The following is a 57671-nucleotide window of genomic DNA, read 5'->3' as shown; positions in this document are numbered from 1 at the left end:
AGCCACGACTGGCGCCGATACCATCGGTAAAGGCTTGCGCGATTCCCCGCGCAACACCGCAAACAAATGTCGGCCGTCACGGGTGCGCAGCGGCCAACTGGCGCTGGCATGGGCACTGGCGCGGCCAAGCAATTCATCCAGCGAACAATCGAAAAACGCCTCGACCGGTTTACCGAGCAAGCCGCCACGAATATGCCCAAGCAAATTCAGTGCACTCTGGTTGACTGCGCTGATCCGCCCTTCGCCGTCAAACGCCAGCAAACCTTCGCTGAACAACCCGACCGATTCGGCCTGCAAATGAAAACGCAACAACCATTGGTTATCGAAACAGCGCAGGAAGTAGCAACTCTCGATCATCTTCGCCGACAGATTGACCAGCGCCATGGTGTGAAACTGGCTCTGTCGCGAGACATCGTGGCGCGCCGACGACACGTCGAGCACCGCGAGCAGTTCGCCATGCGGGTCGAACACCGGGCTCGCCGAACAGGTCAGGCCGGTGTGGCGACCGCGAAAGTGCTCATCCTGATGAATGGTCAGCGCCTGCCGTTCAACCAGACAGGTGCCGATGCCGTTGGTGCCTTCGCAAGCCTCACTCCAGTCTGCACCGAGCCAGAGGCCGGCGCGTTCGAAGATCTTGCGTTCGGCCGGCGCGGTGACGCAGTTGAGGATCACCCCGCGCGCGTCGGTCAACAGCACAGCATGGCCGGCGCCGGAAAGTTGTTGATGCAGGCTGCTCATTTCATTGCCGGCGATCTGCAACACCTGTTGCAGCCGTTCGCGACTTTCGAGAACGCGGCCATGTTCGAGCACGGTCGGCGCCATGCTCAGCGCCGGGTCGAGGTGATAGTCCTCCAGGCAGCGCAGCCACGAACGGGCAATTGATGGATCGGCACCGGGACCGTGCAGGTGCGGTTTGCCCTGGGTAGCGGTGAGAACCTGTTGGGCATGGCGACTCAAATGGTTGTCGTGCATTTCTTATTGTTCTCCCCGAGGCTCGACGGCCCAATGCTGAGGTGACGCCCAGCATCCTCCAGCCACCGCCGCATTGCAATGCTGGCAAGACTGCCCGGTCACCGGCTGTGCCGAAAGCGGTACAAACTGTCACCCCCTCTGTACCGAAACCATCACAGGCGCGATCCACTCGTCCGACAGAAATCACGCAACACCTTGATTTACCTGCCCTGCACGGCAGTGGCCCGACCTTTGCTCTACGCTTATAGCAAGCGCACTTGCGCGTTTCTCTAATAAGTACAAAGCCAAGGAGAACATCATCATGCGTTACGCTCACCCCGGTACTGAAGGCGCCAAAGTCTCGTTCAAGAGCAAGTACGGTAACTACATCGGCGGCGAGTTCGTCGCGCCTGTCAAAGGTCAGTACTTCACCAACACCTCGCCAGTGAATGGCCAGCCAATTGCCGAATTCCCACGCTCCACTGCCGAAGACATCGACAAGGCACTGGACGCCGCCCACGCCGCTGCCGATGCGTGGGGCGCGACCTCCGTGCAGGCGCGCTCGCTGATCCTGCTGAAAATCGCCGACCGCATCGAAGCCAACCTCGAATTGCTGGCGATCACCGAAACCTGGGACAACGGCAAAGCCATCCGCGAAACCCTCAACGCCGACATCCCGCTGGCGGCCGACCATTTCCGTTACTTCGCCGGCTGCCTGCGCGCGCAGGAGGGCAGCGCTGCCGAAATCGACGGCAACACCGTGGCGTACCACATTCATGAACCGCTGGGCGTGGTTGGCCAGATCATCCCGTGGAACTTCCCGATCCTGATGGCCGCGTGGAAACTTGCACCAGCGCTGGCCGCCGGCAACTGCGTAGTACTCAAACCCGCCGAGCAAACCCCGCTGGGCATCACCGTGTTGCTGGAACTGATCGGTGACCTGCTGCCACCGGGCGTGCTGAACATTGTTCAGGGCTATGGCAAAGAGGCCGGGGAAGCGCTGGCGACCAGCAAACGTATCGCCAAGATTGCCTTCACCGGCTCGACGCCGGTCGGCTCGCACATCATGAAATGCGCCGCCGAGAACATCATCCCGTCCACCGTGGAACTGGGCGGCAAATCGCCGAACATCTTCTTCGAAGACATCATGCAGGCCGAACCGACGTTCATTGAGAAAGCCGCCGAAGGTCTGGTGCTGGCGTTCTTCAACCAGGGCGAGGTGTGCACCTGCCCTTCCCGCGCACTGGTACAGGAATCGATCTACGACGAGTTCATGGCTGTCGTGATGAAGAAAGTCCTGCAAATCAAACGTGGCGATCCGCTGGACACCGACACCATGGTCGGCGCGCAGGCGTCCGAGCAGCAATTCGACAAGATTCTTTCGTACCTGGAAATCGCCAAGGGCGAAGGCGCCGAGCTGCTGACTGGCGGCAAGGTGGAAAAACTCGAGGGCAACCTGTCGACCGGCTATTACATCCAGCCGACCCTGCTCAAGGGCACCAACAAGATGCGCGTGTTCCAGGAAGAAATCTTCGGCCCGGTGGTGAGCATCACCACATTCAAGGACGAAGCCGAAGCCCTGGCCATCGCCAACGACACCGAGTTCGGCCTCGGCGCCGGTCTGTGGACCCGCGACATCAACCGCGCCTACCGCATGGGCCGCGCGATCAAGGCCGGTCGCGTGTGGACCAACTGCTACCACCTGTATCCGGCGCATGCCGCGTTTGGCGGGTACAAGAAGTCCGGCGTTGGCCGTGAGACGCACAAGATGATGCTCGATCATTATCAGCAGACGAAAAACCTGCTGGTGAGCTACGACATCAATCCGTTGGGCTTCTTCTAAACCTGCAGCACTGATCGTTCCCACGCTCTGCGTGGGAATGCCGCCCGGGACGCTCCGCGTCCTACCAAAGTCGAACGCAGAGCGTCCGTTGAGGCATCCCCACGCAGAGCGTGGGGACGATCATGCTACCCACCGGCAAAAAAGCCGGGCCAATACAACAATAAGAAAGGTAAACCCTATGCCTAGCGAATCCCCGGCTGGCGCTCCGGCGACCGGCGCCTCCGTCGACTTTGAAAAAGTCGGATCGGATTACTTTCAACAACGCGAACTGAAAAAAGGTGCCGCCGGCTGGGTACTGCTGGTGGGTCTGGGCGTTGCCTACGTGATTTCCGGTGACTATGCCGGTTGGAACTTCGGCCTCGCTCAGGGTGGCTGGGGCGGCATGTTCCTGGCGACGCTGCTGATGGCCACCATGTACCTGTGCATGTGCTTTTCTCTGGCCGAGTTGTCTTCGATGATCCCCACCGCTGGCGGTGGCTACGGTTTTGCCCGCAGTGCATTCGGGCCGTGGGGCGGTTTTCTCACCGGCACCGCAATTCTCATCGAATACGCCATTGCCCCTGCGGCTATCGCGGTGTTTATCGGTGCCTACTGCGAATCGCTGTTCGGCATCGGCGGCTGGATGATCTATCTGGCCTTCTACATCATTTTCATTGCCATCCACATATTCGGGGTCGGCGAAGCGCTCAAGCTGATGTTTGTCATCACCGCCGTCGCCGCGTTGGCGCTGGGGGTGTTTCTGGTGGCCATGGTGCCGCACTTCGACGTCGCCAACCTGCTCGACATTCCGGTGACTGCCGCAGCGGGTGCCAGTCCGTTTCTACCATTCGGCTATGTCGGCGTCTGGGCGGCGATCCCCTATGCGATCTGGTTCTTCCTTGCCGTTGAAGGCGTGCCGCTGGCCGCCGAGGAAACCAAGAACCCCAAACGTGATCTGCCGCGCGGCTTGATCGGCGCCATGTTGGTGCTGCTCATGTTTGCCCTGTTGATTCTGATCGTCGGCCCCGGCGGTGCGGGCGCCAACTCGCTGCTGACCTCCGGTAACCCGTTGGTCGAAGCGTTGAGCAAAGCCTATGGCGGCTCGACGTGGATGGGCAGTTTCGTCAACCTTGTGGGGCTGGCCGGACTGATCGCGAGTTTCTTCTCGATCATCTACGCGTACTCGCGGCAGATTTTCGCGCTGTCACGGGCCGGCTACCTGCCACGCAAACTGTCCGAAACCAATAAAAGCAAGGCACCGGTCCTGGCGCTGGTGATTCCCGGCATCATCGGTTTTGGGCTGTCGCTGACCGGCCAGGGCGATCTGCTGATTCTGGTGGCGGTGTTCGGCGCAACCATTTCCTACGTGCTGATGATGGCCGCGCACATCACCTTGCGGATTCGCCGCCCCAAAATGGACCGGCCGTACCGCACACCGGGCGGCATCTTCACCTCCGGCGTGGCCTTGGTGCTGGCGTGCATCGCCGTGGTCGCGGGTTTCCTGGTCGATCCACGGGTGGTAATCGGTGCCGCCGTCATCTATGGAGTGTTAATTGCTTACTTTGCGTTCTACAGTCGACATCACTTGGTAGCAGGCACGCCGGAAGAAGAATTCGCGGCGATCCAGAAGGCTGAACAAGCCTTGCACTGAGTGCCGACAATCCCGGCGCAGGCTCGGTCTGCGCCGTCACGGAGAATTGTGTATGGCCAGTTTCGCTCACACGGTCGGCGCCCAGACCTATCGCTTCGACAGTCTCAAGGACGTCATGGCCAAGGCCAGCCCGGCGCGCTCCGGGGACTTCCTCGCTGGCGTCGCCGCGCTCAATGACGGCGAGCGCGTGGCTGCGCAAATGGCGCTGGCCGACATTCCGCTTACGCATTTCCTGCAAGAAGCGCTGATTCCTTACGAGTCCGATGAAGTCACCCGGCTGATCATCGACACCCACGACAAGCAAGCCTTCGCCGTGGTCAGCCACCTCACCGTGGGTGGTTTCCGCGACTGGTTGCTCAGCGACGCCGCCGACGAAACCAGCCTGCGCAACCTCGCCCCCGGCCTGACCCCGGAAATGGTCGCGGCGGTATCAAAGATCATGCGCGTGCAGGATCTGGTGCTGGTGGCGCAGAAGATTCGCGTGGTAACCAAGTTTCGCGGCACTCTCGGCCTGCGCGGACGGCTGTCGACGCGCCTGCAACCCAATCACCCGACCGACGAACCGTCCGGCATCGCCGCGAGCATTCTCGACGGTCTGCTCTACGGCAATGGCGACGCGATGATCGGCATCAACCCGGCCACCGACAGCATCGCCTCGATCTGCGCGATGCTGGAGATGCTCGACGCAATCATCCAGCGCTACGACATCCCGACTCAGGCCTGCGTGCTCACCCACGTCACCACCTCCATAGAGGCGATCAACCGTGGCGTGCCGCTGGATCTGGTGTTCCAGTCCATCGCCGGCACCGAAGCGGCCAACGCCAGTTTCGGCATCAACCTCAACGTGTTGCAGGAAGGCTACGACGCCGGTCTGAGCCTGCACCGCGGCACTCTCGGGCAGAACCTGATGTATTTCGAAACCGGTCAGGGCAGCGCACTGTCGGCCAACGCCCACCACGGCGTCGACCAACAGACCTGCGAGACCCGGGCCTACGCCGTAGCACGACATTTCAAGCCGTTTCTGGTGAACACCGTCGTAGGATTTATCGGCCCGGAATACCTCTACAACGGCAAACAGATCATCCGCGCCGGCCTCGAAGACCACTTCTGCGGCAAGCTACTCGGCGTGCCGATGGGTTGTGACATCTGCTACACCAACCACGCCGAAGCCGATCAGGACGACATGGACACCTTGCTGACTTTGCTTGGGGTCGCCGGGATCAACTTCATCATGGGCATCCCCGGCTCCGACGACATCATGCTCAATTACCAGACCACTTCGTTTCATGACGCGCTCTACGCCCGGCAGACCCTGGGCCTGAAACCGGCGCCGGAGTTCGAGCAATGGCTGGCCAACATGGGCATCTTCACGCAAGCGGACGGCAAGGTTCGCTTTGGCAACAACTTGCCGCCGGCCTTCCGCCAGGCGCTGGCACAACTGGGATGAGTCACATGGAAAAACCGCCCATCGACCCGCAAAACCCGTGGCTGGAACTGCGCCGCCTGACCCCGGCACGCATCGCTCTCGGCCGCACCGGCACCAGCCTGCCGACCAGCGCGCAACTGGATTTCCAATTTGCCCATGCCCAGGCACGTGATGCCGTGCATCTGCCATTTGATCATGCCGGACTCAGCGCGCAACTGAACGAGCGCGGACGCGAATCCTTGTTGCTGCACAGCGCCGCCGTGGATCGCAACAGCTACCTGCAACGCCCGGATCTGGGGCGCAAGCTCAGCGAAGAATCGGCGCAGGCCTTGCGCGAGTACGCAGCGGCGCATCCGGGCGGTGTCGATCTGGCAATTGTCGTGGCTGACGGTTTGTCGGCACTGGCGGTGCATCGGCATACCTTGCCGTTTCTCACGCGACTGGAAGAGCAAATGAGCGACGACGGCTTGTCGATGGCGCCCGTTGTCCTGGTGGAACAGGGCCGCGTTGCCGTCGGTGATGAGATCGGCCAACTGCTCGGCGCAAAAATGCTGGTGATGCTGATCGGCGAACGCCCGGGCCTCAGTTCGCCAGACAGCCTCGGTTTATATTTCACCTACAATCCAAAGATCGGCCTGACCGACGCCTACCGCAACTGCATTTCCAATGTACGGCTCGAAGGCTTGAGCTACGGCATGGCGGCGCATCGCTTGCTGTACTTGATGCGGGAAGCTTGTCGCAGACAGCTGTCGGGCGTGAATCTGAAGGACGAAGCACAGGTTCAGACGCTGGAGTCGGACGCCGGTGCGGACATGAAAGGAAACTTCCTACTCAGCCCGCCCCCTGCCTGAACCGTTTCCGCATTGCGTTTCTGCGCAGGTTTCAGGCAGGATCGATGCACGGCCGCACGGGTTTCCCATCGCCGTCAGAGCAGTTGAAGACAGCCACTTGAAGACGAGACCTATCATGCGGATTATTCAAGCGACCCTCGAACATCTGGATTTGTTGACCCCGTTGTTCGTCAAATATCGCGAGTTCTACGGTTCCCTGCCTTACCCGGATTCCTCCCGCGCCTTCCTCGAAAAACGCCTGCGCCGCAAGGAGTCGGTGATCTATCTGGCGCTGGCCGATGATGACGACAAGAAGCTGATGGGGTTCTGTCAGCTGTACCCAAGCTTTTCTTCGCTGTCACTCAAGCGCGTCTGGATCCTCAACGACATCTATGTCGCCGAAGACGCCCGCCGCCAACTGGTCGCCGATAACCTGATCCGCACCGCAAAAAAAATGGCCAAGGAAACCCAGGCCGTGCGTATGCGCGTCTCCACCAGCAGCAACAATGAAGTCGCGCAGAAAACCTACGAGTCCATCGGGTTCAAGGAAGACACCGAGTTCAAGAACTACGTGCTGCCGATCAGCGAAGAACTCTGATCGCGCGGTTTGCCTGTGATGAGGGAGCAAGCTCCCTCGCCACAATGATTATCTGTCTGACAAATCCTCACATCCCGACATCCCCCGCTACAAAACCAACGCGCTTTTCATCCTTCAGACCGTATAATCCCGAGCTTTCCGGCTTGTAAGAAAAACTACACCCCGCTGTAGGCTTACACGAAGTCATCCGCACAGGCCTGCCGAGTCGGGCCGTCACACAGGTGCCCCCATGGATTTCAACCCGCTCGACCTTATCCTGCATCTCGATGTGTACCTCGATTTGCTGGTGAACAACTATGGGCCATGGATCTACGCCATCCTGTTTCTGGTGATCTTCTGTGAAACCGGTCTGGTAGTGATGCCCTTCCTGCCGGGTGACTCGTTGCTGTTCATTGCCGGTGCCGTTGCGGCGGGCGGTGGCATGGATCCGGTGCTGTTGGGCGGCCTGCTGATGCTCGCGGCGATCCTTGGCGACAGCACCAACTACGTGATCGGACGAACGGCTGGCGAGAAACTGTTCAGCAACCCGAACTCGAAAATCTTCCGTCGCGATTACCTGCAAAAAACCCACGACTTCTACGACAAGCATGGCGGCAAGACCGTAACGCTGGCGCGCTTCCTGCCGATCATCCGTACCTTTGCGCCGTTCGTCGCCGGCGTAGCGAAGATGCCATACCCGCGCTTCTTCGGTTTCAGCGTGCTGGGCACCATCCTCTGGGTCGGCGGTCTGGTGACGCTGGGCTACTTCTTCGGCAACGTACCGTTCATCAAGAAAAACCTGTCGTTGCTGGTGGTAGCGATCATTCTGTTGTCGCTGGTGCCGATGATCCTCGGCGTGGTTCGCAGCCGTTTCGGCGGCACCAAAGCCCAATCGCACTAAGCCGATGTGGTCGCTGAGCGCCTGGCGTCGCCGGCGCATTCTGGCCAGGCACCCGATTGCCGACGAGATGTGGCAGCGGGTGCGCCATCACCTGAGTTTCCTTGACGGTATCAGCGCTACCGAAGACCAGTGGCTGCGCGAAGCCTGCGTGCTGTTCCTCGAGGACAAACACCTGAGCGCCCTGCCCGGCGTCGAACTGCATCAGGAACAACGCCTGCTGCTCGCCGCCCAGGCGCAATTACCACTGCTGAATCTGGGCGACCTGAACTGGTATCAGGGTTTTCACGAGATTGTTCTGTATCCCGACGATTTCCTCAGCCCGCAACGTCATCGCGATGCCAGCGGCGTCGAGCATGAGTGGGACGGTGAACACAGCGGCGAAGCCTGGCAACAGGGGCCAATCATCCTCGCCTGGCCGGGCGTGATGGCCAGTGGTGGCTGGGAAGGCTATAACCTGGTGATCCACGAACTGGCGCACAAACTCGACATGCTCAATGGCGACGCCAACGGCCTGCCGCCACTGCATGCTGACATGCGCGTCAGCGACTGGGCCGAAGTGATGCAACACGCCTACGACGATCTCAACCGTCAGCTCGATCGCAATCCTGACGCCGAAACCGCCATAGATCCCTACGCCGCCGAGAACCCGGCCGAATTCTTTGCCGTTACCAGCGAGTACTTTTTCAGCGCCCCGGATCTGCTGCACGAGGCTTATCCACAGGTCTATGCGCAGCTACAGCTTTTCTACCGTCAGGACCCGTTGAGCCGGTTACGGCAACTTCAGGCCACAGACCCGGTCTATCAGGCGCACGACTAAGCTCTGCACGACTTTCGGTACATGGCGCCGACGGCAGAATATGCCTATAATCGCCGCCACTTTTTGGTCAATCCGGCCAAGTGTTTTTGGTCAACTACGGGGGCAACGCCCAATGAGCTACAGCAAGATTCCGGCTGGCAAAGACCTGCCGAACGACATCTACGTCGCGATCGAGATTCCGGCCAACCACGCGCCGATCAAATACGAAATCGACAAAGACAGCGATTGCCTGTTCGTTGACCGTTTCATGGCCACCCCAATGTTCTACCCGGCCAACTACGGTTACATCCCGAACACCCTGGCTGACGACGGTGATCCCCTCGACGTGCTGGTTGTGACCCCTTATCCGGTTGCGCCAGGCTCGGTGATCCGCGCGCGCCCAGTCGGCATCCTGAACATGACTGACGACGGCGGCGGCGATGCCAAAGTCATCGCAGTGCCACACGACAAGCTGTCCCAGCTTTACGTCGATGTGAAGGAATACACCGACCTGCCGCCACTGCTGATCCAGCAGATTGAGCACTTCTTCGCGAACTACAAAGATCTCGAGAAAGGCAAATGGGTCAAGATCGAAGGCTGGGCCGGTGCAGACGCCGCCCGCGAAGCGATCACCAAGTCGGTTGCCGCCTACAAAGGCTAAGCACCTGCGCTACGCGCGAGGCTTGAAGAAAACCCCGGTTGATCCGGGGTTTTTTGTGCTCGGCAAAAGCCGTCTTAAACAGAGTGTTTATGGCGGACTACAGAAAAGTTTTAGCCTGTGTAATTTCCCACAAGATCGTCTTACATCCCGTCGCAAAATTCAGCCCGTTTTTGAACGTCCGGTTTATTCAAACCGCTCTGGCACGGCCGTAGACTCCGTGTTTATGAGAAAGAACACTAGCGGTCCAAGATTCAAGGCACTCCTGGAAGCTGCGAACATCTCGACGACGGGTTTCGCAAAGTTCTGGGGCACGGAAGCCCAAAATGTCCACAACTGGTACACCCGGGGCGTCCCGGCGTATCGCATGGAAGAAGTCTCACGCCTGCTGTCCGTCAACAGCGAATGGCTGAAAACCGGCGAAGGCACAAAAGAGCTGCCAAGCCTGACTCCGCCTGCCAGCAACGGCGACAGCTTTGACGCCCACGATCCACAGGGCGCCTACCGATTCATCCATCCCAATGACATTGAACTGGCCTTCTTCAAAGAAACACCCCTGACCAACGGCTCCGACAAAACCCACGTCATTCAGGACCCGGACCTGTCCATCCGCCTGCTGCGTGCACCACTGGATCAACTGGAAATCCGCCACGCCGACGCCATCTGCGCGCACATGATCGGCAACAGCATGGCCGAACGCATCGAAGACGGCTCCATCGTCGCCATCGACCGCGGCCTGACAAAAGTGGTGGACGGCGAAATCTACGCCATCGAACACGACGGCATGCTGCGCATCAAATACCTGCACCGTATGCCCGGCAACGGCTTGCGCCTGCGCAGCCACAACAGCGCCGAATACCCGGACGAAGTGTTCCACCCTGCGCAGATTGAAGAGCAACGGATTCACATATTGGGCTGGGTGTTCTGGTGGTCGACGGTGAGCAAGCGGCGGCCGGTGGTGCCGTTTCTTTGATCTCACGGCCCGCAAAGCCCCCTGTAGGAGTGAGCCTGCTCGCGATGAGGCCCTGATAATCGGTACAAATCTCGAATTTGTTCGACTGCGGTCGCTCTAAACCGCACTTCAGGCTGGGAATCCACAACAAAACTCAGTATCCTGCGCCCCACATTTGCGCATCGACCCGCCCCGCGGCTCAGACAGCGCCCGACGCGGCAGACCAACGTCTGACCAAGTCCCACAGCCGGACGCAGATCCGGATGTACGTTTTGAAGGCTGGCAAGGCTTACCAAAAATAGGCCAAGCCAGTCCCCGAGAAGCCGGCCACAAGCCGGCTTTTTAATGCCTGTGAGAAAGTGAACCAGCCAGATATTCGACATATGTGCGAACCGAGACATAGCGACTTACGTTTTCACGCAAACAGTGCTTACTCTCCAAGGCATCCTCAGCGAGCGTTAATTTATACTCGCCCGCCGGTTAGTTAAAAAACCTTCAGCACAGGGATGCGCCTATGTCCGTTCCAACCTACGATCAGTTCATCGAACCGATCCTTCGTTTTCTCGCCACAAAACCCGAGGGTGCGATTGCTCGGGACGCTCACGAAGCGGCAGCAAAAACACTGCAATTGACCGAAGCACAGCGCGAAGAATTGATCGCCAGTGGTCAGGCTACCTACAAAAACCGTTCAGGTTGGGCGCACGATCGACTCAAACGTGCCGGTCTTTCCAGCAGTGCCAAACGCGGTTACTGGAAATTGACTGATGCAGGCGCGCAGTACGCCAAGGAGCATGCATTTCCATTGTCGGCCAAGGACGTGGAGCATTTGGCAATCGGCTACATGAATGTGAAGCTGAAGGTCGCGCCTGATGCTGAACCACTAGACGACCAACCAAACATTGAGCCAGACCTGACCTCCGCCACCGAAAGCCCTGACGACCGACTGGAGCGAGCGCTAAAGGAATTGCGCGATGCCACGGCGGCGGACATTTTGGACAACTTGCTGCAAGTTAGCCCCAACCGTTTCGAAGTGATCGTGCTGGATGTGCTTCATCGACTGGGGTATGGCGCCAGTCGCAATGATCTGCAACGTGTCGGCGGTTCCGGTGATGCGGGTATCGACGGCATTATCTCGCTCGATAAATTAGGGCTGGAGAAGGTTTATGTTCAGGCCAAACGCTGGCAAAACACGGTTGGCCGGCCTGAACTGCAGGCGTTCTACGGAGCACTCGCCGGGCAAAAAGCTAAGCGCGGCGTATTCATCACCACGTCTGGCTTTACCGCGCACGCTGTTGACTTCGCTAAATCGGTGGATGGCATTGTGTTGGTAGACGGAACGCGACTGGTGCATCTGATGATGGATCATGAGGTTGGCGTGACATCGCGCTTGTTGCGGTTGCCGACGCTGGATCGCGATTACTTTGATGAGGAATAAGGTTTGCCGCTCTCTGATCTGGCTCTTGCTCTGCTAGTCCATGCGCGCCCCAAATGGTATTTCCAATGATCAGATTCACCCAAGGCAACCTGCTGGAAGCCAAAACCGAAGCCCTCGTCAACACGGTGAACACTGTGGGTGTGATGGGTAAAGGCATCGCGTTGATGTTCAAAGAACGCTTTGCGCAGAATTACCGTCTGTATGCAGCAGCGTGCAAGGCCGGCGAAGTAGAAACCGGCAAAATGCACGTGACGGCCACCAATGAACTCGATGGCCCGCGCTGGATCGTGAACTTCCCTACCAAACGCCACTGGCGCTCTCCCTCGCAAATGGCGTGGATTACCGAGGGTTTGCATGATCTGCGTCGTTTCTTGATAGAAAACGATGTGAAGTCTGTCGCTGTCCCGCCGCTAGGTGCTGGTAACGGTGGGCTGAAGTGGCCTGAAGTGCGTGAGCAAATTGTTGAAGTACTGGACGATCTGGACGTGGATGTATTGGTGTTCGAACCCTCCAATCAGTATCTGAATGTCGCTAAACGCAACGGAGTTGAGCAACTCACTCCGGCACGGGCGCTGATTGCAGAGTTGGTACGACGTTATTGGGTTCTGGGGATGGAATGCAGCCTGCTCGAGATTCAGAAACTGGCGTGGTTTCTTGAGCATGCAATCGAAAAACTTCCTAGTACTGAGAACCCGCTGAATCTTAAATTCGTCGCCCATAAATTCGGACCGTACGCTAATCGATTGGAACATCTGCTCAACAATCTGGATGGCAGCTATCTGCATTGCGACAAGCGCATCAGTGATGCGGGAATCACCGATGTGATTTGGTTTGACCAGGATCGCAAAGCCTTTTTGCAGACCTACCTCAAGACTGAAGCCAAGGAATACTCCCAGGCTTTGGAGCGCACGGCCGAATTGATCGATGGTTTTGAATCTCCTTTTGGCATGGAGCTGCTAGCGACGGTCGACTGGTTGCTGATTCATGATGGTGTTGCGCCAACCGTTCCGGCTTTACGCGAAGCACTGATGAAATGGGATGGTGGCTCCAGCGCTGCAGCGCGGAAAAACAAGCTGTTCGACGATCAAGCTCTGACTATCGCAATTGAGCGCCTTACTTCCAGCAGTTTCAGTCCAAACATAGCGGCCTGACGCCGGAGCGAAACAGGGCAATTGCTGCTGCACAATTGCCCCGCTGCCTTTCGCGATGGCTTAGGCAATCCTCAGGTCAATGCGCCAACACTTGCAAAACCCAACCCCCACAGTGCTAAATCCCGCCTTATAACCACCCCCTCTGTTTTTACCCGCATTCCCGCCACCGGCCGGATTCCGGTATTGAGCCTCACGGGAATCCATGGAATGGTCCTGCATATCCCGACCCTGCTGGTCGTTTCGGTCTTCGTCTTCTTTTTGATGGGGCTTTTGACGCTGCACGCCTGGTATCGCGAAACCCGCGAGCCGCCACTGGCGTACCTCGGAAGCATGATGCTGCTGGGCGCCTTGGGCGTGGTATTGGTCAGTTGGCGTGATCGAGGGGTCGACTTCATTCCCATTGTGTTCGGCAATGTTGTTCTGTTACTCAGTGCAGCGATGAACTGGACGGCCATGCGCACGCTGGTCGGGCGCAGACCGTCAGTGTCCGGCATTCTGGCAGGCGCGTTCGCCTGGCTGACCTTGTGTCTGATTCCCGCCTTCTACGAGTCGATGCCAAATCGGGTTCTGATCTACTCCTTGCTGGCATTCGGTTACGGCGTGCTGACAACGCTGGAGCTCTGGCGCAGTCGCCACACTCTGGACGTCGCGTTTATGCCGGCGCTGGTGCTAACCGTTCTGCACACTGTGTTCTACGCCGTTCGCAGTGCGACCGATGAAGGGCTGCCGGTGACAAAGGCGCTGCTGGGCACTGGCGAGGGTGTGCCGTTTTTCTCGTTCATGCTGTTCGAGTCGATGCTGTATGTCATCGGCATTGCCTACATCACCCTGGCGATGGTCAAGGAACGTGCAGAGCTCAAACTCAAAGCGGCGGCGTTCAGCGATCCGCTGACAGGCATTGGCAATCGTCGCGCGTTCATGATGAACGCCGGCCAGATGCTTACTGAAAGCCAGCAACACGCAGAACCGGCGGCGTTGCTGCTTTGTGATCTGGATAACTTCAAGCGTCTGAATGACACCTATGGCCATCCCGTTGGGGATCAGGCGTTGATCGCGTTCGGCCGGATCGTGGCCGAGAGCCTGCGTAAGGAAGATGTTTGCGGGCGGATTGGCGGTGAGGAGTTTGCCTGCCTGCTTAACGATTGCGATGAGCAGACTGCACTGGAAATTGCCGAACGGATCCGCCGTTCGTTCTCGCAATTGTCGATTCTTGAGCCGGGGCTGCTCAGCGTCAGCATCGGAGTTGTGACTACCCGTGAATCCGGCTACGACTTGTCACGCCTGCTATCGGAAGCGGATCAGGCGCTGTACGGCGCCAAAGACAAGGGGCGTAATCGTGTACAGACTTTGCGTTCGCTGTACTTGAGCCTTGCCGATAATTAATGCCCAACAAACGGCCATTTCAATAAGCCATTAGCACATCCGCCCTAATTGCCCCAGCCGGCACCCGCCACTAAATTTCCATTCTGTTTTTGTGCATTACAAAAGCGCCAAGGAATGGAGCAACACCATGTCATCATTTTTCAGATTGAGTAAATCCCTCGCTCTACTGACTGCACTCTTGACTGCCACCTCAGCGTCAGCGGAAGAGCCGAACCCCGTCGGCGACTGGTGGATCATTTACGGCAACGGCGTTCCGCACAAGAACATCATGTATGTCGCCGACAGCACATCAGTTGTGCCGTCGACGCGTACCAAGGGTGCGCAAATGCTGGCGGTGACGCTGGTGTATGAAGAGCCGGGCAAGCCAATGATCGATGCCTACAACCTGGAAGTTCAGTGCAAGACCAACAAGGTGCGGTTTGTTAATGGCCAGTCGGTGGATCGAATTGCCTACATGCTGCGGCACCTGAAAGTAAACGAGCAATGGCAACAGCCGAAAGAATTCTGGGTCCAGCGCGCTTTGGCTTTCGTTTGCACTCCAGAGAAAAAAGACATGATTGCAGTGGGCAAGATGGAGCACTTGCAGATGATTCAGGGCATGCAGCAGATGTTCTTCAAACTTGCACCGATTCAAGAGAAAGGCCAGATGATGGACAACCTCGACTCGATACTGGGCAACAAGTAACAGCCTGATTTCTGGGCGCTGCAGCGCGCTATTTCGTCTCGCACATGACACCGGGAGTCATGATGAATCAATGGACTAAAACGTTACTGACGTTGCTGATAACAGCCACAGTCTCAATGATTAATGGCTGCCACCTGATTGCACAGTCGCGCTGGGAAGGACGGGATGTTCAGGAAGCACTCGATCTGTTCGGTAAACCTGACTCAATGAAAAAACAGACCGGTGCCAACGGCGAAAATCTGGCCGTCCTGACCTGGTTCAAATCCTCCAGCTGGACCACCACCGAAGCGGCCGGCACTTCAATGAATCACACCGGCAACGGCATGGTGTACACCGAGTACTACGAGACGGTCGGGCATAGCTCTGACTGCAAACTGGAAGCGACCGTCAATAAAGCCAAAAAGATCGTACTGTTCAGGATCGAGGACGGAAAAATCATTCATGGCAAATGCATCAACGTTCCGTTCGTACCCGGTTACATTCCGCCCGGTTTCTAGTGCTATCCCTGAGCGAGTACCTGCTCAGGGATAACTGAATGACTTCACCAGCGTCAGCTCTCCCACCGCGCGCATAGGGATCAGAAACGTCTCCATCTTCTCGCTCGGCGTACCTTCTTCAGTAATCACCGTCACCTGCGCCGTGGTCAGCGGCTGCACCGCCTCATCGCCGCCATCCTCATCCCCGCGATAGCCACCGCCGTAGTAATTCACATACACCAGATACTGGCCCTTGATCGGCGCCGGCATGGCGAAGATTTCCGGGCCGTAGCCGGTGGTGACGTCGACGTCAAGCGCGGCACCGTTGGCGGCGCTGCGGTTGCCGTACCAGATGTGCGCGCCGTCGGGGGTGACGAGGTGCAGGTCGAGGTCGGTGCCGTCGCTGTCCCATGCCAGCAGTACGCGCAGCTTGGCCGGGGTGGCGCCGCCGCTGGTGTTGAGGAATTGCGTGCGGTGACGCTGCTGACCGTCGGGGCTGCGCACTTCGACGCTGTTGCTGCCGTTGGGGAAGGAGAACGGGCGGTCGAAGCGGCCACTGTCGTCGATTTTCAGCGGCATGCTCACGCCGTTGACGATCAAACGACCGGGTTCGTTGTCCTTCCGCGCAGCTTTTATCTCGCCGCTGATGCGCGCGGTGTTGGCTTGGCCCACCGGGGTGCTGACCGATGAGGCCGGGTAGTTGACGGTCTGGCGGAAGCTTTCGCCCTCGCCTTCGGGAGCGCCACTGCGCCAGCCGCCGACCGGGGTGTCGAGTTTGACGCCACCGGCAGCGATGGCCGGCGAGAGCGCGGTCAACGTGCAGAGCAGCAGCAAGACCTGTGGATAACGGAGTGTCATGGTCTATTCCAGCAAAAGGTGACGGGCGAGCCCTTCGATGTAGGTTTCATCCTGGCCGTTGGGATGTGCTTCAAAGGCCAGGTGCAGATATTCGTGCGTCAGATCGAGGCGATCCTGCAGAGTCAGCACGCCGCGCACGTAGATGCGTTGGCGTTCGCGGTCGACGAAGGGCCTGCCGAAGGCCAGTTTGCACACGGCAAATGTGCTGACTTCGTTGTAGCCGGTTTCGCTTTCCAGCTTCGGACGCCAGCCGCGTCGCTGTTTCTGCAGCCAGTCTTGTGCGGCGGGCAGCGCTTCGCAGGAAGCGACGGGGTTGTCCCAGCGGCTGAGGCTGGCGCGCGGATAGGCGTGCAGCAGAATCGCGTCGTAACGTTGACCGGCCTTGGCTTGCTCGACAGCTTTTTGCCAGGCGAGTTTGTCCGGGCCGGGTTGATCGGAGTGATAGGTGACGGTGCTGCCGGCCAAAACCAGATCCGCGGTCCATGCGGCGATGCTTCGGGATTCAGCAGAGGCCGGGCGCGGTGCAACGCGCTGGCGATTGCTGCTGTCGTCGATACTCAGGCAGTCGCCGTTGCGCATGGCGTTTTGCAGCAGATACGTGCGAATCGCCACGGCCAACGCCTTGGCGGCTTCGGCAGGTTCGGGTTTGGCTTCACGTTCCAGTACTCTCGCGACGTATTCTTCGCGATCAAGCCTTGCGACGAGTTTGTCGTTGAGCAGAAACAGCTCGCCGTCGCTGTGGATATCCAGCGCGTTGCCGTTGGCGAATTCGACGCGGTAGTCGCCCTGCAACGGGCCGGAAGTGACCACCCGCTCGCCAGTCAAAACCCGCGAAACCGGATAGCGCGAGAACAATCTGACTTCAACACAACGCCCCGCCTCTGCTGGCCATGCCGCTGGCAACACCGTCGCCAATGCCTGTCCATAATGGCGCAAGACCATCTGGCTGGTGCCACGTCCGCCCGCCCAGATCGGAGCATCATCCGCCGTCCAACCAGCAAACCCGCCCTGCCGCGATTGTGGGTCCTGATCACCGAGCCAGCTCCAGGTTTTCACCCGCAAGCGCCCGCCCAGTTCACCAACGACATTGCCGTCCGCCGCGTTCAGCACCACGTCGAGTAGCACTCGACGCGCCTGATCCTGCGCCGGCAACGAGGCCATAACCTTCAGCAGTTCAACCACGGAAACCCGTTGAGCCGGTTGCACCGAAGGCAGATCCAGCAACCACGACGGCGCCCTCCGCGCCTGCCAATAGGTTCGCCAATCCGCCGCCGAAATCCCTAACCGCGCAGGCTCGAAATACAACCCGCAGGATTTCACCAACGCCTGATCACGCTCGATCTTGCCACCCGCCGAGCAGCAATAAATCTCGTCTTTCGATTGCCCGCGACATTCATACGCCGGCTCCCGCGCTCCGGTATCCACCAGCCATGCGTAGACAAACAACTTCCACAGACTGCCCAGCGGCGTATCCAGCGATGACGGCAACGGTTCACGCTTGATCAGTTGCGTCTGACTCAACGACAACAATTCGCCCTTGTAGGCCACGCGCAACGGCTCGTCCTGCGCCGTTGCCAGCGCAGGGATCACACACATCAGCAGCCACAGCAGCGGCCGGCTCATGTCAGTTGACCGTGACCTGACCGAGGGCGGCTTTCACTTCCTGGGCCTGATGCTGCGGTGCGTAGACTTGCTTGAAACGCACCGGCGGCAGGCTGAACTGGCCCTTCTGCGAGAAGCGCACCAGATGGCGCAGGCGCAACTCGCCGCTCAGCGCATCGACCGGCACGGCGTAGGCCAACTGGCCCGGTTCGAATCGCGCCTTCTCCAGCGCGGTCGGCTCGGTGCCCTCCTTGCCTTGTAACTTGATGCCCCAGGTGGTGCGCTCGACATCGGCGCCCGGTGGCAGCGGCACTTCGAGCATGCCGTAGCGCAGTGGTTTCGGCGCTTTGCTGGTGAGGATCACTTCGTCCAGATACAGGCTGTCGCTGGACAGCGGCTTGCTGCCGACCGGCTCCAGTTTGAAGGTGAAGGCTTCATCGCCCGGCACCAGTCGCGACAGGCGACGAGTGATGCTCACGGCCATCGGATCGACCGCCGGTTGCTGGGTCTGGAAGCTCAACGCCGCGCGCAGCGGACGCTCTTGCGTACCGGACACCGTCAACACGCTCGGCACCGGAGTGGCGCCTTGCCAAGTCCAGTACATCTCACCGGTAGCACCGTAGTTTTTCTTCCAGCCTTCACCCGGTGTCAGCGCGATGGTCGGCGATGCCTGGGCGATGCTGCGTTGCAGCCAGGTCAGCGCCAGCGCACGTTCAAGGGTTGATTGCTGAGGCAGCAGACGTTGCAGTAACACTTGCGCACTGGCCTGATCGAACGGTTGCAGCGACAGGTTCAGCGCTTCGGCAAACGGCTGCGAGCTGACCGACAGACGCTGTTGCGCCGCAGCCAGCTGACGATTGAACGCGTCAGGCAAGGCCACTTTCGATTGAGTGGCCAACGAAGCGGTCAACACCCGCGCCGCCGCCAGACCAAGCGCCGAATCCGGATCACTCATCACCAGACTGTCTTCGCCGTCGTCCATCAACGTCTCGGCGTTACCCTCACCGGCCTTGGCCAGATCGTCCATCAACCCGCTGAGCAAGGTGTTCACCGGCAAATGCATCTGCTTGGCAAACGACAGAATCAGCGCCCGTTGCAGCAATGGAGTGTTCGGCGCTTGCTTGGCGTACACCTCCAGCACCCGCTGCCAGTGCTCCGGTGGCAAGGTCAACTCCAGCACTTGGCTGGCATTCCAGTCGGCGTAGTAGGCGTAAGCAGTGAGGAACGCATCCGGCTCACCGTCGTAACCCCACCAGGTGAAGCTCGCCGAAGGTCCGGCCATTTGCACCAGCCGCAACCGGCTGTTCTGCATGATCAGGCGCAAGCGATCACGAATCTGCGGATTCGATGCCAGCGATGGATAGGCAATGCTCAACGGCAGCAAACGGCTGGCAGTCTGCTCGACGCCGCCATACGGATAGCTGAGCAGATCGTCGAGCGCGGAACGGAACAACGCTTGCGGACTGTCATCCAGACGCAGGCGAATATCGGTGGCGTCGGCCGGCAGACTCAGCGCAGTGTCGCCACTGGCGACATCAAGGCTCTGCGTCTGCGTCACTTGCCAGCCGTCACCGGTCGCACTCAGGCGCACGGCGAGGGAGTCGGCGGTCTTGCCGTCCTGCACCAACTCCGCCGTCCATTCGCCGGAAGCCAATGTGAACGCCGGCAGCGGCAGGTAGTTGATGCCGTTGTTCAGGGTCACCGGCAGACGCTGTTCGGCGCCCGCATAGTGAGTGACCAGTTCAGCCTTGACCGGCTTTTCGGCCTGACTGAACGCAAACACACCGAGTTGCGGCTGATCGCCCTTGCGGAATTTGCTCGGCCCGCTCCACTTCAGGTACAGCGGTTTTTCCGAACGCACGAACTGCTTCTTCTGCCCGACCTGACCGTCATCGGCGATGGCGCGGGCGGTAATGCGCCAGCGGGTCAGCGAGTCCGGCATCTTGAAAGTGAAGCGGGTTTTGCCGTCGGCACCGGTCAACAACTCCGGCTGCCACGCAGCGGTGTCGACGTCTTCACGACGCGGCCGCTCCAGCACTTTCACCCCGCGCTCGCTACGGTTGGCTTTGCCCGGTGCGCCTGGGCTGCCCGGCAACGCCACGTCGTAACTGATGAACGACAGGCTCGCACTGGTGCGCACGTTGTTACGGCGCGGGTGATAGAAGAACTGGTCGATGGTCGGCGCAACTTCGGGTTGCAGCGCGTAGACCATTTCGTCGACGACGCTGACCGTCAGGTGCGCCGGCACTGCTTTGCCGGCGAACTGCGTGCTCAGGTCAACCGTGACCGTGTCGCCCGGCAGATACACCGCTTTGTCGGTGCTGATCGCCACGTCGATTTGCGGCGCGACCACTTTGATCCCGGCGTTCTGGAAGCTGTACTGACCGCCCTTGGTGTAGAGCACGGAGAAGGTCAGGTTCGGTGCGAAGTTGTCTTTCACCGGAATGCGCGCGCGGTATTGGGTGTCGCTGAGTTTTTCCAGTTTCAGCCAGTCGCCGCCCTTGGCCAGCAGCGCGGTGGCTTCGACCTTGTCACGTTCCAGCGAGAGCAGCGCATCGCTGACAGGTTCCGGGAAGGTGATCAGCGCCAGCGCTTCATCACCGGCCTTGTACTCAGGCTTGTCGAGGACGATTTCCACAGTACCCGGCACCGCTTTCACACCGTCACCAGTGACCGAATGCCCGGTGGCACCGAGTACGCGACCGTGTTGATCTTTCAGGGTCAGGTTGTAGGTACCTGGACGTTCGAAAGCCAGACTGAAGCCTTTATCAGTCGCCGCAAGTTTGCCTTCGCCCGTGCTCTGGTCTTCCAGACGCACCCAGCCATACGTGCTCGGCGTCACCGCTTTGCCTGGCTCGCTGCCGCCCTCGTTGGCGTAGCTGAACGCAACCTTGTCGCCGACCGCGCTGAAGCGTTGCGGCGCGCTCAAACGAAAGCTCGCCGCGCCACGGTCGATGAGGATTTCCTTGGTGGTCTTGACCCGATACGCCGCGCCATCGCTGGCGAACACGGTGAGCATGTAGCGGCTCGGTTTGTCGGCGGCCGGCAGGTCGAGGCTCGCGTTGCCTTTGCTGTCGGTGGTCAGTTCGGTGCTGGTCAGCTCCACCGGGAATTGCCCGAGGTATTGCAGCTCGTTGTCGACCATCGACAGTTGCTGGGCACGCAGGCTCAGGGTCAGTTTGGCGTTGGCCACCGGTTTGCCGTCCGGGTAGAGCAGCACCAGACTGCCCTTCACCGGTTCGCCGGTGCGGTAATCCTGCTTGGCCAGATTCAGCGAAATCTCGAAGTGCGGCTTGATGTACTCCGCCACACGGAAAGCACTGCTGTAGGCCTGATCCTTGTAGTTGAAACGAATCTCGTAACCGCCCGCGACGGCGTTGTCCGGCAACTGGAAGCGGCCCTGAGTGCCAGCCTTCGAATCGAGTTTCAGGTCGAGATGCTGCAACTCGGTACCGGTGGCATCCAGCACGCTGACCGTGACATCTGCAGCGCCCGGCAACACCGAATCTCGCGCATTCTTGAATTCGCGACCGACGATCTTCAGCGATACCCAATCACCTGGGCGATACAGCGGCCGGTCGGTGAAGGCATAGAGTTTGGTGTCGTAGATTTCGCTGTCGTAATAGAAGTTTTCCGAGACGAAGACGCCGCCCTCTTCATCCTCGCCAATCACGAACGAACGCTCCGGACTGACGTGTTTCAAACGCAACAAACCATCGGCGTCAGTGGCGCCACTGCTCATCACGCCGAGGCCGTCAGTCCACAGCACATTGACCTTCGGCACCGAGCTGCCTTCGTGTTTGCGTGCGGCCCAGACCAGCAATTCATCGCCGGCAATCTTGCTCACCGCCACAGTGTTGGAAACGAAAACCATGGTGGTCGCGCGGTATTTACCGATCAGCGCTTCAACCAGATACAGACCCGGCTTCAGATTGCCCAGCGGGATGTAAACGTTACCCGGCGCGACACTGACGAAATCGCTCGAAGACCCGGCCAGATTGACCCCGGCCGGCGGTTGAATCGGCTTGGCCTGCCACAGCGGATAACGGAACTGGCTGACCACCGGCAGACCCGGGATCAGCGCAAATTGCGGCTGCGCGTCGTACGGCGTCGGCGCGGCGATGGCGTTGCCCATCTTCAGTTCCGGCACTTCTTCGGTGACCTGTTTGCGCGATTCATAGGAGAACGCGCGCTGCATCACCCGCCGGGATTTGCGGTACCAGTTGTCCCACAGGTACGCGAGGGTGTTGGACAGGCCTTCGCCCTTGAACTGGCCATCGCTAACCACGCGGTGCAGGTTCTTCTGGCGCTTGAGGAAATCCAGCGGCTTGTCGATGCGGTACACACGAATGTCGGCGCCGCCATACGGTTCCATGCGGAAACGACGGTAATCACGGCCCGGCGCTTCGAGGCGCACCATCGCCTGTTCGTCGGCAGCGAAACTGCTATCGGCCAGCAGGAAGAAGCTTTCACCGGAGACCGGCGTGTAGCCGCTCGGCCCGACCGAATCTTCGGCGCTGACGGTAGCCACTGGCAGCAACAGCGCCAGCAGCAAAGGAATTCGGGAACAGAGTCGCAACATGCGGGCACCGGTCATTGGGAGAGAAAGTTCAGTCGATAGACGCCGATGAAGTTGGGGTTGGCTGCGTCGGGTATCCATCGGGTGTCCTTCCATGTCATGAGTTGCTGCAGGCTTGCCGAACGCATGCCGTTGTCAGTCGGGGTAGTGGTGCCGGTGTGATAGGCGATGTAACGGCCCATCCAGATCATCAGGTGCTGGTCGTCGCCCTGATCGAAAAACATCAAATCACCGGGCCGCGCCTGCGACACGTCGCGGCTGACCAGATGGCTGTTGAACTGAATCAGTTTGATCGCGTTGACGTACGGCCCGACCTTGCCGCCACCCTGCTGCCATTGCTGGGCGAACTTGCGCTGGTCATCGCTGAGCGACAGCTCCGGCGGCAAATAGCGATTGGACAGGCCATTGCTGCGCAGCCATTTTTCGTCATGGACTTTCAGCGCTTCGTTGGCGGCGAAACGCACCAGCCCGGCACAGTCCTGCTGATACCAGCGCGGGCTCGGCCCTTGGCTCAGTTGCTCTTGGGCGATGCGCACGAACCAGGCGCGGAACACCTGGGATTGCGCCGGATCCAGCGCCGGCGCTTCAACGGCTCGGGCGCCCGCACTGAGTAACAGCGCGAGCAGGCCGAGGCTGCGGATCAGTGTGGTCACAGCGCTTTCCATTCCAGCGGCAACCACTGCCAGTGGCCGTCAGGCTCGCTGCCTTCCGGCAGGGTCAGCGCGTATTTGCCGTAGCCACCAAGGGTGCGCAATTTCGGGATCAGATAGGTTTGCGCGGCGTTGTAAAACACCGGTTCCATGTCCTGCGGCAGGCTGTCGAGGGTTTCCTGCTGCATCAGTTGCGCCATCGAGTCCGGGCCGAAGTAGATCGGCATCAGCACGTCTTTGGGCAGCACGTCAGCCATCGGCGGGAAGCGTTTGTCGAGGGTGCCGAGGGCCTTGTCGACCAGTTTGTCGTCGAGGGAAAACAGCAGCGTCGAACCGTGACGGGCGAGGCTGACTTTCATGAACGCCTTGCCGGAAATCGCATCTGGATTCTCGGCAGTCTTCGCCGCATACGCGCCGAAATTGGAGCTGACCTGACGCTGCCAGACATGTTTCTGGCCTTCTTGTTTCTCGACCACAGGGAAGACGTTTTCGTCAACGTTGGCTTCGAATGCACCGACCATCGAACCGAACAGTTTGCCAAGATCACCGTCGAGCTTGCTGCTGTCTTCGTCTTTAAGGCTGGCGACCAACAGCGGCGTGTACAAACGCGAATCGGCGTACCAGCAAAGGCCCGCCGCGCCGGCCACGTGTTCGGTGAGGGTTTGCGCCACGGCTTCTTCGGCGCCGAGTTTTACCAGCAGTGGTTTTTGCGGTTCGGCCGCGACCGGCAGGGTTACGCAGGCACTGGCGCCGAGTGGCATGGCTTGCCAGACCGGTTTGAAATCGAAGTCGGGCTGGTTTTCCAGTTCGTCCATGGCGAGGTAGCTGTGCCAACCCTTGTCATCCATATCGAAGCGCAGCCCGGCGAAGTTCGGAATGAAGCGCTGATAGCCCATGGCGAGAACGCTGGAGTTGACCGACAGGCGTTGCTTGGTTTCCGCAGTTTTCGCCGGCAGACCGAAGGCTTCAGGGAACAGTTTTTCGCCATTGAGCAGCGCCGCCAGCGCTTGCGGTGAAACGTGGCCGGACTCTTCGGACACGCCGCTTTCCGGATCGTAGTACTTGGCCGGATTGGACAGCACCACCAGTTTGTCCCCGTGGGAGGCGAACAACAGGGCTTTGCTGGCGTTATAAGTCAGTTGGAACAGCGGTACGCTATCGCCGCCGACTTTGAGTTCGCCCATCTGACTGAGCTGCGTGTCATCCAGCGCGACTTTCGCCAACGGCTCGAGCAGTTTCGCCAGACCACCGCGATCCATCACCAGCAGGAAATCCTTCAAGCGACCATCCGCGCCACGCCACAGCGCGACATCGGCTGGCTGATCGAAAAGTTGCTCGATCAGGCTGTCCTGCAACTTCAGATCATGCTCGTAGATGATCCGGCGCAGACTGCCGATCAAGCCGAGGCGATCCGCATGGGTCTCGTAATAGAAGACGAAATCTTCGGTGAGCGTGGCCTTGAGGAACGGCACCGTCAGCAAGTCCTTGGGCAACTGGCTCAGCGAGCGGGTTTCCAGCAGTGCATCGGGGCGGCTCAGGCCAAGTTTGTCACTGGCCAATTCCGCCGGCGGTGCCTTGGGCTTGAGCAGCAGCCAGCCAAAACCACCCGCTACACCGGCCACCAGGCACAGCCCGGCCAGCAGCAACGGCCATTTCCGGGAAGGTTGAGTCGCTGGCGTATCGGCAGCTGGAGTCACAGTGTTATCACTCATCGTTAACAAAACCCGATTTCATCCGTGGCGGGATGCTTAATAGTTGAAAGTCTTGACCAGCAGCAGATCACCGATTGCCCGCAGGGGCACGATGAACGTTTCGCGTTTTTCGTCGACGGTGTTTTCGTTGAGCACCAGCGTGATTTGCGAGGTGATCACCTCGTTCTGGTTGCTGGTCTCCTCGAAGTTATAGCCGCCGTTGCCGAAGTTGCCCCAATAGTTGACGTAAACCAGGTAGGTGCCGTGCAGCGGCGCGGTCATGGTGAACATTTCCGGGCCGGGGCCATCAACGCCATCCGGGTCAAGACCGCCGCCATTGCTCAGCGCCGGCCGCGCCCAGAACGCATGCTGACCGTCGGGCGTGACAATGTGCAGATCGAGTTCGGCTTTCGGATCGTCCCAGCCCAAGACAAGACGAATTCGCGCCGGCGTGCGCAAATTGTTTGCTTCATAAAATTGCACACGCTTGAGCGACTGGCCCTCGGCGCTGATCACTTCGACACTGTTGGAGCCGGCGCCGAACGCGTACGGCCGGGCAAAACGGCCCTGGTCGTCGGTGTACAGATTCAGTGGATTGCCATTCACCGCGAGACTGTGCGGCGGGCGCATATGGCCGATGGCCTTGAGCTGGCCCTGGATCATCGTGCGATTGCGCTGGATGCCGCGATCGATCGGCGGCGTCGGGTAGGCGACTTGCGGGTTTTCCGTGCGATCGAGCAAGCCGTGATAGCGCCAGCCACCCACCGGCTCCGATACCTCGGCCGTCGGCGCCGCCAGCAGCGCGGGCGCGCAGGCCAGGCCGATCAGCAGCCAAAGAAATGAACGCATGTAATGCCTCCTGCCATGCCTGAACGAAACCTTGCACCCGATCCTCGGTACTTCACAGCGGTGAAAACTGCGTTTCGTCTGAAAGACCCGTGACTATGGGGTCGTAGAAGGCGCGAAGATTAGCGATTCGGCGGTTTTTTAACAATCGGATACATGTGCTATTGCTGTAGGAATCAAGCCAATCCGGTGGACGGTGAGCCGAATAGGCGTCATATTCGGCTCACAAAATGAGCCGAATAGCATTTCTATTCGGCTCACGGACTCAAGGCAGGCAACGAATGGCAACTTACTGGATCTGGCAGCAGCCCGATTGGCCCTACTTCAACTGGCAGGCGGAACGCCTGGCACCGTTGTTGCGCGAGTGTGTACAGGCCCAAGGTCAGTTGATGGGGATGGCCGGTTCAGTAGGTGACTCTTTGGGGGCTCAGACCGAACTGGACGCCCTTTTGCAGAATATCGTGACGTCTTCGGCCATCGAAGGAGAGCAACTGAATGTCGGCTCCGTGCGGTCATCGTTGGCGCGACGTTTGGGCCTGGAGTTGATCGACGGCGATAAAGTCAGCCAACGCAGTGAAGGTCTGGCGCAGCTTATGCTGGATGTCACCCGTCGATTTGCCGAACCGTTGACGCTGGAACGCCTTCTGGAATGGCACCAATGGCTGTTTCCCGATCAAGAGGCTGACCTTACTGCACGCCGCATGCATGTGGGTGCACTACGCGGTGACGAGCCTATGCAGGTGGTATCGGGTCGCATTGATCGTCCAACGGTTCATTTCGAGGCGCCACCTCGCCAAGGTATTGAGCAGCAGCTCGACCAATTTCTCCAATGGTTCGAGGCCAGCCAGCATCAGACAGCACTGGACCCGATGCTTCGTGCGGGCATCGCCCATTTCTGGTTCGTCACCTTGCATCCGTTCGACGATGGCAACGGCCGTCTGACCCGCACCATCACTGATCTGGCGCTGGCACAGGGCGAAGCGCAAGCCATCCGTTTCTACGCCATGTCGGCGAGCATTCTGGATGATCGGTCCGGCTACTATCGGATTCTTGAATCGAGTCAAAAAGCCACACTGGACATCACTGAATGGCTTACATGGTTCCTGCAAACCTTGCTACGCAGTCTGCAACAAGCCATCACCCGCATTGAAAGCGTGCTGGGCAAGACGCGTTTCTGGCAGGCACACCGCGAGTCCGAACTTTCGGCGGAGCAGGTCAAAGCGCTCAATCGTCTGCTCGACGGCGGCGAGCGGGGCTTTGAGCACGGCATCAGTGCCGGGCAATATCAAGCGGTGGCGAAAGTGTCGAAGGCCACAGCAACCCGACACCTTGCGGAGTTGCTGGAGAAAGGTTGCCTGCAACGCTTGCCGGGTGGGGGTCGTAGCACCCGCTATCAGATCAACTATCCCGACAGAGCTACACATTAATCTCACCCAGCACAGAGCCATTTCTGTCCTTGGGAGCCGGCCCGCTCATTTGCCCATAACCCCCCTATCTGCTAGTGTCGCGCCGGTTTAACGTCAACCGGAAATCGCCGCCATGGCCCGCAAAAAAGCTGCACTGGATTTCGAACAGTCCCTCGCCGACCTGCAAACATTGGTCGAGCGTCTGGAGAACGGTGAACTGTCGCTGGAAGACTCGCTGACCGCTTTCGAGCAGGGCATCGGTCTGACCCGTGACTGCCAGGCAGCGCTGGCGCAAGCCGAGCAGAAGGTGCAGGTGCTGCTGGAGCGCGATGGCGAACTCGCCGAGGAACCCTTCGACGCGGAACAGCCAGAATGATTGCAGCGTATACGGCGACCAGTCAGACCCGGGTTAACGCAGCGCTGGAAACCCTGTTCAACGCACCGTTGCCGGAGTTGGCGCGGCTTTACGAAGCCATGCGCTACAGCGTGATGAACGGCGGCAAACGCGTGCGACCGTTGCTGGCCTACGCGGCGTGCGAAGCGCTCGGTGGCAAGGCTGAGCAAGCCAACGGTGCGGCCTGCGCGGTTGAGCTGATTCACGCCTACTCGCTGGTTCACGATGATTTGCCGGCGATGGACGACGACGATCTGCGTCGCGGCCAGCCGACCACTCACAAAAAATTCGATGAAGCCTGCGCGATCCTGGCCGGTGACGGTTTGCAGAGTCTGGCGTTCAGCGCCCTGCTCGACCCGCGCCTGAGCGATTGCAGCAGCGACATCCGCCTGCAAATGGTCACCGCACTCGCCCAGGCTGCGGGCCCGGCAGGCATGGTCGGCGGTCAGGCGATCGACCTTGGATCGGTCGGCCTCAAGCTCGATCAGAATGCCCTCGAACAGATGCACCGGCACAAGACCGGCGCGCTGATCGAAGTCAGCGTCAAACTCGGCGCTCTGGCCAGCGGCCGTGCCGAGCAGGATGAACTCCGTGCCCTGCAGACTTATGCACAGGCCATCGGCTTGGCCTTTCAGGTGCAGGACGACATTCTCGACGTCGAAAGCGATACCGCCACCCTCGGCAAACGCCAGGGCGCCGACATTGCCCGTGACAAGCCGACCTACCCGGCGCTGCTCGGTCTCGACGCCGCCAAGGCCTACGCCCTGGAACTGCGCGATCAGGCCCTGCACGCCCTGCGACCGTTTGACGCGGCCGCCGAGCCGTTGCGCGAGCTGGCCCGGTATATCGTCGAGCGGCGTCACTGATCAGCAATCGGTCAAAAAAGACCAACGCGTGGGCAGGGGGCGATGCATCAGGTAAACTGCCGCATCTTTTATACCTATAACGATTCGCCTGATGCCCACGACGTTTCATGAGATTCCCCGCAAGCGCCCGACCACGCCCCTGCTCGACCGCGCGAATACGCCGGACGGCCTGCGCCGGTTAGGCGAAGCCGAGCTGGAAACCCTGGCCGATGAGTTGCGCCTGGAATTGCTCTACACGGTCGGTCAGACCGGTGGGCATTTCGGTGCAGGCCTGGGCGTGATCGAGCTGACCATCGCGTTGCATTACGTCTTCGACACGCCGGACGACCGGTTGGTGTGGGACGTGGGTCATCAGGCGTATCCGCACAAGATCCTTACCGGTCGCCGTGAGCGCATGGAATCGCTGCGCCAGAAGGACGGCATTGCAGCCTTCCCGCGTCGCGCCGAGAGCGAGTACGACACCTTCGGCGTCGGCCACTCCAGCACTTCGATCAGCGCTGCACTGGGCATGGCCATCGCCGCCCGCCTGCAGAACAGTGATCGCAAGGCAATCGCGGTGATTGGCGACGGCGCACTGACCGCCGGCATGGCTTTCGAGGCGCTGAACCACGCGCCGGAAGTCAACGCCAACATGCTGGTGATCCTCAACGACAACGATATGTCGATCTCGCGCAATGTCGGCGGTCTGTCGAATTATCTGGCGAAGATCCTTTCCAGCCGCACTTACGCGAGCATGCGTGAGGGCAGCAAGAAAGTCCTGTCGCGCCTGCCCGGCGCTTGGGAAATCGCTCGTCGCACCGAAGAATACGCCAAGGGCATGCTGGTCCCCGGCACGCTGTTCGAAGAGCTGGGCTGGAACTACATCGGCCCGATCGATGGCCACGACCTGCCAACGCTGATCGCCACGCTGCGTAACATGCGTGACCTCAAAGGCCCGCAGTTCCTGCACATCGTCACCAAGAAAGGCAAAGGCTTCGCCCCGGCGGAAGTCGACCCGATCGGTTACCACGCCATCACCAAACTCGAACCACTGGACGCTCCGGCCGCCGCGCCGAAGAAGGCCAGCGGGCCGAAATACTCAGCGGTGTTTGGCGAGTGGCTGTGCGACATGGCTGCCGTCGATCCACGTCTGGTCGGGATTACCCCGGCGATGAAGGAAGGCTCGGATCTGGTGGCGTTCAGCGAACGCTTCCCACTGCGCTATTTCGACGTGGCGATTGCCGAACAACACGCCGTGACGTTCGCTGCCGGTATGGCCTGCGAAGGCGCAAAACCGGTGGTGGCGATCTACTCGACATTCCTGCAACGTGGTTACGACCAGTTGGTACATGACGTCGCGGTGCAGAACCTCGACGTGCTGTTCGCCATCGACCGCGCCGGTCTGGTCGGCGAAGACGGCCCGACACACGCCGGCAGCTTCGATCTGTCGTACCTGCGCTGCATCCCGGGCATGGTCATCATGACGCCGAGCGATGAAAACGAGCTGCGCAAAATGCTCACCACCGGCCACCTGTACAACGGCCCGGCGGCTGTGCGTTACCCGCGCGGCAATGGCCCGAACGCAACCATCGAGAAAGACCTCGATCCGATCGAAATCGGCAAGGGCATCCTCCGTCGTCAGGGCAGCAAAGTCGCCTTGCTGGTGTTCGGTGTACAACTGGCCGAGGCGCTGAAAGTTGCTGAGAAGCTTGATGCGACAGTGGTCGACATGCGTTTCGTCAAACCGCTGGATGAAGCGCTGGTGCGCGAGATTGCCGACAGCCACGAATTGCTGGTGACCATCGAGGAGAACGCGATCATGGGCGGCGCCGGTGGCGCGGTCAGCGAGTTCCTCGCGCGCGAGAACATTCTCAAGTCGATGCTGCATCTGGGCTTGCCGGATATCTACGTCGAGCACGCCAAGCCTGCGCAGATGCTGGCCGAGTGCGGGCTGGATGAGGCCGGGATCGAAGCGTCGATTCGTGAGCGTCTGGCCTTACTCGACAAATAAACGCATTACCCCCTGTGGGAGCGAGCCTGCTCGCGAAAGCGGACTGTCAGTCAAATCATTGCTGACTGGTACACCGCATTCGCGGGCAGGCTCGCTCCCACATTTGATTTGTGTACACCTGAAACACCAGTGGACTGTCCATGAAACTCTCGCGCCTCGCCCTGCCCTTCTTCCTGCTGCCGACCGCCAACGCCCTCGCCGACACCTTCGAACGTGATCAAGCATTGAAGCTGCCGGACATGCTGATCTCCGCCAACCGCCAGGTCGAAGCCCGCAACGACAGCAGCGCCGCCAACACGGTATTCACCCGTGAAGACATCGACCGCCTGCAACCGAGCGATGTGCCGGACCTGCTGCGGCGCGTTCCCGGTGTGCAAGTGGCGCAGGCCGGCGGGCGCGGCAGTCTGCCGGGAATCTACATTCGCGGCACGCAGTCGGCGCAGAGTCTGGTGCTGGTCGACGGCCAGCGCATTGGCAGTTCGACGTCCGGCGACAGCAACCTGCAGCATCTGAACATCGAGCAGATCGAGCGGGTGGAAGTGCTGCGCGGTTCGCGTTCGGTGATTTACGGCAGCGATGCGATTGGCGGGGTGATTCAGATTTTCACCCGACGCGGCGCTGAGCAAGGTCTGCAGCCACGCCTGCACGTTGGTTTCGGTAGTAATCAGACGTGGCAGCGCAGTCTCGGCTTGTCCGGGGGCGATGACAAAACCCGCTTCAACCTCGGCGCCAGCCTGGATGAAACCGCCGGAATTGACCGCACTCACGAGTCGTATCCAAGTGATGGCGATCATGACGCCTACCGCAATAAATCCGTCAGCCTGAGCCTCAGCCATGCGCTGACCGATGACATCGAAGTCGGCGCCAATCTGCTGGATAACCGGGGCAAGGGCGAGTTCGACAACCCGTTCGGCCGCTTCGACATGAACACTTTCGAATCGGTCCAACAGCAGCCCTACAGCGATTTCAACGTCAGCAGTGTCAGCAGTTACGTCGATGCCCGGGTCAACGAAATCTGGAAAACCCGCGTCGAGTTCGGCCATACCGAGAACCGCGAGAAGACCCTCGACAAGCTCAGCGACGAACGCACGGTGTTCAACACCTACCGCGACTCGGTGAACTGGCAGAACGACCTGACACTGGACGCACGCAACAGCCTGATCCTCGGCGGCGACTGGTACGAAGACCGCGTCAACAGCAGCACCGCATTCGATGAAGACAGTCGCTGGAACCGCGCCGCATTCATCCAGCATCGTTATCAGGCCGACAGCTTCTCCACCGAACTGGGTCTGCGTCACGACGATAACCAGCAGTTCGGCAGCCAGAACACCTGGAGCGGCACCTTCACATTGCCGCTGAACCCGGACAACGATCTGTTGCTGAGCTACAGCGAAGGCTTCCGCGCGCCGACCTTCAACGACTTGTACTACCCGGACTTCAGCAACCCGGATCTGAAACCGGAAACCTCGAAAAGCTACGAGCTGCAATGGCGCAGTCAGTTGAGCGACAGCAGCCGCCTGGAAGCGTCGATTTACCGTACCGATCTGGAAGACGCGATCATCTTCGGCAGCAACTCACGCCCGGAGAACGTCGCTTCGGCGCGAATCAACGGCTTTGAAGCAGCGCTGAAGCAGGAACTGTTCGGCTGGCAGAGCAACCTCGGCGTGGCGATCATCGATCCGCGTGATCGCGATACCGGGCACACCTTGGCACGGCGTGCTCGGCGGACGTTGAGTTGGGATCTGGATCGACAGTTTGATCAGGTCAGCCTCGGCGCCAGTTGGCAGGCGGTCAGCAGCAGTTATGACGACCTGAAAAATGAGCAGGCGCTGGGTGGCTATGCGCTGTTTGGCTTTCGCAGCAGTTGGGCGTTGAACCGTGAGATCAAGCTGGATCTGAAGGTCGATAACCTTTTCGACAAAGGCTACAGCCGGGCGAATTACAGCTATGACGGCAGCCAGTATGGTTATCGCGAGGAAGGTCGGGTGTGGATGTTTGGTGTCACCTGGACTCCCGAAATCCACTGAAACCCCCTGTAGGAGCTGCCGAAGGCTGCGATCTTTTGATCTTCGGCGATTCCGACTCAGTCAAACAGCAAAATCAAAAGATCGCAGCCTTCGGCAGCTCCTACAGGGTTACCTGTCCGGCGCGATCAATTGGCAGAGTTTGGCGGTAGCGCTGATCATTTGGCCACTTGGGCGCTCAAGGCCTTTGTCGGTGACCAACAGCAATTTCCCCTGTTTGACCGCGACTACTTGCGACCACGACTTCCAGGCATTCAACTGCGCCTGATCCCCCGCCAGAATCACCTCTGGATCGCGCTGCAACACCGCCTCAATACTCACCTGCGGCGCCGGCAGACTCAAATCAGCGAACACATTGCGCGCCCCGCACACTTCCAGCGCATCACTGATAATTTGCCCGCCACCGACGGTGTACAGCGGTTTGTCCCAGACCTGATAGAAGACCCGCAACGGCACGTCCCGGCGATAGCGCTGACGCAACTCCGCGAGTTGTTGGCGCAACGCCGCCGCCCGTATCACCCCACGTTCAGGTCGCCCCAATTGCGTGGCTATGGCTTCTATCTGGGTAGTGAGTTGCTCGAAGGAATGCGGCTCGGCGACGAAGGTCGGGATACCCAGACGGTTCAATTGATCGCGCTGCGCCGGGCCGACACTCCCGGGCCACAGCAACAACAAATCAGGCTTGAGGCTCAGCAGCTGTTCCAAATCGAGTTGGCCATAGCGGCCGACAGAGGGGACGTTGGCAATTTCAGCAGGACGCTCCCCGGCATCGAGCACGCCGACCAGCAGGTCAGCCGAATCCAGCTCAACGACAATTTCAGAAAGCGACGGTGCGAGGCTGACCACCCGCAGTTGCGCCAGCGCAGGGCCACTGACGGCCAGCAGCAGAAGCGCCAGCCACAGACGACGCATCAGCCGAGTTGACGCGGAATACGGTAGAGGTAGAACAGCACCGCCGTGGACAACGCCAGCAACATCAACGGTACGGCTTCAAGACCAACAAACACCGCCAAAGCGCCGATCCATGCCGGCAAGGCTGCCGCCAGAAACGCAGTGCGACGGCGCGCCGCGAGGGCAATCCACGCGGCCGGTTCATCCGGGGTATCGAGGGCTTTTTGCGTGGCGATCAGCGCATGTTTGTAGCGGCCGAAAAACTTCAGGCTGACAAACATCGACGCGACGCCGGCAATGAAAAACGGCATCGCCAGTACTGGCAGAATCCCTTCGCCCTGACCAAACAGCGCGTTGAGCACGAACAACGGCACCAGCGCCAGCGCGAGGTATTTCCACCAATCGACCGACAATCGGCGCCGCACCTGACCGCGAGTCACGCGCGATCAACCTCGCCCTGATGCTCATTGCCCATCATGTGGTCGAGCTTGCTGGCCTTGGTCGCCAGGTAGAGCTTGTTGTGCGGGTTGTGGCCGGTGTGCAGCGGCACGCGCTCGGCGACGGTGATGCCCATGTCGGTCATGGCTTTGACCTTGCGCGGGTTGTTGGTCATCAGGCGCAGGGATTTCACGCCCAGATGCTCGAGCATCGGCAGGCACATGGCGTAGTCGCGCTGGTCGGCGGCAAAGCCCAGACGTTCGTTGGCTTCAACGGTGTCGGCGCCGCCGTCCTGCAACTCGTAAGCACGGATCTTGTTCAGCAGACCAATGCCGCGACCTTCCTGACGCAGGTAGAGCAACACGCCACGGCCTTCACGGGCGATGGCTTTGAGGGCGCCTTCGAGTTGCGAGCCGCAGTCGCAGCGCTGGCTGAACAAGGCGTCGCCGGTCAGGCATTCGGAGTGCAAACGGCCGAGTACCGGGGCACCGTCGGCAATTTCACCCAGGCTCAGCACGACGTGCTCACGGCCGGTGGCTTCATCGAGAAAACCGTGCATGGTGAATTGCGCAAAAGGCGTTGGCAGCTTGGAAGCGGCGACAAAGACGACAGGCACCGGTGTGCTCCTGATCTAAAGAGTCTGAAAATTCGCAGGCCGGCATTGTAACAGCAGGTTCCTACCGGCGCTTAGGCTGAATTATCGGGCATAACGATCAAAAAGTTTGATAACTACCCGGTCGACATGGATCCCTGTAGGAGCTGTCGAGTGTTTCGTCGCGCCCCTAGTGAAGGGATACGGCTGCTGCCACTTCTCAAAGATCGGCTTCAACTCGCCGCTCTTCACCAACTGCTCCATACGCTGGTCAAACAGCGCCATCAGCGCCCGTGCCTGTGGCGTGTCGGCAAAGCCGAGGAACAACGGCAGCTCGGCCAGGTGCGAATAGCGATACTGTGCCGGATCGGCTGCGGTTTTCACCACCGCTTCAATCTCGGTCAGCGCATCGATGTAGTAATCCGCCCGCCCCTGCTTGAGCATCGACAGAATCCCGGTGCGACGCTCGATCTGGTTGTAGCGTTTGATGTTGGGCAAATAGTTTTCGTAGCGATAACCGCGCACCCAGGCCAGTCGATACTTGCCCAGCGTCGCCTGGGTCGGCACCGGATTGCTCGCCAGGCCCAACGCGTAGATGTGGTCGGAATCGAAATTCCAGCGCGGATACAACACCTGCTCGGCTTCGTCGCGATAGGAACCGACCAGCGCGTCGACTTCCTTCAACTGCACCAGCCCGACCGAACGGGTGTAAGGCACGCTGCGGATATCGAGCTTGACCCCAGCCGGCTCGAACACCTTGCGTAGCACGTCCCAGCCTAGGCCATGGCCGTCGGCGGCGGTGTAGTCTTCCCAGTCTTCGCTGGCCAGATGGATGACCGTCGGCGTCGGCGCGGCGTCCTGCGCACCGGCCACGGTGCTCAGCAAAGCCAAAACCACTAGCGCCAACCAGCGTCGAGCCATCCCTAGTCCCCTCACTTGCCCCTGATATCCCTTGGAATCAGGCGAAAATCCACACCAGACCCTGCATCGCCAGCCAGGCGAACACACCGGCCAGTACGTCGTCGAGCATGATCCCTACACCACCGTGGACATGCCGGTCGATCCAGCGAATCGGCCATGGCTTGAGAATGTCGAAGAAGCGGAACACCAGAAAACCCGCGAGCAACCAGTACCAGCCTTCCGGCACCAGCCACAGGGTGATCCACATGCCGACCATTTCGTCCCAGACGATGCCTTCGTGGTCGTGGACCCGCAGATCGTCAGCCACTTTGCCGCACAGCCAGAAGCCGAACAGCATGGTGATCCCGAGCATCAGCCAGTAACCCCAGTCGGGCAGCATCTGCCACAACGGGATAAAGGGTAGCGCAACCAGCGAGCCCCACGTGCCCGGCGCCTTGGGCAAGGTGCCGGAACCGAAGCCGAACGCGAGGAAATGCCAGGGATTGCGCCAGACCGACGGCGGAACGAATTCGGCCGGAACCTGTTTCGGGTGATCTGTCACGGTGTCTCCTGAAAATGTTGATAACCCCGGATTTGCGGGGTGATGTCGTGCCCTTCGCGATCCAGCAGAATCACGCCCTGACCTTCTGACACACGACCGATCACATGGATCGGCCAGCCATTGGCCAGCAGCGCCGGCAACTCGACGGACGGCAGGGTGAAGGCCAGCACGTAATCATCGCCACCGCTCAGCGCGGCACGCTCGGCGCCGCGCTGACCGAGAAACGCCACTAAAGCATCCGACAGCGGTACGCGCTCGCGTTCAATCTCAAGCCGCACCTTCGACGCCAGTGCGATGTGGCCGCAGTCGGCGAGCAGGCCATCGGAGATATCCAGCGCCGAGGTGGCTTTGCCACGCAGGGCCTGGCCGAGGGCGAGTTGCGGTTGTGGCGACCAGTAATGATCGAGCAGCGGTTGGGCGATATCAGCCTCGGCGTCACGCTGACCGAGCACCAAAGGCAAAGCGCCGGCAGCATTGCCCAACTCGCCGCCGACACAGAGCAAGTCGCCCGGTTGCGCGCCGCTGCGGGTCAACGCCTGACCGGCAGGCACGCGACCAAACACAGTCACCGTCAGGCTCAACGGCCCGCGAGTGGTATCGCCACCAACCAATGCAACGCCGCAACTCTGCGCCATGCAATTCAAACCGCGGGCATAGGCTTGCAGCCAATCGGCGGTCACCGTCGATACAGTCAGGGCAAGGGTAAAGGCAACGGGCGTGGCGCCCATGGCGGCCAGATCGCTGACCGCAACGGCCAGCGAGCGCTGACCGAGCAGAAACGGATCGCAGGGGTCGGCAAAATGCACGCCGGCCACCAGCGTATCGGTGGAGATCGCCAGCTGTTCCCCAGGGGGAACAGCGAGCAAGGCGCAGTCATCGCCGATTCCCAGAGCAACGCCTTCGCCGCCCTGCGCACAAGGCGCGGCGGCGAAGAAATTGCGGATCAGCTCAAACTCGCCCATGGCTGAGACAAAGGATTCAAGCGCCGATCAGCGCTTGAACGCCTTCACTTCAGCTTCACGCAGGCGCGGGGCCAGCTTGTCGAGTACGCCGTTGACGAACTTGTGGCCGTCGGTCGAACCGAAGACTTTCGCCAGCTCGATACCTTCGTTGATCACCACGCGGTACGGCACATCAACGCGCTTGAGCAGCTCCCAGGTCGACAGGCGCAGAACGGCCAGTTCAACCGGGTCGAGCTCTTCGATCGCCAGATCCAGGCAAGGCGTCAGAGCGGTGTCGATTTCAGTCTTGAACTGCGGAACCCCGTGGAGGATTTCACGGAAGTAAGCACCATCGACATCGGTGAAATCGTTATCAACGCGAAACTGCGCTTCGATCTCGTTCAGCGATTGCCGGGCCATGTGCCACTGGTACAGCGCTTGAGTCGCGAGCTGACGGGCTTCGCGACGCTTGACGCTTTTCGAGGGCTTGCCGGCATCCGCAGGTTTCGGATCGCGCGGGTTGAAACGATCGCTTTCGTCGCTAATCACTTGGCCTCCAACTGCGCCAGCAGGCTGACCATTTCCAGAGCGGACAGGGCAGCTTCGGCACCTTTGTTACCGGCCTTGGTGCCGGAACGTTCGATGGCTTGCTCGATGGAATCAACGGTCAGGACGCCGAAAGCAACCGGAACGCCGAACTCCATGGAGACCTGGGCCAGACCCTTGGTGCACTCGCCTGCCACGTATTCGAAGTGCGGGGTGCCGCCACGAATGACCGCGCCCAGCGCAATGATTGCAGCGAACTCGCCTTTCTGGGCGACTTTCTGCGCAACCAGCGGGATTTCGAAGGCGCCAGGTGCGCGGATGATGGTGATGTCGCTTTCGCTCACGCCGTGGCGAACCAGGGCATCAACTGCACCGCTGACCAGGCTTTCAACGACGAAGCTGTTGAAGCGGCCCACTACCAAAGCGTAGCGGCCTTTAGGGGCGATGAAGGTACCTTCGATGGTCTTCAGGGTCATTCGTCAGTTCTCTTAAAGAGCCGGGACGCGTCTGCTACGCGTCCCTCAGTGATTTATTTGCCGCGAATTCGGGTCCGGAAACAACCGGTCATTATTCGGAGGGCACGTATTCTACAACTTCCAGATCGAAACCGGATATCGCATTAAATTTCATTGGTGCAGACATCAAACGCATTTTGCGCACACCGAGGTCGCGCAGGATCTGCGAACCGGCACCGACGATGCTGTAAGTCGTCGGTTTTTTCGGCGCGGCCTGATCGCCGGTTTCACGGATATGTGCCAGCAGCACGTCGCCGTCGAGCGGGTGACCGAGCAACAGCACCACACCGCTGCCCGCCTCGGCAACCGCAGCCATGGCGGCGCGCAGGCTCCAGCGGCCCGGTTGCTTGACCATCAACAGGTCGCGCAGCGGATCCATGTTGTGCACGCGAACCAGCGTTGGTTCTTCGGCGCAAACAGTGCCCAGGGTCAGCGCCATGTGCACGTCGCCTTCCACGGAATCACGATAGGTCACCAGGTTGAATTGGCCCAGTTCGCTGTCCAGTGGCTGCTCGGCAATCCGCTGAACGGTACGTTCGTGGATCATCCGGTAGTGAATCAGGTCGGCGATGGTGCCGATCTTGATGTTGTGTTCAGCGGCAAACTCTTCGAGTTCGGCACGACGAGACATGGTGCCGTCGTCGTTCATCACTTCGCAGATCACGCCACTTGGCTCGAAACCGGCCATGCGCGCCAGGTCGCAAGCGGCTTCGGTATGGCCGGCGCGAGCGAGGGTGCCGCCGGCCTGCGCCATCAGCGGGAAGATATGGCCCGGGCTGACGATGTCTTCAGCCTTGGCATCCTTGGCGGCAGCCGCTTGCACGGTGCGCGCACGATCAGCGGCGGAGATGCCGGTGGTCACGCCCTCGGCGGCTTCGATCGAAACGGTGAACTTGGTACCGAAACCGGAACCGTTGCGTGGCGCCATCAGTGGCAGCTTCAACAGTTCGCAGCGCTCGCGGCTCATCGGCATGCAGATCAGGCCACGGGCGTGCTTGGCCATGAAATTGATGTGCTCGGCCTGGCAGCATTCGGCGGCCATGATCAGGTCGCCTTCGTTCTCGCGGTCTTCGTCATCCATGAGGATGACCATCTTGCCTTGGCGGATGTCTTCAACCAGTTCTTCGATGCTATTGAGCGCCACAAGGCACCCCCTTCAGTCAGGATTTGAGGTAGCCGTTGGCGGCCAGAAAGCTTTCGGTGATGGTGCCGCCAGGCTTTTGTGACGAGCCCGATTCTGCAGCCTTGTCGCCAAGCAGAAGGCGCTCCAGATAGCGCGCCAGCAAATCGACCTCCAGATTCACCCGGCGACCCGGCGTGTACGACGCCATAATGGTTTCGCTCAGGGTGTGCGGAATGATCGTCAGCATGAACTCGGCGCCATCGACGGCGTTCACGGTCAGGCTGGTGCCGTCGACGGTGATCGAGCCTTTATGGGCGATGTACTTGGCTAATTCTTTCGGCGCGCGGATGCGAAATTCCACGGCGCGGGCGTTGTCGCTGCGCGAGACGATTTCGCCGACGCCGTCGACGTGACCGCTGACCAGATGCCCGCCGAGACGGGTGGTCGGGGTCAGGGCTTTTTCCAGATTGACCGGGCTGCCGCTTTTCAGGTCATTCATGGCGGTGCAGTCAAGTGTTTCACGGCTGACGTCGGCGGCAAAGCCGTCGCCCGGCAGCTCAACGGCAGTCAGGCAAACGCCGTTGACCGCGATGCTGTCGCCGAGTTTGACGTCGCTCAGGTCGAGCTTGCCGGTCGCGACGTGGACCCGCACATCACCGCCCTTTGGGGTCAGTGCGCGGATACTGCCGATGGATTCGATGATGCCGGTAAACATGGGGTTCTCCTTGAGAACTGAGCCAGCGCTAACGCGATGGCCGGGAATTATACGCTCGCCGGTCGAGCAGGGATGGCAGTGACTCGCCAGTCATCGCCCACCGCACGAATTTCAGTGATTTTCAGCTCGGGAGCGTCCTTCATATAGGCCAACGGCCAGTCGAGCAGCGGACGCGCCGAAGAACCGAGGAACTTGCCGGCGATGAAGATCACGAATTCGTCGACCAGACCAAGCTGAGCAAAAGCGCCGGCCAGACGCGGGCCGGCTTCAACCAGCACCTCATTGACGCCACGGTTGGCCAGTTCAATCAGCAACTGATGCAGATCGACCTGACCGTCATCACCCGGCACGATCAGGCACTCGGGGCCGTGAGCGTATTGCTCTTCGATCGCGACACAGGTGGCGACCAACGCCGGGCCGGCCTTGAAGAACGGCGCATCCAGCGGCACCCGCAGGCGGCCATCGATCAGCACGCGCAGTGGTGGACGGCTCATGGCCAATGAGGTTTGTTCGGCATCCAGACCCAACTCGTCGGCCCGCACAGTCAACCGCGCGCCATCGGCCAGCACTGTGTCGGCGCCGGTCAGCACCACGGCGGCCTGAGCGCGCAAACGCTGGACTGCCGAACGAGCAGCGGGACCGGTGATCCATTGACTCTCGCCGCTCTCCATTGCCGTGCGACCATCGAGGCTCATGGCCAACTTGACCCGCACGAACGGCAAGCCGTGTTCCATGCGTTTCAGAAAACCTTGATTGAGCTTGCGCGCTTCGGCTTCGAGCACACCGCTTTCAGTGGCGATGCCGGCATCGGTCAAGCGCTGCAAACCACGCCCAGCCACTTGTGGATTCGGATCACGCATCGCTGCGACCACGCGGCCTACGCCAGCATTCACCAGCGCATCGGCACACGGCGGTGTGCGGCCATGGTGGCTGCACGGTTCGAGAGTTACATAAGCGGTCGCGCCCCGGGCAAGCTCACCGGCGGCGCGCAGGGCATGGACTTCGGCGTGCGGTTCGCCGGCGCGTTCATGCCAGCCTTCGCCGACAATCTGCCCGTCACGCACCACCACGCAGCCAACCCGAGGATTGGGATGGGTGGTGTAGTGACCTTTGCGCGCCAGTTCCAGCGCGCGCGCCATGAAGTGGGCGTCGAGGATGGCCTGCTCGGCGGCGGTGGTCATTCTTTCACCGGTTCGCGGGCGAGGCGGTCGATTTCTTCGCGGAACTCGTTGAGGTCCTGAAAGCGCTTGTACACCGAAGCGAAACGGATGTAGGCAACTTCATCAAGCTTTTGCAACTCGGCCATGACCAGTTCGCCGACCACGAGGGATTTGACCTCGCGCTCGCCGGTGGCGCGCAGCTTGTGCTTGATGTGAACCAGAGAGGATTCGAGGCGCTCGACGCTCACCGGACGTTTCTCCAGCGCGCGTTGCATGCCGGCGCGGAGTTTTTCTTCGTCGAACGGTTGGCGGCTGCCATCGGTTTTGATCAGGCGCGGCAACACCAGTTCGGCCGTCTCGAACGTCGTGAAACGTTCGCCGCAGGCCAGGCATTCACGCCGGCGGCGCACCTGTTCGCCCTCGGCGACCAGACGCGAGTCGATGACCTTGGTGTCGTTGGCACCGCAGAAGGGACAGTGCATGGTGGCTGGCAACAAAAAAAGGGAGGGCCATGGTAGCGCATCCCGGTGGCAAGACAAGCCATAGGCTTTGCGGTATACAGAACGGCATGATCGTTTGATCCATGGATTTCATTTTGCCGGAGCATCCAATGCCGTTACGTCCGCTCGTTTTGCTCAGTCTTTTCAGCCTGCTGGTGGCCTGTGGCAGCGATGCACCCAAGCCTCAGCCGCCAACGCCAGGCCCGGCGCCGCAGCAAGCGCAGAAAAAAGCCAAAGAGGCCGCCGAGCTTGGCCCACTGCCGGTCTATCAACGCGAACTGAGCGGCACCCTGCAAGGCGTGCCGGCCGGTGCCGAAGTCGAACTGGCGCTGCTGGTGATCGATGGAAAGGATCGCCCGCAACAATTGCTCGCCAGTTCCAGCCTGATCGGCAACAACCAGATCCTGCCGTTCCGCCTGCGCTTCAACCCGGACGCCTTCCCCGCCGGTGCGCGGGTTGAACTGCGCGGGCGCGCCAGCCAGTCCGGTCAGTTGATCCTGCATCTGCCTTCGCAAACCATCAGCCAGCCAACCACTCAGGCGTTGGGCCAACTGCAATTTGTCAAAGCACCATGAATGCACCGCTCGACCTGCAACAGGCGCTGGGTGAATTGCTCGGCGACGCCAGACTCAAGGTCTGTGCCTTGCCCGACACTGATTTGCAGTTGTGGCTGATCGATGGCGACAACATGGATCGCGAATTCAGTCAGGAAGAAATTCAGCGAATTCTGCACGAGCCACCGTATTGGGGTTTCTGCTGGGCCAGCGGTCTGGCGGTGGCGCGTTATCTTGCAGAGTTCCCCGAGTGGGTGCGCGGTAAACGCGTGCTGGATTTCGGCGCAGGTTCCGGGATTGCCGGGATTGCGGCGGTGAAAGCCGGGGCTCTGGAGGTGGTGGCGTGCGATCTCGATCCGCTGGCGATTTCCGCCTGCCGGGCGAATGCCGCGTTGAATGATGTCGAGATGGGTTATTCGACGGATTTTTTTGCCGAAGCCGATCGCTTTGATCTGATTCTGGTGGCGGATGTGTTGTATGACCGGGCGAATCTGCCGTTGCTCGATGCGTTTTTGAGCCGTGGCCGCGAGGCGCTGGTGGCGGATTCGCGGGTTCGGGATTTTCGGCATCCGTTGTATGAGCGCATTGAAATGCTTGAGGCGATGACCTTGCCGGATCTGGCGGAGCCTGAGGAATTTCGGCATGTCAGCCTGTACCACGCGCGGCGCTAGCCAAAAGCATCGCTGGCAAGCCAGCTCCCACAGTGACCGAGTCGAACCAACATTTCGTATACGACACAGAACCCTGTGGGAGCTGGCTTGCCAGCGATGGCGTCCTGCCTAGCGATACACCTCTCAAATCTGCCCCGCTTCCGGCCACACCCCGCCAAGCCGTATAGTTGCCCCATCCACGCTTTGACGAGATCCCCCATGAGCGAGCAAACGCCATACATCTTCGACGCCACGACGGCCGATTTCGACCAGTCGGTGATCGAGGCTTCCTTCAACAAACCGGTGCTGGTGGATTTCTGGGCCGAATGGTGTGCGCCGTGCAAGGCGCTGATGCCGATGCTGCAAAGCATTGCCGAGAGCTATCAGGGCGAGTTGCTGCTGGCCAAGGTCAACTGCGATATCGAGCAGGACATCGTCGCCCGCTTCGGTATTCGCAGCCTGCCAACCGTGGTGCTGTTCAAGGACGGTCAACCGGTCGACGGTTTTGCCGGTGCGCAACCGGAATCCGCCGTGCGTGCCTTGCTTGAGCCGCACGTGCAAATGCCGCCACCGGCCGCGGCCGATCCGTTCGAGCAGGCTCAGGCATTGTTCGATGACGGTCGTTACGCCGACGCCGAAGCGGCGCTGGTGGTGATGCTCACCGAAGACAACACTAACGCCAAGGCGCTAATCCTCTACGCGCGCTGCCTGACTGAACGCGGCGAGCTGGACGAAGCGCAAACCGTGCTGGATGCGGTCAAGAGTGATGAGCACAAAGCCGCACTGGCCGGCGCCAAGGCGCAGATCAAATTCCTTGGCCTGGCGCGTGATCTGCCGGATGCCGCCGACCTGAAAACGCGCCTGGCGAAAGATCCGCAGGACGATGAAGCGGTGTATCAACTGGCGATTCAGCAACTGGCGCGTCAGCAGTACGACGCGGCGCTGGATGCACTACTGAAGCTGTTCATCCGCAACCGCAACTATGGCGAAGGTCTGCCGCACAAAACCTTGCTGCAGGTGTTCGAGTTGCTGGGCAATGATCATCCGCTGGTGACGGTGTACCGCCGCAAGATGTTTGCTGCGCTTTATTAAGATCAAAAGATCGCAGCCTGCGGCAGCTCCTACATTGGGATCGTGTACACCCTTGTAGGAGCTGCCGCAGGCTGCGATCTTTTGCAACTCACTCGATCCAGCTGTAGAGCGGTGTATCCCCGCCGCTCACCACTTTCACGTCCGAGCTATGGCGCAAACGCACCAGCAAGCGCTTGCCCGCTGCCGCGCTGCCGGTCAGCGCTTCCAGCTGATCGAGCAGATCCGGCCCGCTCAGTTGCCCGGCCTTGCGCAACAGGTCCTTGGCGACCTGCCACAAGGCATCGTCCTGATTCAGCGGTTTCGCCGCCGGGGCTGATGCGACCGCCTCAGATTGAGCGACCGGCGCCTGCCCATTCAGCGCTGAACCGAGCTTCGCCCAATCGCCGTCATCCAATTCCACCGTCAAGTCCACCGGCACTTCGCCGACGGTTCCGCGTATCCGCAACATTGAGTTCGCTCCTGCACTTTTCTGACCTGCATGCTCCCACGGGACTTGTGCAACGCCAAGCGCACGGGCAAACTCTGCGCACTTTCGTTATAAGATTACATAACAAACTCTTCACTTTACTTCCCGGAGACCGCCATGCGTCGTCTGCTGCTCGCTTTGCCGTTTGCCCTGTTGCCGCTGGCCATCGCCCATGCTGCCGATGAGCATGACCACGATCACGACCATGAACACGGCAGCCTCGGCGCGCATGAACACGGCGTCGGTCGATTGAACGCGGCGCTCGATGGTCAAACCCTGGAGCTTGAGCTGGAAAGCCCGGCGATGAACCTCGTCGGTTTCGAACACGTCGCCACCAGCGATGCCGACAAGGCCAAAGTCGCTGCCGCCCGCGCGCAACTGGAAAAACCGCTGGCCCTGTTCAGCCTGCCCGCCGCTGCCGGTTGCAAAGTGGTCAGTCAGGAACTGGAAAGCCCGTTGTTCGGCGACAAGCCGGATGCCGATGATCATGACGACGATGAAGCGGACAAGGACGGCCACGAGCATCACCACGACCACAGCGAAATCCACGCGCACTATCAGTTCAACTGCGCCACACCGGGCGCGCTGAAGACCCTCGATCTGGCGAACGTCTTCAAGACCTTCCCGGCGACGCAGAAAATTCAGGTACAACTGATCAGCGCCAGCGGCCAGCAAGGTACCGAAGTGACGGCCAAGGCTGCCGCGCTGAAATTCTGATCACACCGTAAATCCCCTGTAGGAGCTGGCGAGTGAAACGAGGCTGCGATCTTTTGATTGTAAAAAACCAAGATCAAAAGATCGCAGCCTTCGGCAGCTCCTACAGGGGGAAATGTGTTCACCTCATGAAACTGGTGCCATGACCCAAGCACTCATCGAACTGTCCGACCTGGGCTTCAACTGGCCCGGTCACCCGCCGCTGCTGGACATCCCGGCGTTTCGTCTGGAAGCTGGTGAAACCCTGTTCCTCAAAGGCCCCAGCGGCAGCGGCAAGACCACCCTGCTCGGCCTGCTCGGTGGCGTGCAGAAACCCGGTCGCGGCAGCATTCGTCTGCTCGGCCAGGAACTCACCGAACTCTCCGCCGGCGCTCGCGATACCTTCCGTGTCGATCACACCGGCTACATTTTCCAGCAGTTCAACTTGCTACCGTTTCTCTCGGTGCGCGAGAACGTTGAGCTGCCGTGCCACTTCTCGAAACTGCGTGCGCAACGAGCGAAACAGCGCCACGGCAGCGTCGATCAAGCCGCCGCTACCCTGCTCGCCCACTTGGGATTGAAAGATGAAAGCATCCTCAGCCGCCGCGCCGACTCGCTGTCGATCGGCCAGCAACAACGGGTCGCTGCCGCACGCGCATTGATCGGCCAGCCTGAATTGGTGATTGCCGACGAACCGACCTCGGCATTGGACTACGACGCGCGGGAAAACTTCATCCGCCTGCTGTTCGCCGAATGCCGCGAGGCCGGTTCCAGTCTGCTGTTCGTCAGCCATGACCAGAGCCTGGCGCCACTGTTCGACCGTCACCTGTCCCTGGCCGAACTCAATCGCGCCGCCACGTCTGCCGAGGTCTGAGATGTATCTGTTTCGTCTGGCCATGGCCAGCCTGGCCAACCGCCGCTTTACTGCTCTGCTCACCGCATTTGCGATCGCTCTGTCGGTCTGTTTGCTGCTTGCCGTTGAACGAGTGCGCACCGAAGCCAAAGCCAGTTTCGCCAGCACCATCAGCGGCACCGACCTGATCGTCGGCGCGCGCTCCGGCTCGGTAAACCTGTTGCTGTACTCGGTGTTCCGTATCGGCAACGCCACCAACAACATCCGCTGGGACAGCTTCGAACACTTCGCCAGCAACCCGAAAGTGAAGTGGGCGATTCCGATGTCCCTCGGCGACTCCCATCGCGGTTATCGCGTGATGGGCACCACCGAAGCCTATTTCGAGCATTACCAGTACGGTCGCCAGCAACACCTGACACTGGCCGACGGCCGCGCGTTTGCGACGGACCCGTTTGAAGTGGTGCTGGGTGCCGAGGTCGCGGATGCGCTGCATTACAAACTCGGTGACAAACTGGTGCTGGCCCACGGCGTGGCCGCGATCAGTCTGGTCAAGCACGACGACAAACCGTTCACCGTGGTCGGCATTCTCAAGCGCACCGGCACCCCGGTCGATCGCACGTTGCACATCAGCCTCGGCGGCATGGAGGCGATTCACATCGACTGGCATAACGGCGTACCCGCGCGAGGTAACGGCCGAATCAGCGCCGATCAGGCACGCAACATGGACCTGACGCCGCAAGCAATCACCGCGTTTATGCTCGGCCTCAACAGCAAGATTTCCACGTTTGCGCTGCAACGCGAGATCAATGAATTCCGTGGCGAACCGATGCTGGCGATTCTGCCGGGCGTGGCGTTGCAAGAGTTGTGGAGCCTGATGAGTACCGCTGAAAAAGCGCTGTTCGTGGTCTCGTTGTTTGTGGTGTTGACCGGGTTGATCGGCATGCTCACAGCGATTCTCACCAGCCTCAACGAGCGTCGCCGCGAGATGGCGATTCTGCGTTCGGTCGGGGCGCGGCCGTGGCATATCGCGAGTCTGCTGGTGCTAGAGGCGTTTGCCCTGGCGCTGACCGGAGTGATTGCCGGCGTTGCGTTGTTGTACATCGGTATCGCCGCTGCGCAGGGTTATGTACAGGCCAATTACGGTTTGTACCTGCCGCTGGCGTGGCCGAGCGAGTATGAATGGACGCTGCTCGGTGGCATTCTGGCGGCCGCGCTGCTGATGGGCAGCGTGCCGGCCTGGCGCGCTTATCGCCAATCCCTGGCCGATGGCCTGTCGATCCGTTTATGAGGATGTTCACCATGCCCCGCGCTGCACTCGCGCTGCTGTTGCTGATCGCCCTGCCCGTGTGGGCAGCAGCGCCGAAAGACCTGACGTGGTCGGAAATGATTCCACCGGACGCCGCGCCGGAAGTGCCGAACATGACGCCGCTGCACGACCTGTCGAAGATGGGCGATGCGTTGTCTGCCGAGTCCGCGCCAGCGGCGAAGCAGGACCTGCCGGACGCGCCGGTGGTGCAGGCACTCGACGGGCAGAACATTCGTTTGCCGGGTTATATCGTGCCACTGGAAGTCAATGAAGAGGGGCGCACCACAGACTTTTTGCTGGTGCCGTATTTCGGCGCCTGCATCCACGTGCCGCCACCGCCGTCGAACCAGATTGTGCATGTGAAAAGCGAGTTGGGCGTGAAGCTCGATGAGCTGTATCAGCCGTATTGGGTCGAGGGACCGTTGCAGGTCAAGGCGTCGAGCAGCGAACTAGCGGATGCCGGGTATCAGATGGATGCCGACAAGATTTATGTGTATGAGCTGCCGGAGTGAATCCCGATAATTTTATGCTGTTTGTAAGGGCCCCATCGCTGGCAAGCCAGCTCCCACGGGGATCGAGTCGTTCACATATTTTGTGAACACCAACGGAACCTGTGGGAGCTGGCTTGCCAGCGATGGGGCCCTCAAGGTTGCACAGAAACCCGCCCCTTCACTGTTTCATTGAGCTGAGTCAAAAGACCGTATCAGTTGGCTTCGTACCATAGGACATCAGACATTTCTAACGTCCTTTCGGAGCCCCCATGAACAAGTCCTTGCTCAGCGCCTCGCTGTTTGCCCTCGCGCTCGCAGCCCCGCTCGCCCACGCCCACGAAGCCGGTGACATCCTCATCCGCGCCGGTGCGATCACCGTCAACCCGAAGGCCGACAGCTCCAGCGTCAAAGTCGATCAGGGTCCGTTGAGCGGCACCAATCTGGGCGGCAAGGCGACCATGAGCAGCGACACCCAACTGGGTCTGAACTTCGCCTACATGCTCACCGATCACGTCGGCCTCGAACTGCTCGCGGCGACGCCGTTCGAGCATGACGTCAAGCTCAAAGGCACTGCCCTGCCAGCGGCCAATGGCAAGCTCGGCACCCTGAAACACCTGCCGCCAACCCTCAGCGTTGTGTACTACCCGCTGGACTCGAAGTCGCCGTTCCAGCCGTATGTCGGTGGCGGTATCAACTACACCTGGATCTATGACGAACACGTCGGCAGCGAAGCGAGTGCCAACGGTTTCAGCAACTTCAAGGCGAAAAACTCCTGGGGTCTGGCCTGGCAGGTCGGTGCCGACTACATGCTGACCGACAACATCATGCTCAACGCCCAAGTGCGTTACATCGACATCGACACCCGCGCCACCGTCGAGAACAACGCGGTTGCACCGGGCACTCGCGCACGGGTCAACGTCGATGTGGATCCGTTCATCTACATGGTTGGTTTGGGCTATAAGTTCTAAGTCGAGTTATCGAACGTTCACGTGGTGGTGGATGAGGCTTGGTGGTGAGCAGGCATAGAACTGACGGCGACCGTACGCAGTTGATCGGGGGATAACATCCCCTTGCCACAGGAGTAGCGACATATTCCGGCCGTGAAAAAGGCGCCTGTCAAAGGGCGCCTTTTTCATGTCTGCCGCAAATGTTTAGCGTGAGTTGGATCATCCCCCTCACCCCAGCCCTCTCCCTCAGGGAGAGGGGGAAAGGGAGCCGATTTGTGTGCTCTTCAAAATCTGAGCTCAACCCGGTATCTCACGTCGGCGCATTTCTCACAAACGCTACGGTCAGTCCCCTCTCCCTCTGGGAGAGGGCTAGGGTGAGGGGCTCTTTTCAGGAGCGACCAAGCAACCGCGCCAAACCCACACTCATCGGCGTCTGCTGTGGCAGCTTGAAGCGTTCCAGCAGACGAGCGTTGTTCGCCCGCGAATGCCGGATATCACCGGAACGCGCCGGGCCATAGCTGATCGGCGGCAGCTCACCGACTACCGATTCAAGCGCCTGAAGCATCTGCTTGAGACTCATCGACTGATTCCAGCCGACGTTCACCGCACCGACTTCGACCTCAGACTTTTCGATCGCCTGCACCAGCAGATCGACCAGATCTTCGACGTACAGGAAATCGCGCGTCTGCTCACCATCACCGAACACGGTAATCGGCAAACCTTTCTGCGCACGTTCGCTGAAAATGCTGATCACCCCGGAATACGGCGAGGACGGATCCTGACGCGGGCCGAAGATATTGAAGAAACGGAAGATCACCGGTTCCAGGCCATGCTGGCGGCGATAGAAATCGAAATAATGCTCGCCCGCCAGTTTGTCCGAGGCATAAGGCGTCAATGGAGCCTTGGGCGTGTCTTCATCAATCGACTCGCCCTCGCCATTGTTGCCGTAGACCGCTGCGCTGGAGGCATACAACACACGTTTGACCCCGGCCAGACGCATGGCTTCGCAGACATTCAGCGTGCCAATGAAATTGCTCTGGTGTGTCTTCACCGGGTCATCCACCGACGCCTGCACCGACGCCACCGCCGCCAGGTGAGCGACCGCGCTGCAGCCCTGCATGGCCTTGGCCACCAGCGCCGCATCGGCGACATCACCGACAATCAGCTCGACCTTTGGATTGTCCAGCGGCAGGTTGCTGCGCTTGCCCGTCGACAAATCGTCGAGGATGCGCACCGAATGGCCTTGAGCAAGCAAGGCATCGGTCAGGTGCGAGCCAATGAAACCGGCTCCGCCGGTGATTAAAACAGTCCCTTCAGCCATGACGGTAGAACCTATCCAGTAAGCCCGGGAGTGCGGCACGCCAGGCGCGCGGCTTGATCCCGAAAGTGTGCAGAATTTTTTTGCAGGCCAGCACGGCGTGTTGCGGCTCTTCGCTAGCGTCCGGCCGCGCGGCGTGAGCCTGGGCGGTCGGCGCTTCGATGGCCAGAGCGTGCAGGCTGCGCGCTTCGGTCAGAATCGCCTGGCCCAGCGCCAGCGGCGTGGTCGCCTCGTGGCCTGCGTAATGGTAAGTGCCCCACAGCGGCGCGGCGCAATCGAGTTGCTTGAGCACCGAAATGATCACGCGCGCGGCATCGTCGACCGGGGTCGGATTGCCACGGCGGTCATCGGCCAGGAGCAATTCTTCTGGCTGCTCGGCACGAGCGAGGAAACGCCCGAGGGTGCCGTTCGGGCTGTCATCAAGCAGCCAGCCGAAGCGCAGCAGTACATGTTGCGGGCACGTGGCGCGAACGCTTTGTTCGATGCGCCACAATGCCTGACCGCGCAGACCCAGCGGCACCGGTTCGTCTTTTTCGCTGTACGCCGTGGCACGCGAACCATCGAACACCCGATAACTGGAAGGCTGGACGAGGACGATGTTGTGGTGCTGGCACAGTTCGGCCAGACGCTCGATCGCACGTTCCTGCCCGGCCATGCGGCTTTCGCTGACGGCCTCGGCCTGGAACCAGTCGAAATAGTAGGCGAGGTTGATCAACGCATCGGGACGGGTGTCGTCGAGCAGTTGCGTCAGGCTCGCGGCATCCCAGCCGTTTTCGGGTGGGCGGGGGGCGAGGAAACCGATGTCTTCCTCTGCACCGAGGCGAATCAGCGCCTGCCCAAGGGCATTTCCGCCGCCCAGTAACATAAGGCGCATTCGCATAGAGTCAGCAGGCCCAGTCTGATTGGAACGATGGCTTTAGCGACGGATCTCGTGGAACCGTCGTCGATAATTACCGGAATCGTTGCATTTTGCGGGTTTAGTGCGCAACCGTCATCCGTAAAGTGTAGATCGCCGGGATTTGTGTCGTGGCAACTGGCACCATCGCTGGCAAACCAGCTCCCACAGGGTCCAGCGCTGATTACAAATTCTATGAACGACATCAGTCCGTGTGGGAGCTGGTCAGTCCGTGTGGGAGCTGGCTTGTCCGTGTGGGAGCTGGCTTGCCAGCGAAGAGGCCCTACCAGACGCTGAAGATCCCAGCGGTACTTGCATCTTCCCACCCGCGCCCGCATAACTTAAGCCATGAATCTGCCCATCCCCACGGACGCGGCCCTGGCAGGCTTTCACCCCGCCGTCAGCGCCTGGTTCAGCAGCACGTTCCCGACGGTCACCGCCGCCCAGGCGCGCGCATGGCCGTTGATCCGCCAGCGCCGTTCGACGCTGATCGCCGCGCCCACTGGCTCCGGCAAAACCCTCACCGCGTTTCTCGCCGTGCTCGACGACCTCGTCCACCGAGGCCTGGACAATCCCGACGGTCTACCCGACGAAACGCTGGTGGTCTACGTCTCGCCACTGAAGGCGCTGTCCAACGACATTCGCATCAACCTGCAAAACCCGCTGGCAGGGATCACCGGACAACTGCGGCAGATGGGTCTGCCCGAGCTGCAAATCACCACCGTCGTGCGCACCGGTGACACCCCGCAGAAAGAACGTGCGGCCATGCGCAAATCGGCGCCGCACATTCTGGTGACCACACCGGAATCACTCTACGTGCTGCTCGGATCCGAATCCGGACGGAAAATGCTCGGCACCACACGGACAGTGATCATCGATGAAATCCACGCGATGGCCGCTGGCAAACGCGGCAGTCATCTGGCCCTCAGTCTTGAACGCCTGCAGGCGTTGTGCGCCGAACCGCTGACCCGTATCGGTCTGTCCGCTACGCAGAAACCGGTCGAAGCCGTGGCGCAATTTCTTGTCGGCCATGAGCGTCCCTGCGAGATCATCGATATCGGCCACGCCCGGCCACGGGACCTTGGTATTGAGGTGCCGCCGGTGCCGTTGTCGGCAGTGATGGCCAACGATGTCTGGGAATTGGTCTACGACCGCCTCGCTGAACTCGCTCGCGAGCACCGCACCACGCTGATTTTCGTCAACACCCGGCGCCTCGCCGAGCGCCTGAGCCGGCACCTCAGCGAACGCCTCGGCAAGCACGCGGTGGCCGCGCATCACGGCAGTCTGGCCAAGGAGTTTCGCCTCGACGCCGAACAACGCCTCAAGCGCGGCGAACTGCAGGTATTGATCGCTACCGCCTCGCTGGAACTGGGCATCGATATCGGTGAAGTCGATCTGGTCTGCCAGATTGCTTCGCCGCGCTCCATCGCCGGGTTTCTGCAAAGGGTTGGCCGTTCCGGGCACCAGGTGGGCGGCACACCCAAGGGCCGATTGTTCGCCACCACCCGCGACGACCTGATCGAATGCGCCGCCCTGCTCGACTGCGTGCGCCGTGGCGAGCTCGATACCCTGCACATCCCCGAAGCGCCGCTGGATGTGCTGGCGCAGCAGATCATCGCCGAAGTCAGTTGTCAGGAATGGCCGGAGGACGCCTTACTGGCGATGTTCCGCCAAGCCTCGCCTTATCGCGACCTCGACGAAAAACACTATCAGGCCCTGCTGAGCATGCTCGCCGAAGGCTACAACGGTCGCCAAGGCATTCGCAGCGCGTACCTGCACCGCGACGCCGTCAGTCGCACCTTGCGTGGCCGTCGCGGTTCACAACTGACCGCCGTGACCAGCGGCGGCACCATTCCCGATAACGCCGACTACAGCGTCATGCTCGAACCGCAAGGCCTGAACATCGGCAGCGTCAACGAAGACTTCGCCGTGGAAAGCATCGCCGGCGATGTGTTCCAGCTTGGCAATACCTCCTACCGGATCCTGCGCGTGGAAACCGGCAAGGTGCGTGTCGAAGATGCCCACGGCCAGCCGCCGACCATTCCATTCTGGCTCGGCGAAGCGCCGGGGCGCAGCGATGAATTGTCATCCGCTGTCGCACGTCTGCAAGCACAACTCGACGAGCTACTCGGTGCCAGCCCCGGCGATCTGCAACCGGCGCTCGACTGGCTGACGCAGACCCTCGGCCTCAACCGCGCCAGCGCCGAACAACTGGTCGAATACCTCGCTCGCGCCCGGCAAACCCTCGGCGCCCTGCCTTCGCAGGACACGCTGCTGATGGAGCGGTTTTTCGACGAGTCCGGCGGCACCCAACTGATCATCCATTCACCGTTTGGCAGCCGCATCAACCGCGCCTGGGGCCTGGCCCTGCGCAAGCGTTTCTGTCGCACCTTCAACTTCGAATTGCAGGCTGCCGCCAGCGAGGACGCCATCGTGCTGTCGCTGTCCACCAGCCACAGCTTTGAACTCGACGATATCTGGCGTTACCTGCACAGCAACAGCGCCGAGCACATCCTCATTCAAGCGGTGCTTGATGCGCCGCTGTTCGGCGTGCGCTGGCGCTGGAACGCCGGGGTGGCGCTGGCGCTGCCGCGTTTCACCGGCGGGCGCAAAGTTGCGCCGCAGTTGCAGCGGATGAAAAGCGAAGACCTGATTGCCAGCGTGTTTCCCGATCAGATTGCCTGTCTGGAAAACCTCGCCGGTGAACGCGAAATTCCCGAGCATCCGTTGATCGAGCAGACACTGGACGATTGCCTGCATGAGGCGATGGACAGCGAAGGCTGGCTCAATCTGCTGCGGCGCATGGAGCGTGGCGAGGTGCGTTTGATCAGCCGCGACCTGCCGGCGCCCTCGCCGCTCGCCGCTGAAATCCTCAGTGCGCGGCCGTACACCTTTCTCGACGACGCACCGCTGGAAGAACGCCGTACTCAGGCGGTGATCAACCGGCGCTGGAGCGATCCGCAATCGACCGATGATCTCGGTGCACTGGATGCGGACGCGATTGCCGCCGTGCGTGAAGAAGCCTGGCCGACGCCGAACGCTGTGGACGAAATGCATGAGGCGCTGATGAGCCTGGCGTGCATCAGCGATGAGGAAGTGCAAGCGAACGAAGGCTGGCGCGCATGGCTGGAAACCCTGGCCCGCAGCGGGCGCGCCTGCCGTTTGCAGATCGACTCCGAGCATGGCTTGTGGCTGGCCCGCGAACGCCTGACCTGTCTGCAAGCGCTTTATCCACAGGCGATTCTGCAACCCGAGCTGGAGGCGTTGCCGGGATTCGCTGAAATCTGGACGTTCGATGCAGCACTGGTCGAGGTGATCCGCGCACGCCTCGGTGCCTTCGGACCACTGCCGTTATCCGCGATTGCCGAACCGCTCGCGCTGCCGACCGCTCAAGTCCATCAAACCCTCGCGCAACTGGAACGCGAAGGTTATGTGCTGCGCGGTCAGTTCACGCCCAAGGTCAACGTTGAAGAATGGTGCGAACGGCACCTGCTCGCGCGCATTCATCGCTACACGGTCAAGCGCCTGCGCCGGGAAATCGAGCCGGTGGCGTTGCAGGATTTCATGCGCTTTCTGTTCGACTGGCAGCATCTTTCGCCCGCGATTCGCGGTCAGGGCAGCGCCGTATTGCCTGCGATTGTCGGCCAGTTCGAAGGTTACGCGGCGGCGGCTTCGGCGTGGGACAGCGACCTTCTCCCGGCCCGTCTCAAGGACTATTCACCGAGCTGGCTGGATGACCTGTGCCGCAACGGCAGACTGGTGTGGATGCGCCTCAGTGCCCGGCAAAAAGTCAGTGGCACGGCATTGCGCAGCACGCCGATCGTGTTGCTGCCACGCAGTCAGGTCGGTTTGTGGAGCGCGTTGGCCGAACAGACCCCAGTGAGCGAACTCTCGCCGAAAACCCAGAAGGTATTTGAAGCTTTGAGTCAGCACGGTGCGCTGTTTTTCGATGAGCTGATTCATGAAGCGCACCTGCTGCGCACCGAGCTGGAGATCGCCTTGCAGGAGCTGGTCGGCGCCGGCCTGGTAAATGCCGACAGCTTCGCAGGCCTGCGCGCATTGATCACCCCGGCAAGCAAGCGCCAGCAGCGCAGCAGTAGGCGTGGGCGCGGGGCGTTTATCGGTGGGATGGACGATGCCGGGCGCTGGGCGTTGTTGCGGCGTGGCGCGGCTGTGGATAACAGCGAGACGCTGGAGCACGTCGCGATGACCTTGTTGCGGCGCTATGGCGTGGTGTTCTGGCGCTTGCTGGAGCGCGAAGCGGACTGGTTGCCGAGTTGGCGAGAATTGCTGCGTACGTTTCATCGGCTGGAAGCGCGGGGCGAGATTCGTGGCGGGCGGTTTGTCAGTGGTTTGGCGGGGGAGCAGTTTGCCTTGCCTGAGGCGATTCCGTTATTGCGCGAAGTCCGTCGGCGGCCGCATGACGGCAGTCTGGTAGCGGTGTGTGGGGTTGATCCGCTGAATCTGGCCGGGACGTTATTGCCGGGGGTGAAAGTGCCGGCGCTGGTGAGTAATCGGCTGGTGTATCGCGATGGTTTGCCAGTAGCGGCGGAGATTGCCGGCAAGCAACAATTCTGGCTGGAGCTGGATCAGATTGATATGGAGCAGGTGCGCAGCAAGCTGATCCGGCATTGAGGTCAGCATCAACACCAAAAAATCCACCGGTTAAGTCCGCGACTCCTGCGGCACCTCGCTCGCCACCACAGTCCCCTCCTGCTCCCGCTTTGGCAACAAAACCTGCTGTGGATAAGTCTGCGCGAAATGCACGGTCGCGGTGTTATCCACAAGCTTCTTCAAACGCTGGTTGAACGCCCGGCTCACCGCATACTGCCCACCGGACACCGTGCGGAACTGCGCCGTCAGCACCACGCCGTTCAAATCCATCTTGTCGACGCCAAACACATCCAGCGGCCCTTGCAGGTTGTACTTGAGGAACGGGTCTTCGCGGATCGAATCACCGGTTTCTCGAATCAGCTCGATGGCTTTATCCACATCCGTGTCATAAGTGAACTGCACCGAGAAAAACGCAAAGGCAAACTGCCGCGATTGGTTGGTTACTGCCTTGATCTGACCAAACGGCACCGAGTGCACAAAACCTTTACCGTCACGCAGGCGCAGCGTGCGAATGGTCAGCCCTTCGACTGTACCGGCGTGCCCGGAATCGAGCACCACCCAATCGCCAATCGACAGGGTGTCTTCGATGATGATGAACAGCCCGGTGATCACGTCCTGCACCAGTTGCTGCGAGCCGAAACCGATGGCCAACCCGACCACCCCGGCACCGGCCAGCAATGGCGCGACGTTGATCCCCAGATTGGCCATGGTGGTGATCGCACAGATCACCACGAGGATGATTTTGATCGCGTTACGCAGCAGCGGCAAAATGGTTTTTACCCGCGTACTCGGCTGGCGCGCCGCGCGTTTGCTGAGCGGCGGCTTCAGCGCTTCCTGGATCGCCGTGTCGAGTACCACCCACAACAACCACGTCACCAGGAAGATCAAACCAATGCTGCTTAACGCGTTGCTGATTGCTCTTCCGACCGTGCTGCTCTGGGCAAAATCGAGCAACGACACGCCCCAGATCCGTCCGAGAATATCGATGAAGGCAATGGCGATGACGATCCGCAGCAACGCGTGAAGCAGACTGAGAAAACGTTCCTTGTAGGCGCTGCTGCGCTGGATCGCTTCGGCCTTTCGTGACTTGAACAAGTGCTGCAGGATCGTGCTGAGGAATACCGTGCCGATTAACAAAACCGTGGTGAACAGCGCGCAGCGCAGGGCTTTCTGATTGTCCTCGCCGATGCCGATCAGATTGACCGCCGAGACCAGCACCATCAACACGATCGGCCAATACCACAGCCCGGAAAAGATTCGCAGCGATTCCTGCAACGAGGGTTGTTTCAAGCGCTGGCTCAGCGAACGATTGCGGATGAGATGCGCCACCGGGCGACGCAGGCGAATCACCAGCAGACCGAAAATCACCGAGGCGATCAGGCCGGTAAATACCGCGACGCTGCTGGTGATATTGCCGCCCAGTTGGCGGGCGATCTGCGGGCTGGTCAGCGCATCGCTGAGGGCGGCGAGAAAGCCGATCAGGAACAGCGGTCGCGGGCAGTAATTACGGATGATCCGCGCCGCCGGACGTTTGTGGCCGACGTTGAACATCACCACCACACACAACAACATCGAGGTGGAAAAGATGCCGCTGCTGGTGGCGTAGGCCAGACACAGCGCCAGCGCACGTCCCACCGAGGCTTGCAGAAAATGGCTGACGTAGAGGGTCAGCGGCAGGCAGATCAGCGCTGGAATGGTGTAAGGCAGCAAGTAACCAATCAGATCCTGACTACGCTGACGGGTGCGCAACCAGCGACCCTCGCGCAGGCGTTTGGTCAACAGGCTGCCGAGCACGGTGAGCAGCGCGAAACTGCCGAGCCAAGTGCCGGACAAAGAGAGGAAATCCCCGGCGACGCTCCAGCCCGAGCGATTCGACGGCTGGTTGACCAGTTTGTCCACTTCATCGGCGGCGCGATCAGCGCGCAGGCGCCAGGCATCGACCAGGTGTTCGTTGAGATCGAGTTTGTCTTGTACATCATCGATGCTCGAACTGATCGCACCGAGCAGCCCGCCCTGCACAATCGGTTCGGGTTTAGCCGCTTCTTCGGTGGCGGCCGGGACGCCCGGCAATGCGGCGGCGTCGATTTCACTGGCGCCGAGAAACAGCAGTGCTCCCAGCAGAATGGCGATCCTGAACTTGCCCAAAACTCCGATCTCCCTTGGCTGAACCTGTAAGGAACTGATCAAGTTTTGTGTGGCAAGTTCAAGAGCCCCCTCACCCTAGCCCTCTCCCAGAGGGAGAGGGAACTGACCGAGTTGCCTGATCCGGCTGCACCGATCTGAAAGTCCGGAGTCGAACTCAGACCCTG

51 protein-coding genes (1 of these 51 running past the window's edge) are annotated in these 57671 nt (G+C 60.4%); 28 read left to right on the top strand and 23 right to left on the bottom strand.

The genetic code is table 11. The features are described from left to right. Positions 1–972 carry the 5' portion of a sigma-54-dependent Fis family transcriptional regulator gene (locus PMI23_RS02785; protein ID WP_007910880.1) on the bottom strand. The gene continues 942 nt to the left of window position 1, outside the view, so only the first 972 of its 1914 coding nucleotides appear in the window; the start codon lies at positions 970–972; the stop codon falls past the left edge of the window. A gap of 301 nt (positions 973–1273) precedes the next feature. On the opposite strand from PMI23_RS02785, the gene exaC reads away from it, so the two are divergent. The 14 genes from exaC to PMI23_RS02715 all read left to right on the top strand — a co-directional run bounded on the left by exaC (position 1274) and on the right by PMI23_RS02715 (position 15715). Beyond that, a complete protein-coding gene (exaC, locus tag PMI23_RS02780; protein ID WP_007910882.1) occupies positions 1274–2794 on the top strand; it encodes an acetaldehyde dehydrogenase ExaC in 1521 nt (506 codons plus the stop codon). Positions 2795–2972: 178 nt separating this feature from the next. Next, entirely contained in the window at positions 2973–4424 is a 1452-nt protein-coding gene (gene eat, locus PMI23_RS02775; protein WP_007910884.1) for an ethanolamine permease, read from the top strand. Positions 4425–4476: 52 nt separating this feature from the next. Continuing rightward, complete coding sequence (locus PMI23_RS02770) at positions 4477–5871, top strand: ethanolamine ammonia-lyase subunit EutB (protein WP_007910886.1); 1395 nt, start codon at positions 4477–4479, stop codon at positions 5869–5871. 5 nt (positions 5872–5876) lie between these two features. After that, on the top strand, positions 5877–6701 hold the full coding sequence (eutC, locus tag PMI23_RS02765) for an ethanolamine ammonia-lyase subunit EutC (protein WP_007910888.1): 825 nt from the start codon (positions 5877–5879) through the stop codon (positions 6699–6701). 115 nt (positions 6702–6816) lie between these two features. Further along, positions 6817–7278: a GNAT family N-acetyltransferase gene (locus PMI23_RS02760; RefSeq protein ID WP_007910890.1), complete on the top strand. Its 462-nt coding sequence runs from the start codon at positions 6817–6819 to the stop codon at positions 7276–7278. Between the two features lie 229 nt (positions 7279–7507). After that, entirely contained in the window at positions 7508–8158 is a 651-nt protein-coding gene (locus PMI23_RS02755) for a DedA family protein (RefSeq protein ID WP_007910892.1), read from the top strand. A gap of 4 nt (positions 8159–8162) precedes the next feature. Further along, positions 8163–8975, top strand: coding sequence for a zinc-dependent peptidase (locus PMI23_RS02750; protein ID WP_007910894.1), 813 nt, complete (start codon positions 8163–8165; stop codon positions 8973–8975). 112 nt (positions 8976–9087) lie between these two features. Next, positions 9088–9615, top strand: coding sequence for an inorganic diphosphatase (gene ppa / locus PMI23_RS02745; protein WP_003205933.1), 528 nt, complete (start codon positions 9088–9090; stop codon positions 9613–9615). 223 nt (positions 9616–9838) lie between these two features. Then, a complete protein-coding gene (locus tag PMI23_RS02740) occupies positions 9839–10585 on the top strand; it encodes a S24 family peptidase (protein WP_042704877.1) in 747 nt (248 codons plus the stop codon). Between the two features lie 493 nt (positions 10586–11078). Continuing rightward, positions 11079–11999, top strand: a complete 921-nt coding sequence (locus PMI23_RS02735) for a restriction endonuclease (protein WP_007910903.1) — start codon at positions 11079–11081, stop codon at positions 11997–11999. A 65-nt stretch (positions 12000–12064) separates the two neighbouring features. Then, positions 12065–13150, top strand: coding sequence for a type II toxin-antitoxin system antitoxin DNA ADP-ribosyl glycohydrolase DarG (gene darG, locus PMI23_RS02730; RefSeq protein ID WP_042704876.1), 1086 nt, complete (start codon positions 12065–12067; stop codon positions 13148–13150). Positions 13151–13357: 207 nt separating this feature from the next. Continuing rightward, positions 13358–14533, top strand: coding sequence for a GGDEF domain-containing protein (locus PMI23_RS02725; protein ID WP_007910905.1), 1176 nt, complete (start codon positions 13358–13360; stop codon positions 14531–14533). A 127-nt stretch (positions 14534–14660) separates the two neighbouring features. Further along, the gene (locus PMI23_RS02720) at positions 14661–15218 is read left to right on the top strand and encodes a hypothetical protein (protein ID WP_007910906.1); all 558 of its coding nucleotides are present in this window, start codon (positions 14661–14663) and stop codon (positions 15216–15218) included. A 62-nt stretch (positions 15219–15280) separates the two neighbouring features. Next, positions 15281–15715, top strand: coding sequence for a hypothetical protein (locus PMI23_RS02715; protein WP_007910907.1), 435 nt, complete (start codon positions 15281–15283; stop codon positions 15713–15715). A 24-nt stretch (positions 15716–15739) separates the two neighbouring features. Here PMI23_RS02715 and PMI23_RS02710 read toward each other — a convergent pair whose 3' ends face one another. Genes PMI23_RS02710 through PMI23_RS02685 form a run of 6 tightly spaced genes read right to left on the bottom strand, consistent with a single transcriptional unit; the run spans position 15740 to position 25923 of the window. After that, the gene (locus tag PMI23_RS02710) at positions 15740–16552 is read right to left on the bottom strand and encodes a YfaP family protein (protein ID WP_007910909.1); all 813 of its coding nucleotides are present in this window, start codon (positions 16550–16552) and stop codon (positions 15740–15742) included. A 3-nt stretch (positions 16553–16555) separates the two neighbouring features. Continuing rightward, entirely contained in the window at positions 16556–18175 is a 1620-nt protein-coding gene (locus PMI23_RS02705; RefSeq protein WP_007910910.1) for a DUF2300 domain-containing protein, read from the bottom strand. 1 nt (position 18176) lies between these two features. Next, entirely contained in the window at positions 18177–22751 is a 4575-nt protein-coding gene (locus PMI23_RS02700) for an alpha-2-macroglobulin family protein (protein ID WP_007910911.1), read from the bottom strand. Further along, the gene (locus PMI23_RS02695) at positions 22748–23398 is read right to left on the bottom strand and encodes a DUF1175 domain-containing protein (protein WP_007910912.1); all 651 of its coding nucleotides are present in this window, start codon (positions 23396–23398) and stop codon (positions 22748–22750) included. The genes PMI23_RS02700 and PMI23_RS02695 overlap by 4 nt, the downstream gene beginning before the upstream one ends. After that, positions 23383–25095, bottom strand: a complete 1713-nt coding sequence (locus PMI23_RS02690; protein WP_007910914.1) for a DUF2138 domain-containing protein — start codon at positions 25093–25095, stop codon at positions 23383–23385. The genes PMI23_RS02695 and PMI23_RS02690 overlap by 16 nt, the downstream gene beginning before the upstream one ends. A 36-nt stretch (positions 25096–25131) precedes the next feature. Beyond that, positions 25132–25923 carry a YfaP family protein gene (locus PMI23_RS02685; RefSeq protein ID WP_007910916.1) on the bottom strand — a complete coding sequence of 264 codons (792 nt, stop codon included), beginning with the start codon at positions 25921–25923 and terminating at the stop codon, positions 25132–25134. Between the two features lie 278 nt (positions 25924–26201). Between PMI23_RS02685 and PMI23_RS02680 the strand changes: the two genes are divergently transcribed. The 5 genes from PMI23_RS02680 (at position 26202) to PMI23_RS02660 (ending at position 32603) form a co-directional block, all read left to right on the top strand. Continuing rightward, positions 26202–27347: a Fic family protein gene (locus PMI23_RS02680; protein ID WP_007910918.1), complete on the top strand. Its 1146-nt coding sequence runs from the start codon at positions 26202–26204 to the stop codon at positions 27345–27347. A gap of 112 nt (positions 27348–27459) precedes the next feature. Then, positions 27460–27702, top strand: coding sequence for an exodeoxyribonuclease VII small subunit (locus PMI23_RS02675; protein WP_003228627.1), 243 nt, complete (start codon positions 27460–27462; stop codon positions 27700–27702). Then, positions 27699–28586, top strand: coding sequence for a (2E,6E)-farnesyl diphosphate synthase (ispA, locus tag PMI23_RS02670; RefSeq protein ID WP_007910921.1), 888 nt, complete (start codon positions 27699–27701; stop codon positions 28584–28586). Before PMI23_RS02675 ends, ispA begins: the two co-directional genes overlap by 4 nt. 91 nt (positions 28587–28677) lie before the next feature. Further along, on the top strand, positions 28678–30576 hold the full coding sequence (gene dxs / locus PMI23_RS02665; RefSeq protein ID WP_007910923.1) for a 1-deoxy-D-xylulose-5-phosphate synthase: 1899 nt from the start codon (positions 28678–28680) through the stop codon (positions 30574–30576). A 140-nt stretch (positions 30577–30716) separates the two neighbouring features. After that, positions 30717–32603: a TonB-dependent receptor domain-containing protein gene (locus PMI23_RS02660; protein ID WP_007910925.1), complete on the top strand. Its 1887-nt coding sequence runs from the start codon at positions 30717–30719 to the stop codon at positions 32601–32603. Between the two features lie 108 nt (positions 32604–32711). On the opposite strand, the gene PMI23_RS02655 is transcribed toward PMI23_RS02660, so the two are convergent. From PMI23_RS02655 to nrdR, 12 genes are all read right to left on the bottom strand, one after another. After that, on the bottom strand, positions 32712–33512 hold the full coding sequence (locus tag PMI23_RS02655; protein ID WP_007910927.1) for a cobalamin-binding protein: 801 nt from the start codon (positions 33510–33512) through the stop codon (positions 32712–32714). Beyond that, positions 33512–33931: a hypothetical protein gene (locus PMI23_RS02650; RefSeq protein WP_007910928.1), complete on the bottom strand. Its 420-nt coding sequence runs from the start codon at positions 33929–33931 to the stop codon at positions 33512–33514. The genes PMI23_RS02655 and PMI23_RS02650 overlap by 1 nt, the downstream gene beginning before the upstream one ends. Further along, the gene (gene ribA / locus PMI23_RS02645; RefSeq protein WP_007910930.1) at positions 33928–34545 is read right to left on the bottom strand and encodes a GTP cyclohydrolase II; all 618 of its coding nucleotides are present in this window, start codon (positions 34543–34545) and stop codon (positions 33928–33930) included. Before ribA ends, PMI23_RS02650 begins: the two co-directional genes overlap by 4 nt. Positions 34546–34626: 81 nt before the next feature. After that, positions 34627–35442, bottom strand: a complete 816-nt coding sequence (locus tag PMI23_RS02640; RefSeq protein WP_007949625.1) for a substrate-binding periplasmic protein — start codon at positions 35440–35442, stop codon at positions 34627–34629. A gap of 37 nt (positions 35443–35479) precedes the next feature. Continuing rightward, the gene (locus PMI23_RS02635) at positions 35480–35983 is read right to left on the bottom strand and encodes a phosphatidylglycerophosphatase A family protein (protein WP_007910933.1); all 504 of its coding nucleotides are present in this window, start codon (positions 35981–35983) and stop codon (positions 35480–35482) included. Beyond that, positions 35980–36945: a thiamine-phosphate kinase gene (gene thiL / locus PMI23_RS02630; protein WP_007910935.1), complete on the bottom strand. Its 966-nt coding sequence runs from the start codon at positions 36943–36945 to the stop codon at positions 35980–35982. Before thiL ends, PMI23_RS02635 begins: the two co-directional genes overlap by 4 nt. 27 nt (positions 36946–36972) lie before the next feature. After that, on the bottom strand, positions 36973–37473 hold the full coding sequence (gene nusB / locus PMI23_RS02625; RefSeq protein ID WP_007910937.1) for a transcription antitermination factor NusB: 501 nt from the start codon (positions 37471–37473) through the stop codon (positions 36973–36975). Further along, positions 37470–37946, bottom strand: coding sequence for a 6,7-dimethyl-8-ribityllumazine synthase (ribH, locus tag PMI23_RS02620; protein WP_003228649.1), 477 nt, complete (start codon positions 37944–37946; stop codon positions 37470–37472). Before ribH ends, nusB begins: the two co-directional genes overlap by 4 nt. A gap of 91 nt (positions 37947–38037) precedes the next feature. Beyond that, positions 38038–39129 carry a bifunctional 3,4-dihydroxy-2-butanone-4-phosphate synthase/GTP cyclohydrolase II gene (gene ribBA, locus PMI23_RS02615; protein ID WP_007910939.1) on the bottom strand — a complete coding sequence of 364 codons (1092 nt, stop codon included), beginning with the start codon at positions 39127–39129 and terminating at the stop codon, positions 38038–38040. A gap of 16 nt (positions 39130–39145) precedes the next feature. Beyond that, positions 39146–39823, bottom strand: coding sequence for a riboflavin synthase (locus PMI23_RS02610; RefSeq protein ID WP_007910941.1), 678 nt, complete (start codon positions 39821–39823; stop codon positions 39146–39148). Positions 39824–39870: 47 nt separating this feature from the next. Continuing rightward, complete coding sequence (ribD, locus tag PMI23_RS02605) at positions 39871–41004, bottom strand: bifunctional diaminohydroxyphosphoribosylaminopyrimidine deaminase/5-amino-6-(5-phosphoribosylamino)uracil reductase RibD (RefSeq protein WP_007910943.1); 1134 nt, start codon at positions 41002–41004, stop codon at positions 39871–39873. Beyond that, a complete protein-coding gene (nrdR, locus tag PMI23_RS02600) occupies positions 41001–41465 on the bottom strand; it encodes a transcriptional regulator NrdR (RefSeq protein WP_007910946.1) in 465 nt (154 codons plus the stop codon). Before nrdR ends, ribD begins: the two co-directional genes overlap by 4 nt. A gap of 128 nt (positions 41466–41593) precedes the next feature. On the opposite strand from nrdR, the gene PMI23_RS02595 reads away from it, so the two are divergent. The 3 genes from PMI23_RS02595 to trxA all read left to right on the top strand — a co-directional run bounded on the left by PMI23_RS02595 (position 41594) and on the right by trxA (position 43779). Further along, positions 41594–42058 carry a YbaY family lipoprotein gene (locus PMI23_RS02595; protein WP_007910947.1) on the top strand — a complete coding sequence of 155 codons (465 nt, stop codon included), beginning with the start codon at positions 41594–41596 and terminating at the stop codon, positions 42056–42058. Further along, a complete protein-coding gene (locus PMI23_RS02590) occupies positions 42055–42708 on the top strand; it encodes a class I SAM-dependent methyltransferase (protein WP_007910949.1) in 654 nt (217 codons plus the stop codon). Before PMI23_RS02595 ends, PMI23_RS02590 begins: the two co-directional genes overlap by 4 nt. Positions 42709–42906: 198 nt before the next feature. After that, on the top strand, positions 42907–43779 hold the full coding sequence (trxA, locus tag PMI23_RS02580) for a thioredoxin (RefSeq protein ID WP_007910952.1): 873 nt from the start codon (positions 42907–42909) through the stop codon (positions 43777–43779). An 88-nt stretch (positions 43780–43867) separates the two neighbouring features. Here trxA and PMI23_RS02575 read toward each other — a convergent pair whose 3' ends face one another. Beyond that, positions 43868–44227, bottom strand: coding sequence for a hypothetical protein (locus tag PMI23_RS02575; RefSeq protein ID WP_007910954.1), 360 nt, complete (start codon positions 44225–44227; stop codon positions 43868–43870). 135 nt (positions 44228–44362) lie between these two features. Here PMI23_RS02575 and PMI23_RS02570 point away from each other — a divergent pair, with 135 nt between their 5' ends. The 5 genes from PMI23_RS02570 to PMI23_RS02550 all read left to right on the top strand — a co-directional run bounded on the left by PMI23_RS02570 (position 44363) and on the right by PMI23_RS02550 (position 48556). Next, positions 44363–44962, top strand: coding sequence for a DUF2796 domain-containing protein (locus PMI23_RS02570; protein WP_007910957.1), 600 nt, complete (start codon positions 44363–44365; stop codon positions 44960–44962). Positions 44963–45101: 139 nt separating this feature from the next. Then, positions 45102–45812: an ABC transporter ATP-binding protein gene (locus PMI23_RS02565; RefSeq protein WP_016984101.1), complete on the top strand. Its 711-nt coding sequence runs from the start codon at positions 45102–45104 to the stop codon at positions 45810–45812. A 1-nt stretch (position 45813) separates the two neighbouring features. After that, positions 45814–47079, top strand: coding sequence for an ABC transporter permease (locus tag PMI23_RS02560; RefSeq protein ID WP_007910960.1), 1266 nt, complete (start codon positions 45814–45816; stop codon positions 47077–47079). Positions 47080–47090: 11 nt separating this feature from the next. Beyond that, entirely contained in the window at positions 47091–47609 is a 519-nt protein-coding gene (locus PMI23_RS02555; protein ID WP_007910961.1) for a DUF3299 domain-containing protein, read from the top strand. Positions 47610–47857: 248 nt separating this feature from the next. Then, the gene (locus PMI23_RS02550; protein ID WP_007910962.1) at positions 47858–48556 is read left to right on the top strand and encodes an OmpW/AlkL family protein; all 699 of its coding nucleotides are present in this window, start codon (positions 47858–47860) and stop codon (positions 48554–48556) included. Positions 48557–48923: 367 nt separating this feature from the next. On the opposite strand, the gene PMI23_RS02545 is transcribed toward PMI23_RS02550, so the two are convergent. After that, complete coding sequence (locus PMI23_RS02545; RefSeq protein WP_007910966.1) at positions 48924–49856, bottom strand: NAD-dependent epimerase/dehydratase family protein; 933 nt, start codon at positions 49854–49856, stop codon at positions 48924–48926. After that, positions 49849–50733: a sugar nucleotide-binding protein gene (locus tag PMI23_RS02540; protein ID WP_042704874.1), complete on the bottom strand. Its 885-nt coding sequence runs from the start codon at positions 50731–50733 to the stop codon at positions 49849–49851. The genes PMI23_RS02545 and PMI23_RS02540 overlap by 8 nt, the downstream gene beginning before the upstream one ends. A 363-nt stretch (positions 50734–51096) precedes the next feature. On the opposite strand from PMI23_RS02540, the gene PMI23_RS02535 reads away from it, so the two are divergent. Next, positions 51097–55383, top strand: a complete 4287-nt coding sequence (locus tag PMI23_RS02535) for a DEAD/DEAH box helicase (RefSeq protein WP_007949622.1) — start codon at positions 51097–51099, stop codon at positions 55381–55383. Between the two features lie 30 nt (positions 55384–55413). Here the strand turns inward: PMI23_RS02535 and PMI23_RS02530 are convergent, their stop codons facing one another. Continuing rightward, complete coding sequence (locus PMI23_RS02530; RefSeq protein ID WP_007910972.1) at positions 55414–57507, bottom strand: mechanosensitive ion channel family protein; 2094 nt, start codon at positions 57505–57507, stop codon at positions 55414–55416. Positions 57508–57671 lie beyond the last annotated feature (164 nt).

Source organism: Pseudomonas sp. GM24 (assembly GCF_000282235.1).
Classification (GTDB): Bacteria; Pseudomonadota; Gammaproteobacteria; order Pseudomonadales; family Pseudomonadaceae; genus Aquipseudomonas.
Note: the sequence above shows the minus strand (reverse complement) of the source record. Positions and strands in the feature narration are given on the sequence as shown.

Coding starts and splice junctions, on each gene's coding strand:
- exaC (WP_007910882.1), top strand. CDS start 1,274: ATGCGTTACGCTCACCCCGGTACTGAAGGCGCCAAAGTCTCGTTCAAG.
- eat (WP_007910884.1), top strand. CDS start 2,973: ATGCCTAGCGAATCCCCGGCTGGCGCTCCGGCGACCGGCGCCTCCGTC.
- PMI23_RS02770 (WP_007910886.1), top strand. CDS start 4,477: ATGGCCAGTTTCGCTCACACGGTCGGCGCCCAGACCTATCGCTTCGAC.
- eutC (WP_007910888.1), top strand. CDS start 5,877: ATGGAAAAACCGCCCATCGACCCGCAAAACCCGTGGCTGGAACTGCGC.
- PMI23_RS02760 (WP_007910890.1), top strand. CDS start 6,817: ATGCGGATTATTCAAGCGACCCTCGAACATCTGGATTTGTTGACCCCG.
- PMI23_RS02755 (WP_007910892.1), top strand. CDS start 7,508: ATGGATTTCAACCCGCTCGACCTTATCCTGCATCTCGATGTGTACCTC.
- PMI23_RS02750 (WP_007910894.1), top strand. CDS start 8,163: ATGTGGTCGCTGAGCGCCTGGCGTCGCCGGCGCATTCTGGCCAGGCAC.
- ppa (WP_003205933.1), top strand. CDS start 9,088: ATGAGCTACAGCAAGATTCCGGCTGGCAAAGACCTGCCGAACGACATC.
- PMI23_RS02740 (WP_042704877.1), top strand. CDS start 9,839: ATGAGAAAGAACACTAGCGGTCCAAGATTCAAGGCACTCCTGGAAGCT.
- PMI23_RS02735 (WP_007910903.1), top strand. CDS start 11,079: ATGTCCGTTCCAACCTACGATCAGTTCATCGAACCGATCCTTCGTTTT.
- darG (WP_042704876.1), top strand. CDS start 12,065: ATGATCAGATTCACCCAAGGCAACCTGCTGGAAGCCAAAACCGAAGCC.
- PMI23_RS02725 (WP_007910905.1), top strand. CDS start 13,358: ATGGTCCTGCATATCCCGACCCTGCTGGTCGTTTCGGTCTTCGTCTTC.
- PMI23_RS02720 (WP_007910906.1), top strand. CDS start 14,661: ATGTCATCATTTTTCAGATTGAGTAAATCCCTCGCTCTACTGACTGCA.
- PMI23_RS02715 (WP_007910907.1), top strand. CDS start 15,281: ATGAATCAATGGACTAAAACGTTACTGACGTTGCTGATAACAGCCACA.
- PMI23_RS02710 (WP_007910909.1), bottom strand. CDS start 16,552: ATGACACTCCGTTATCCACAGGTCTTGCTGCTGCTCTGCACGTTGACC.
- PMI23_RS02705 (WP_007910910.1), bottom strand. CDS start 18,175: ATGAGCCGGCCGCTGCTGTGGCTGCTGATGTGTGTGATCCCTGCGCTG.
- PMI23_RS02700 (WP_007910911.1), bottom strand. CDS start 22,751: ATGACCGGTGCCCGCATGTTGCGACTCTGTTCCCGAATTCCTTTGCTG.
- PMI23_RS02695 (WP_007910912.1), bottom strand. CDS start 23,398: ATGGAAAGCGCTGTGACCACACTGATCCGCAGCCTCGGCCTGCTCGCG.
- PMI23_RS02690 (WP_007910914.1), bottom strand. CDS start 25,095: ATGAGTGATAACACTGTGACTCCAGCTGCCGATACGCCAGCGACTCAA.
- PMI23_RS02685 (WP_007910916.1), bottom strand. CDS start 25,923: ATGCGTTCATTTCTTTGGCTGCTGATCGGCCTGGCCTGCGCGCCCGCG.
- PMI23_RS02680 (WP_007910918.1), top strand. CDS start 26,202: ATGGCAACTTACTGGATCTGGCAGCAGCCCGATTGGCCCTACTTCAAC.
- PMI23_RS02675 (WP_003228627.1), top strand. CDS start 27,460: ATGGCCCGCAAAAAAGCTGCACTGGATTTCGAACAGTCCCTCGCCGAC.
- ispA (WP_007910921.1), top strand. CDS start 27,699: ATGATTGCAGCGTATACGGCGACCAGTCAGACCCGGGTTAACGCAGCG.
- dxs (WP_007910923.1), top strand. CDS start 28,678: ATGCCCACGACGTTTCATGAGATTCCCCGCAAGCGCCCGACCACGCCC.
- PMI23_RS02660 (WP_007910925.1), top strand. CDS start 30,717: ATGAAACTCTCGCGCCTCGCCCTGCCCTTCTTCCTGCTGCCGACCGCC.
- PMI23_RS02655 (WP_007910927.1), bottom strand. CDS start 33,512: ATGCGTCGTCTGTGGCTGGCGCTTCTGCTGCTGGCCGTCAGTGGCCCT.
- PMI23_RS02640 (WP_007949625.1), bottom strand. CDS start 35,442: ATGGCTCGACGCTGGTTGGCGCTAGTGGTTTTGGCTTTGCTGAGCACC.
- thiL (WP_007910935.1), bottom strand. CDS start 36,945: ATGGGCGAGTTTGAGCTGATCCGCAATTTCTTCGCCGCCGCGCCTTGT.
- ribH (WP_003228649.1), bottom strand. CDS start 37,946: ATGACCCTGAAGACCATCGAAGGTACCTTCATCGCCCCTAAAGGCCGC.
- PMI23_RS02610 (WP_007910941.1), bottom strand. CDS start 39,823: ATGTTTACCGGCATCATCGAATCCATCGGCAGTATCCGCGCACTGACC.
- ribD (WP_007910943.1), bottom strand. CDS start 41,004: ATGACCACCGCCGCCGAGCAGGCCATCCTCGACGCCCACTTCATGGCG.
- nrdR (WP_007910946.1), bottom strand. CDS start 41,465: ATGCACTGTCCCTTCTGCGGTGCCAACGACACCAAGGTCATCGACTCG.
- PMI23_RS02595 (WP_007910947.1), top strand. CDS start 41,594: ATGCCGTTACGTCCGCTCGTTTTGCTCAGTCTTTTCAGCCTGCTGGTG.
- PMI23_RS02590 (WP_007910949.1), top strand. CDS start 42,055: ATGAATGCACCGCTCGACCTGCAACAGGCGCTGGGTGAATTGCTCGGC.
- trxA (WP_007910952.1), top strand. CDS start 42,907: ATGAGCGAGCAAACGCCATACATCTTCGACGCCACGACGGCCGATTTC.
- PMI23_RS02575 (WP_007910954.1), bottom strand. CDS start 44,227: ATGTTGCGGATACGCGGAACCGTCGGCGAAGTGCCGGTGGACTTGACG.
- PMI23_RS02570 (WP_007910957.1), top strand. CDS start 44,363: ATGCGTCGTCTGCTGCTCGCTTTGCCGTTTGCCCTGTTGCCGCTGGCC.
- PMI23_RS02565 (WP_016984101.1), top strand. CDS start 45,102: ATGACCCAAGCACTCATCGAACTGTCCGACCTGGGCTTCAACTGGCCC.
- PMI23_RS02560 (WP_007910960.1), top strand. CDS start 45,814: ATGTATCTGTTTCGTCTGGCCATGGCCAGCCTGGCCAACCGCCGCTTT.
- PMI23_RS02555 (WP_007910961.1), top strand. CDS start 47,091: ATGCCCCGCGCTGCACTCGCGCTGCTGTTGCTGATCGCCCTGCCCGTG.
- PMI23_RS02550 (WP_007910962.1), top strand. CDS start 47,858: ATGAACAAGTCCTTGCTCAGCGCCTCGCTGTTTGCCCTCGCGCTCGCA.
- PMI23_RS02545 (WP_007910966.1), bottom strand. CDS start 49,856: ATGGCTGAAGGGACTGTTTTAATCACCGGCGGAGCCGGTTTCATTGGC.
- PMI23_RS02540 (WP_042704874.1), bottom strand. CDS start 50,733: ATGCGAATGCGCCTTATGTTACTGGGCGGCGGAAATGCCCTTGGGCAG.
- PMI23_RS02535 (WP_007949622.1), top strand. CDS start 51,097: ATGAATCTGCCCATCCCCACGGACGCGGCCCTGGCAGGCTTTCACCCC.